Here is a 57,671-nt window from a genome sequence, read left to right on the forward strand (position 1 = left end):
TTTTTTTAAAAGTTTTTGAAGATCAGTTTCTTGTTATGGCTCAATCTTTTTTAAAAAAATGCACTAGAAATGTTGGCTATAGTTTCTGGGATAAATAAATTCGATGTGAACAGATGCCGTTTATTTGAAGAAGTAAGGGTTAGGATGACTTACCTGCGTTATATTATGCACGTCTCTTGTTTAAATAAAATTTGCATAACTTGATGCAAATACAAGATTTTAAAAGTTTGGCAAAACCTTGCCTGTAAATCCGGCTAGTATAAGGCATCATTTTCTGTTCTCAAAAGTAATCAGCTTTAGGTGCAATTGGTTTATAATTGATATTGTAAAATGTAAGTGTCGTAGATATTTTATAAATCACAGTGCCATAAATGCCTTGGTAATTGTCAATTTTACGATTGTAACTTAATGATTAATAATGAACGGCAGTAGTATTGGCTGTTAATAATTTAATTAGTTATTATCCAATACAAATATGTGCTTTAAATAGGATATGTCTGTCGTTTGTTTCCATGTTCTTAAGTTAAATATTAAGAAAAGTTATTAGAGCTCTTAATTTCATATGATTTAATTTTTATCATTTATCTCTAATATATTTTTCTGTGCTAAAATCCCATATAGTACTTTGTTAATTAATTTGACTGCTTATGTATAGCTATAAGCCTCATTTTAATTTACTGGTTCTAAAATAATTTTAATATCAATCTTGAGGTTAATAAGTAATGCAAGTATTAAAAAAAGTTCTAATTTCTCTTGTTATGACAGCAGCTATGGTTGCAGTTTCAACATCAGCTTTTGCTGCACCTAAAGGCGAAGAAGCAGTTAAAGAAGCTATTGAAAGTACGCTTTCAGGCATCGCTGCTGCACAAGCTGAAATAAAAGCGGGTGACTTGCCTGCAGCTTCAAAAACTATTCTTGAAGCTGCTCAAGCTTCAAAAGAATTTCGTTTTGAAATTACTGAACGTCAACGTCAAAAAGCGACTGATCAATTGAAATCAGCTCGTAAATCAGTTGATGCAGGCGATGCAGCTGCTGCAGAAGCAGGACTAGCTACAGCTTTAAAGTCATTTTCAGAAATGAAAGCTAAATACGACGAAACACATTAATAAATATATTCTGTAAAAGCAGATTCAATTATCGCTTATGGCGTGATTGGATTTGTTTGAAGGTATTTATAAATATAAAAAATTTCTTCACCAGTTTTTAACTATCTTAAAGATTAAATACTTACTGAATGTGATAGAATTGCAAGTGGCAAAAACTATAATGTTATGTTGCCGATATAATTAGAAATAACAACAACTTGAGGGCTAGTTGAATATGAAAACATTGAAAAAAATCTTATTGTCTTTATGCATTGCAGCTTCTATGGGCGCAGTTTCAACTTCGGCTTTAGCCGAAACTGACGCCGGTAGAGTTACTTACAAGCCTGCTGAAGCAATTGATATGGTAGTCGCTAAAATACAGCTCGCCATAGAAGGTATCAGTAAAGGTGCAAGTAATGATGAAGCTGCAGCTCTTATCAAGCCAGCGATTGATTTAAGCAAAGAAATCAATGCTAATGATAAAGTAGATAATGCACGCTCAAAAGCTAATAGAAAATTAAAATCAGCTATGACACATGTTAAAGAATCTTCTTTACAAGAAGCTGAGCAAGAATTAAAAGATGCAAAAAAAGATTTTGAAGCACTGAAAAGCTTGATCTAAATGCTATACGACCCTATCTGGTTGCCTTTTGGTTTCCTGATAGGGTTGGTTGATTTTTCTGAGCTAACATTATTTACATCCTTCTTAAAAGACTATTTTCTTATATTATGCATGAGCATTTTACCTTTTCTAAGGTCATCACGATAAGAGCGAAAGTGTAATTTTTCATAATCAGATTTAATATTTTCTAAATGACCATATTTTTACAGGTGTTTAAATAAGTTCTAAGAATCATATTTATACCTTCTAATAAAACCGGACTTAAACCGATTTTATCCAGTCTCGGATAAACCGCTCGCTAAATAATCATATCTTCATCCTCAGTTTTTGGATGTATATTTGTGGCATCCAGGCCAAATTTTTTTCTTTTGGGCAGTCTTATTCTATTTGTATTAAGCTATCCGTAATGCTTTCTGTCAATTGCCTGGTAATACAATAAGCCTTTAAACTGTACTCATCTATGCTTAACTCATTATTATAAAACCTGTTTTTTCGAAAAGTGTAAATCAAGCGGATGAATAATGCCAAAAAATTTAGACTACAGATTATGGTTTCTTCATATTTATTTGTCCAAAAAAGAATGCTTGTAATCACTTTTTGCGTAGATCAATTTTTATGAGATACCGTTATGATTGTTGTTAAGCCTATACGTTTATTAATAAAATCAGTTGCTTGTCAGATTTAACCTGCACCCGTAATCCACAACTGTCAGATATTATTTAATATTGACAAGAGTTATGATAAAGTTCTAGCGGTTTTGTAACTAATTAAATATGTTTTCTATTCTCGGACAGTCTCCTAGTAGTTGCAGACCTAATAAAAATAACTAATAACGAGGTTTACATTATATGAAATTATTAAAAAGCGCTGTCGTAGCTACTACATTGGCTCTATCTTTAGGATCTTTTTCGGCTGCTGCTGATGTCTGTTTGGGTATGGCCTGTATGTATAATAAAATGACTGCAGCTGAAGGGATAGACGCCACTTTAGTCCAAGTCAATGAAGCTATGAAAGCCATCAACGACAAAGCAGAGGACGATGTCATTATAGCGAATATCAAAGAGGCATTAGCGGTAAGTAAAGAAATCAATGCTAACGATAAAGTTGACCGAAATCGTAACCGTGCCAATGATTCCTTGAAAAAAGCGCGAGCAGCGGTAAAAGAAGGCGACTTGGCTAAAGCAACAGGCTTTTTAAAAGAAGGTGAGAAACGTTTTTCAGATCTTAAAGGTATGATCGATTTAACGCAAGCCGATAGAGCGTCACAACAGACGCATATGCTAAACCGCATTTTGGACACTAACGATAGCGCAGCTGGCGCAAAATCTGGCGGAAAATAAAAATAAGCGCATGAAAATGGTGGGTAGAAAAGTATGCCCACTTTACATTTTCATAAAAAACCGGAAGTCAGGTTTAGTAATATTGCCTGTCACTTAATCTATAAGTTTTTAATTCTGGATTTTGGGGAATTCAGTGATAACAAGCATTAGGCGTAGGTTCTGGAATAAGATCACCAAAGCGTAGCGCGTGGCGGCGTTTCCGGCTCACTCGTATAGCATGCCGGAACGCTTGTTCTCGCTTACACTTGAAAAGCCTTATTCCTGCCTATATCTATTGGTCGTTGTGTTGCAGGTTATCCATGATCTTTAAAGTCAAAGTAATAAAACTAGAAAATCAAGTATGAGTTTTCTCATAGAGTAACGCTGGAACATAAAAAAAGTAATCGATATTCATGCCAAGTTAAAGTTTTGACCCACTACCGAAGGTAATGCAGTCGCAGGCCAAAAAATCAATGGGTCGCAAGTAGTTGTGGATAATTATTTAAATACCCGTCGATTGAAAAATCAGCGTATTTTTTATGTTAGCCAGTTCTGTCTTATTCTTAAGCAATCTCTGCCATATTTTATGCACCTTACCACTGAAGTGCCTCGCCTTCAGGATTTGGCTACTGTCTTAAAATCGCACAGCACAAGTTAGGCCTGGTTGATAAGCTCCTTTACAAAATCAAAATTAAATCTATTCTACTATGCACAATGCTATTTAACGTCCATCAGTAGCAACCTCAATATTTCAGGCAGATTATATAACATGACAAATAAACCGCTGGATGCTTCACAACTTTATAAGTCTTGCAGTATTGAACAATTAAAATTCGATTCGACTGAAGAGCTTGAAGATATAGATATTACTGTTGGTCAGGAACGCGCCATGGAAGCGATAAAATTTGGCACTCGTCTACATAAAAATGGTTACAATATTTTTGCAATGGTACCTGCCGGTACCGGAAAATTGACCATAGTGAAACAGTTGGTTGAGCATGAAGCCAGTCGACAAGATATTCCGTCTGATTGGTGTTACGTAAATAATTTCAGTATGCCTTCCAAACCATCGGCAATTGAATTAATGCCGGGGCAAGGCAAATATTTTAAGGCTGATATGGAGCAATTAATTGACAAGTTAGTTGTCGCTATACCGGCGGCTTTTGATGGCGATGAATACGGTTCCAGAGAAGGTGAAATTGAAAGTCAATCCCGGCAACGAGAAATTAATGAACTTAGCCAATTACGTTATAAGGCTGCTAATGCACAGGTGGTTTTTATAGAAACGCCAACCGGTTACGGCTTTTCTCCCGCCGATGAGAACAATGAAATTATTAATCCAGAACAGTTTGCCAAGCTTGATAAAGATAAGCAGCATAAAATAAAAAATTCAATTATTTCGTTACAGGAAGATTTAGCCCAATTATTAAAAAACTTCCCAGCCTGGCGTAAGGAAGCCAAGCGGCAATTACAAGCTTTGAATCGAGAAACAGCTGAGTTAGCTGTCAATCATACTATTGATGAATTGATTGAAAAGTATGCTAAACAGGAAGCTATTCTTGGTTATTTAAATGAAGTACAAAAGGATATTATTGAGCATGTCAGGGATTTTATACCGCATAGCGAAAAAGTAATTTCTTTTATGGAATTACCGCAAGAACCAAATCCGTTTAAACGCTATCAGGTCAATTTGATGGTTGATTTTAGTGAGATGAAATCCGCACCGGTCATTTTTGAAAATCATCCAAACTACAGTAATCTTTTGGGTCGTATAGATCATCAGGCTTATATGGGTTCGCTTATTACTGACTTTACCATGATTAACCCCGGTGCCTTGCATAAAGCCAATGGCGGCTATCTTATACTTGATGCCAGAAAACTTTTAATCCAGCCTTATAGTTGGGAAACTCTTAAAAGAACTTTACAGGCGGGTGAAATACGTATTGAATCGCTGGAACGGGCACTGAGTTTAATTAGTACCTCATCATTGGAACCAGAGCCCATAACACTCAATGTTAAAGTTATTCTGGTAGGAGATCCGCTGATTTATTATTTGCTAAGTACCTATGACCCGGAATTTCATAATCTCTTTAAAGTTGCCGCTGATTTTGATGACTCGGTTTCCAGAGAAAACAGCAGTCCTGATTATGCGCGATTACTGGCAACCATTGCCCGTCGCGAGAAATTAAAACCACTGAGTCAAAATGCTGTCGCCAGAGTTATGGAGCACAGCTCCAGAATGGTCGGTGATGCAGAAAAATTTTTAACCCATTTGGGAGCCATTAAGGATTTATTAACGGAATCTGACTATTGGGCGGAGGATAACGGTCATGTCCATATAACTAATAGCGACGTACAACAAGCTATAGATCATAAAACCCATCGGCTCGATAAAATCAGGGAAAAATTATACGAACATATTGATCGAGGTACTGTCCTGATTGATCTTGAAGGAAAAGTAACCGGTCAGATCAATGCGCTATCCGTTTTGCAATTGGGCGAGTTTAGTTTTGGACAGCCCTCGCGCATTACCGCAACAACCCGGTTAGGTAGCGGTAAAGTGGTCGATATAGAGCGTGAGATTGAATTAGGCGGGGCTATTCATTCAAAAGGGGTGCTTATCTTATCCAGCTTTATTGCAGCCCGTTATGCACGAAACACACCGTTCTCGGTAGCCGCAAGTCTCGTTTTCGAACAATCCTATGGTCGTGTCGAGGGTGATAGTGCTTCTCTGGCTGAACTTTGCGTTATTTTATCTTCCATTGCCCAGATTCCTTTGCGTCAGGATATTGCCATTACCGGTTCAATAAATCAATTGGGTCATGTCCAGCCTATAGGTAGCGTTAATGAAAAAATTGAGGGATTTTTCGATATTTGTAACCAAAAAGAACTAACGGGAACACAGGGCGTTATTATTCCTGCAACCAACATCAAGAATTTGATGCTTCGTTGGGATGTCGTACATGCCGCTCAATCAGGTCAATTTAGTATCTATGCCGTAAAGACTGCAGATGATGCATTGGAGTTATTGACCGGAATGGATGCCGGTATTACCAACGATCAGGGTATCTATCCGCCGGAATCATTTAGTGGTCATGTCGAGTGTCAGTTATTGCAGTTTACCCAGCTTAAAAAAGATTTTAATCGTAAAGCTACTTATTAAGTTCAGTTGCCTTACTGCTTTTAATCGCTGAAGTGATCTGCGATTTTTATATCTACTGTATTTCTTGCCGAGGATTTTATGATGACTACCCAACTTGAAATACTGCTCGATAAAATAAAAATCCTGGAAGCCGAGCTGATTGAGGAATTACAAAAGCAAGAAGAAATATTTTCTTGTCAAATCAAAAAACGACAAATTCTTTTTGAAGAAAGTGTCATTATTCAGCATAAGCAATATGCCAAACAGTTATTTCATTATATAGCTGACGCACCATTAAAACATATACTTAGTACTCCGTTTATCTGGAGTTGTATTATTCCTTCACTATTCATGGATGTGACTATCAGTTTATATCAAGGCGTTTGCTTTCCTGTTTATGGCATTCCTAGAGTAAAACGACAAGACTATATTATTTTTGACCGGCAACACCTTCAATATCTTAACCTGATAGAAAAAATAAACTGTGCTTATTGCAGTTATATTAATGGATTATTTGCTTATGCTCAGGAAATAGCTGCACGTACCGAACAATTTTGGTGTCCTATTAAACACGCCAAACGCATTAAAGGTCTGCATAGCCGTTATCAGAAATTTACTCGTTTTGGCGATGCAAAAACCTATCAAGCACATTTCAATACAATCAGGCATGATTTTAAAGACTTGGAATAAAATCATGGTATTTGTCCATGAAGTCGATATTTCGAACATCCTTGGCAATAACAGATACCATTCCTTAAAGGGATGGTATCTGTATAAGCTTACAGCAACGTAAATTGGAAGTTTAATTTCAGAAAGACTATAGGAAGTTTTATCGGCAACTGCAAATGTTGCAAATTCAGCTCTTGCGACACTATTTCGGTGAAAACAGACTTTACGGTTATCCTCAGGTTAAATAATCTCATGATTTTTTCTGGTACGAAATATCGTATGGTTCAGATGCTTTGTGAGCCATGTGTTTTAACATCGCCCCGCTGGACTCTGGCGTAATCTTCCAGTTGTCTGGTTGCTGCGTTAAAGGCGTCACGTATGGCTACATAAATATCTTCATGTCCCTGTTTGTCATAGTGTTCCTTGCTGATAACCAGCTCTTTATTCGGCGTGGTGATATCGATGCGAATATGGTATTGATTACCTTGATGATGATGTTGGTGTTCGGCTTCAACCGCAACCCGGCAACTCATAATATGACTGTAAAACCTGTCCAGTTTATCGGCTTTTTCGCGAATTTTAGCCTCTACAGCATCAGAATGAGGTATGCCGCGAAATGTGATTTGTAATGGTATTTGCATAATAATTCCCCTTTTTGTAGTAAATTCAGCTTATTTAAAGCAAATTGAGAAAATGCACTGCTTTAGTTTTTTACTATATCAATGACTTGGTAAATAAGTGGGAAGATGTTTACGAATATCATCGATACTATGGGTAGTGATATTTTTATCAAGTTCAAAACAGACCAGTTTTTTAATATTTTCCGATATTTGGTTACGTAGTAAGCCAAGAAAAGAAGGGTCTGCAATCATCAATAATTGTTCAAATTTATTGGCGTTATGCTCTTCTTCCAAATAAAGGGCAATACGATGGGCAAAGTTATCTGCTTCATGTTTTTTCGGATCGGTAGCTTGTTCAAAAGCATGGCCCATTTTGCCATCGCCTTTAACTTTTCCTGGCAGATCGGAGGTCATTTCCCTATCATGTAAACGGCCTTCCGTATGAGCCATGGCTTCGATTTCTTCTAAAGGCGAAGCCGGCGTTTCAGCAGTAAAAAAGCGGGCACGGCTGTGATCAGCGACGAGTATTAAGGTAGATTTCATAATGATTTCCTCTTGGCTGGATTATTTTAAATAATAGTTTTCTGGGTAAATTCCGATATAGCCAATTTATAAAACAAAAAAAGCGGGTTGTTCAGACATGTTCCAGTGATGTTATTTGCTTACGCAGACTTTCAAGCTCTTCGAGCAAATCAAGTGCCAGAGCAATTCCGGCCAGATTAATCCCTAAATCACGTTGTAATCTTAGGGCAGCACGAGCGCGACTCATACTGGCCCCTGAAAAACGCCATAAGCGACTATTTTCGCCTTGCGGTTCAATAATACTTTCCTCAACGATACTGATTACCCAGTCGGCATGGACGTCACAGGCTCGGCAAAGTTGTGCGAGCGTCAAGCTGTCGTCTTCAATGACTGTTCCGGTATGCACTAATGATAAATCATGTGAGCTCATGATTTTATACCCCCAAAGCTTGTCGTGGATTAAAACTACATTCTTTTTGCATGTTTTGGTAAACCGCTTTGGCTTGCTCGGTGTTTGCCGGCGGTAGGGCAATTTGCAGTACTACGTAGAAATCGCCGGGTACTTGGGCAGGTAAACCGCGACCCGTTAAGCGCAGTTTGCTACCTTGCCTTGAATTGGCCGGTATTTTCAGATCAACACTACCATTTGGTGTTGGCACTTTTATTTTGGCCCCTAAGGCCGCTTCCCAAGGCGCAACGGGAAGGTCAAGATAAACGTCAGTTTCGGAAACACGATAAAACGGATGATTATTAAAAGCGATTTCAAGGAACAAATCACCTGGTTGACCGGTACCTGATCCGGGATTGCCCTGACCTGTCAGTCTGATATGTTGGCTCGGCTTAACGCCTTTGGGAATCTTGATATTCAGATTTCTATGTTTAATCTGCACCTGACCTTGGGCATTCATTTCAGGAGTGCTCAGGGAAATATTACGCGTTGCACCATTAAAACTGTCTTCCAGATCAATGTAGATTTTTGCATGACTGTCTTGTCCGCGTGTATGGAGGCCATATTGCCCTTTGTTATCTGGACGGAATCCTGAGTGGCCAAATAATTGTTCAAAAAAATCACTGTAAGCTCTCGCTTCATCAGTCGTGAAGCCGCCACCTTTAAATTCAAAGCCCTCATTCCAGTTTGGTGGTGGCCTGAAATCCTGTCCCGCTTTCCAGTTGGCACCTAATTGATCATAAGCTGCGCGTTTTTCTGGATCTTTGAGCGCTTCATAAGCTTCTCCAAGTTCCTTAAACTTGGCCTCAGCATCTTTTTCCTTACTGACATCAGGATGATATTTACGGGCCAGCTTACGATAAGCGCGTTTAATTTCATCCTGACTGGTATCGCGGGATAGCCCCATGATTTTATAGTAATCTTTATACTGCATAGTGATGATTTTTTACCGGATTACAAGTCGCTTGGTCTGTTGATCAAGATAAAAGACCGTCTCCATCAGTGGAGGCTCAGTCCATGGGAAAGCTAATAAGCTGTAAATGAACTAACTATTCTGCTACAAAAAATACCATCGATTAGCTGATCATGAAATGATTTTTTTGTGATTCGATACTTTATACCGGCGGAGATAACAAAAATCGAGAGTTATTCTTCTGACGATATAGTGATGCGTTTTGGCTTAACCGCTTCCCGCTTGGGAATAATAATCTCAAGTACCCCGTGTTTGCATTTTGCATTAATGGCTTCATTATCAGCAGAATCAGGTAGGCTGAAGCGTCGATAAAAAGAACCGGAAGTTCGCTCAACTCTTTTATAACCTTCTTTTTCAGTTTTAACTGTAGATTCTTTGGTACCTTTTACGGTCAGGACGCCGGCTTCCATGCTGACTTCAATATCCTCCGGTTTAACGCCAGGGATATCGGCATGAATAATAAATTTATCAATTACTTCTTTTATATCAACCGCAGGTTCCCATTCGGCAGTTGCAATTGATCCTTCACTGTTTTTTTCATCCTGAGAACTTAATAATTCTCTTTGTAATTGGTTTAATAAACTCCAAGGTTCATAGCGGGTAATGGCCATTTTTATCTCCTTAAAATAAGTTGATTAGCAAGATGTTTTAGCAGTACCAAAAAATTATTATTCCGGTAGGTAGGATAGAAGCCAGAGTCATGGAGGGTATTATAGATGACTTTGATGTTTAAAAAGGCCTCTATATCCATACCAGGATCATGGTGCCGAGACTTAAGCTTTTTTGTCAAGCAGGTAGAATAATAATAAATATTAAAAGCCTTGCTTTTTCGTATCCAAAAATACTTTAAAGCAGGCAACGCGTGCGTTTTTTTAGGGTGCTTTTGTATTAATCCTTCAGACACGTGGGCGAGTTGTTCGCTTAAGTTAAGACCGATTCATTCTGTTTATGTTAAAAAATTGTCAATTAATAGATAATTCAACTATATTTATAGGGAATTACTTTATACCAAAAGTAAAATAAGTGCTATAGGTGCAAATACTTAAGTATTTGTACCTATCAATGGTCGATATTGCTGGTAGCACTTAGTAACTAGATTTTGTTAAAGCTTTTTATTACCGTTTTTTCATTGGTGATTGCTGTTCTTGGTTTTTTAATAGCAAACAGAATCTCAGAGAACGATTTTTTGGCATTGATATAATGTGATTAACGTTTATTCATACAATCTATGTAAGTATATTCTTTAAACAATTATTTTGATGTGGGCCTTTTTTATATCAGTGAAGTAATCATACAAAGGTTGATTTAGTGAAATCCGTTAGTCACAAAAAAGGTAATTACAATGGGTTAGCTATTGCAGCAGATAGCCAACTACCTGTTGTTGGTATAGGCGCTTCAGCCGGTGGACTGGAAGCGCTGGAAATATTTTTTTCTAATTTATCTCCTCACACCGGTTTCGCTTTTATTGTTGTTACTCATCAACTCCCCGGACATATCAGTCTTCTGCCTGACTTGCTGACGAAATTTACCGACATGCCTGTTTTAGCTATCCATGACGGTATTTCTCTGAAAAGAGATCAGATTTTTGTGTGTCCACCGGGAAAAAATCTGGCCTTACTTAATCGTCAATTACACCTTATGGATTGTTATGATCACGGCTTTAAAAGCCTGCCAATAGACTATTTTTTGCGTTCACTGGCCGATGATGTTGAGGAAATGGGCATTGGTATTATTCTCTCAGGGACAGGGACTGACGGGACATTAGGCCTTAAAGCGATTAAGGACGGGTCGGGTATGACAATGGTTCAGGATCCCAAAACAGCCAAGTTTGACGGTATGCCCAATAGTGCAATAGCGATTACTGATGTAGATTTTGTATTGCCTCCGGAAAAAATGGGTTGGCAGTTGATTGAATACAGTAAAAGCGTCCACTTTAAAAACATTAACCGGGACCAACCTGATGCGTCAGTGGATTCTGAATCCATCAAAAAAATATTCATTTTACTGCGTAACAGAACAGGCAACGATCTGTCGGCTTATAAGCCCACCACGATTAAACAGCGTATAGCCAGACGCATGAATATTCATCAGATTAAAAATTCAAGCAACTACGTGCAATTTTTACAGGAGAACCCCAGTGAGCTGGATAAGCTCTTCACGGAACTTTTAATCAATGTCACCAGTTTTTTCAGGGATGCTCCCGCCTTCGACGCATTGGGTTCGTTGGCTCTGCCCAAGCTCTTGGAAGACAAACCCGATAACTATGAATTGCGTATATGGGTTGCTGCTTGTTCCAGTGGTGAAGAGGCTTATTCAATCGCTATTCTGCTCAAAGAAATCTTCGATAAGACAGGTAAACAGTTGCGCTTTCAGATTTTTGCTACTGATCTGGATGCGATGGCTATTAATCGTGCACGTGAAGGTGTTTATCCTGCCGGGATTATGGGCGATGTTTCCCCGGAACGTTTGCAACGTTTCTTTGCACTTCAAGACGGCCAGTATCGCATCAATAAAGAGATTCGCGATACAGTAATATTTGCTACGCAGAATTTGATTCAGGACCCGCCTTTTACACACGTAGATTTTATTAGTTGTCGAAATCTGTTGATCTACCTGAACGCTGATTTGCAAAAGGATGTTTTTCCACAGTTTCATTATGCATTGAATAGTGGTGGCATTCTGTTTCTTGGTTCATCAGAATCCATTGGCAATTTTGATAACCTGTTCTCGGTAATTGACAGAAAATGGAAGCTATATCAACGTAAAGATGCCTCGACCAGTTTCCTGCTATCAAAACTCGGTTCGTCCTCCTTTAATGAGGGCAATTTATTATCAGTTCCAGTTAAGTTGGGTAGTGCGGTATCCAAGATCGGTAATATTGCCCGGCAAATTGAACAATTATTACTTAATCGATATGCACCGGTTAGTGTCATTATAAATGAAGACGGTAAAATTGTTTATATTCACGGCCGCACAGGTAAATACTTTGAATTCGCGACGGGCCAGCCAAGCTGGAATATTAGTGAGATAGCCAGGGATGGCTTGCAATTACCTTTGTTATTATTGCGTAAAGCGATTAAGAAAGGCAATAGAGTCGTTATTAGTCGTGGAGTTAAGGTAAAAACTAATGGCGATTACGAAACCATAGATTTAACACTAGAAAAAATTATTGAAGCGGAAGCGCTAAGGGATTTATTTTTAATTACTTTTTATCCACAGAGCAAAGAACATGCATGTCAATTCACCGAGAGCATCAACAAGACTGCGATGCTTATCGATAATCCGGATGAGCAACAAAAACTTGAGAGTGAGCTTTTCTTTGTCAAAGAATCTCTTAGAACCACTATCGAAGAGCTGGAAGTGGCTAATGAAGAGCTTAAATCGTCTAACGAAGAATTACAGTCAACCATCGAAGAACTACAAAGTGCCAATGAGGAGTTAGAGTCTTCCAAGGAGGAAATGCAGTCACTCAACGAAGAGCTAAATAGCGTTAACAGTGAGCTACAAAAAAAAGTTGAATTACTTGCTGATACTAATGATGATATGCAAAATTTATTAAATAGTACGGATATTGCCAATATCTTTCTTGATGGTGAATTAAAAATAAAACGTTTTACCCGACAAGCCAAAACAATTATCAAGCTGATTGATAGCGATATAGGCAGGCCGCTTGCCGATCTGGTTTCAACACTTAAATACGATCATCTAATCGATGATGCTAAAACGGTGCTGAAAACCCTTGTTTACAAAGATACCGAGGTACAGTCAGTAAATGATAACTGGTATTTGTTACGTATTCTTCCCTATCGGACTACGGAAAACATGATTGATGGACTGGTCATTAGTTTTGTTGATATAACCCGTATTAAAAAAGCAGAACAATCGATGCAGGCAGTCGGGTTAACAACGGCGATTGTTAATACGGTAAATCAACCATTGCTGGTACTGGATGATAAGTTGGATATACTCATTGCCAATCCTGCATTTAATCAGGCCTTTAATAGTGAAAATAAAGGCTTGACCGGACAATCGCTATTGGCAGTCAATGACTCAGCGTGGGATTGCGTCCAATTACATAATCATTTAATAGACACATTAACTAGCCACATTGCTTTTGAGGGCTATTGTCTGGATGCTAATTTTCCGGTTATTGGTAACAAACGTTTAACGATCAATGGTTGCATTTTGAAACAATCACCAGGTAGTCAGGCCCTGATTTTGTTGGCTATAAAAGATATCACTAAGGAAGTTAAATGACAGCAGGAGCAAGCTTTGGTTATGTAGGTAATTACCTGAAACAGGGAGCTATTTTTTCTGTCGCTGAGTATTAAAACAATTAATAATTATTTCACCAGTCTTTAAGATAAGGTATACACAATGGTCACTGAAACGGTAGAGAAGGAGGATTCCGGAATGCTTCGAAAAGAAGCTGAGAAATTAGTGACAATACACCAAGAGAATGCCAAAAAAGAAGCGGATTCCAGGCTTGGTAAATCAGGTGCTGATCTTGCCGGCATGTCTGATAGGGACATTGAAAAATTATTGTTTGAATTTCAGGTTCATCAAATAGAACTGGAGTTACAAAATGAGGAGCTGAAAAGAACGCATCACGAACTCAGTGTCTCTCATGATGACTTTGCACGAATTTATAATTTATCCCCCATCGCTTATCTGACGATAAATGAACAAGGTCTTATCATGAAAGCCAATATTGCAGCAACACAGCTATTAAGTCATTCAGAAGAGCCATTGGTAGGCAAGAGGCTGGGCAAATTTATTCATCCTTCAGATCAGGATGATTATTATTTTTTTATGCGTGATCTTGTCGTAGATAAAAATAAACACATTCTAAATGCAAAGCTGGTAGTTAAAAATAGTGAGGCTATAACATCTGAATGTCCGGGTTTTGGTCTTTATGGATGTTCACGGGCATTATGCAGCCACAATAGCGATCTTGTTTATGTAGAATTGCGTAGCACCGTTAACAATAACTTTGCTAATGATAGCCAAATATACCTGGCAGTTCAGGATGTCACGGGATATAAATATACTCAGGCGACTATCTCTTGCCTCAATAAAAAACTGGAACAAAAGATTTTTGAGCAGACCTCCAAGTTGATTGAAAGCAATCAGGAGTTAACCCAAAAAATTGAAGAGCTTAATTATTCAAAGCACCAGTTGTGGGAACGTGAAGCCAAGCTGACGGCTATTTTTGATGCCTCAATAGAGGGAATTATTACTATTGATACGTCTGGTGTTATTTTATCGACAAACAAGGCTGTAGAAAATATTTTTGGTTACAGTGAACAAGAGCTGGTCGGTTGCAATTTTGACAAACTCATGTCGCCCTTGCAGAAAAAAAAGCAGAGGAAAAATGTAATAGACAGTATGCCCGGTGTTATTGGCTTAACTCGTGAAGTAGATGGAATATGCAAAGATGGATCTATCATCCCGCTGGATATTTCCCTGGTGGAATATGCAATAGATGGAGCAAATTATTTTACCGGCATTTTCCGCGATGTGAGTTTGCGTAAGCATCAGGAGCAACAAGAGAAAGAACATTTGGAAGAGCTTGCTCATGTAACCCGTGTTGGTCTTGTGGGCGAAATGGGTTCAGGTATTGCACATGAAGTTAACCAGCCGTTGACAGCGATTACTAATTATACACAAGCCTGTTTACGTTTTATTGGCGCTGAAAATCCTGATCTGGTTCAATTGGGTGAAATATTATTCAAGATTCATCAGCAGGCGCTGAAAGCGGGGCAGATAATTCACCGCATGAAAAACTTTGTCAGTCCAAGAAAGATCTGTCGTACCAGTGTCAATATCAATACCTTGGTTGAAGATGCCGCCAGCTTAAGTGCCAATGCTTTTAAACAAAGCAAAATCAAGCTTGAACTTGATTTAGAAAAAAATCTACCTGAAGTCACTATTGATGATATTCAAATTGAACAGGTTTTGTTAAATCTGCTTAGAAACAGTATTGACGCATTAAAGGATATGCCGCCAACAACACACCGAAAAATAAAGGTTCAGACTAGTTTGAAGAATCTCAATGAGATAGAAGTTAAAGTGAATGACAATGGCTCCGGAATTGATGATACTCAAAAAGATAAAATACTAAATCCTTTTTTTACCACAAAATCAACAGGAATGGGTATGGGCTTATCGATTAGTCGTTCTATTATTGATGCTCATGAGGGCATTTTTAATTTTAAAAGTAAACCCGAAAAAGGTACTACCTTTTATTTCACCTTACCGATAAAGAGAAAAATATAATGAGCAGTAATAAATCCGATGCTTTGGTTTATTTGGTTGACGATGAATTTTCGGTACGTGATTCACTAGCACTGATGATTGAATCAACCGGGCAAGCGGTTAGAAGTTTTGATTCCCCCGAGGCTTTTTTAAATAACTATGATCCTAAACAGTTGGGTTGCCTGCTTTTGGACGTTAGAATGCCAACCATGAGCGGGCTTCAGCTTCAGGAAGAATTATTGATTAGGGATATCTTTATTCCCATTATATTTATCAGTGGTCACGCCAGAATTCCGGATTCGGCAAAAGCCTTTCGGGCAGGGGCGGTGGATTTTCTGGAAAAACCGTTTGATAATGAAATATTGTTGGAGCGCATTGCTGAAGCCTTAAAAAAAGACCTTACGAACAGAAATCAACTGGATGAATATAATAAAATAAAAAAACGTCTGGCTTATTTAACGTTACGTGAAGAGGAGGTGCTGTCTCTGATAGTTAAAGGTCTTTCCAATAAAGAAGTGGCAAAAATGCTGGAAATTAGTAATCGAACTGTAGAAGCCCACAGAGCTCGCATCATGGAAAAAATGCAGGCGGAATGTCTCGCTGATCTGGTGATGATGACAACACATTCTATTATGTACAGTATTGGGTTAAATAAAAGCTGAATTTTGCTGTCAGTAGGTATTTATACGTATTGTCATCATTACCTTTTTATTTATAAAATAGAACTCTAAGCATGCATCTTTGTATTTTTGGATCCTGGGAGTAGAAATGAAAACTGACAATGATTTACTGTATGATATTGATGTTAGTGAAATTGATCTTGACGAATTTCACGAAAGGGTTGCAAAAAATGCTTATTACAGAGCCGAGAAAAGAGGTTTTGAAGATGGTTATGAGCTGGAAGACTGGTTTGAAGCCGAGCAAGAAATACGTGATGAAGGTCGATATTGACATTAGCTCAGTAGCCCTGTAAATCCTGATTTTCGATAACAGTCTAAATCAGACATGTTGGAATGAACGATGTCCATTTTCAAATATCCACTGTATTTACTACGTACTTCAGATCAAGTCGGATGTATTGACAGTCCCTTTGATTTTCAAAAAATGCTGTTAACCTACTTTAATAAAGCCTAAGAAGTATTCAAAAATAATTGATTTTTATCGTTATAAAAAAACAATCTTAACCAAATTACTAATTCCGTCATATAGAATCACTATACTGGTTTTATCAAACGATGATCCATGAATATTAAGTTATCGTTTTTTAATTGGTAGTAATCATACTGACGGGAATTTTTCTTGAAAACACATTAATCCTCAAGCACATTAGCTAATTGACTACCCGACTAAATGGTATTAAAAATGAAACGTAATAAAATAATCGATGATAGTAAACACCATAGATTACAGCAGCATAAACAATGCATTGCTTTTCATGAAGCGGGGCATGCAGCGGGAATTTATTTAAATAATAAAGCCAGAAATCTGCCCCCTATTTTCTTTCAAATTATATTTAAGGAGATAAGCGATATGCCAGATTACGACGAATATATGTCTAAAGGCAGCCATCATGACTGTGTGGCAAGAGTGGAGGGTGGGCGCCTGATTCAATCCTTACCTTTTTCAGTTGACGGTCTGGCGCATAAGTTAATTGATCACAATGAAGCGATGGCCCCGCTGGTAAAGGATTACATAAAAGCCTTTGAAGCTGACATCATTAATTTACTTGTTGGGCCGTTGGCTGAAGCCAAATTTATTCATAACCGGGATGATGAGTTATTTAATCATCAGCTAGTCAATTTGAAATCACTGGAAAATTATGGTGGCGGTTCAGATATTAGCCTGGTACGAGAGTATATCGAGAATTTTTCTGCAAGTCGTGAACAACAAGATGAAAAACTTCATGAGTTATTTGTCTTGGCATGTGATTTTGTAAAGGCTCCTTTAAACTGGAAGGCAATTACCGAACTGGCGAACTATATACTGGACAGTGACAAAGCTATTATTAGCTGTGAAGAAGTCGCCTCTGTACTTCAGTAGTAAAAAGATTGGCTTTTAAGTTAAAACATGACGCATGTAGAGGCAGGTTGGAATGAGTGAGCCAAAATATACCATTATTCAGTTTATTGTTACTTTACTTGGTAATGTAGGCTTACCTGAAAAACAAAATAAGTTCATTATTTGGCGTTCTATTCAGGCCAAATCCGGAGCTTGAACTCAATAAGCCTGTAGATGCTCAATTACACCGGTTAAAGCAAAAAAGTTTCATTTTTACTGGGTGGACGTATGGCAGAAGAGATTACCTTGGGTAGTATTTCAACGGGCGTCTATGATTTATGGCAAGCGCCAACCGCTTCAGTTTCTGGAAGCAGAACTAACAGAATATCGTAATTACAGCGATGAGAATGCCCGTATCATCGATACAGAAATAATAATACTGATTAAAGAAGGAGCTCCGCGCTCTGGAGATAATCATCATAAACCGCAACTCGTTGGAAAAACCGGCTAATCTGTTACAGGAAAAACAAGTAATTAATCGGCAAGAGATGATAGCTTTGCTTGAGAGCAATTAATATTTAATGATTAAAATGTGAATTAAGAGCTGAATAGAAGTCAGAACACTAGTTGGACTAGAATATTGGGAAAGACACGACTCCCCCCAACCTATAGGCAACCAATGAACTGGCAAGAGCAATTAATAACAACTTATCTTTATGTATGCAAGTACTATCAGAATAACCTTTGGGTTTATAGTCAGCGCATGTCGAATTATTGAGACCTGAGTTTTATCGATGAAGAAGTTATAGCGTTCTACCTATTTGGGGTCATTGATAAAAATAGAGAACTAAAAAAGATCTATGGTTATGCCGAGCGTCATTTGCGCGAATGGTTTCCGAAATTGCCCGGTTACACCGCTTTTGTGCAACGACTAAATAAAGTGGCTGATGTTTTCGCGCCATTGCTGGAAATCATTCAGCAAGAGCAAGAAGCAAAAAATCAAGGACAAGTCTGGTTGATAGATTCTTTTCCGGTGGCGCTGGCCAAGCAAGGACACAAGTTTAAAGCGCGCGTAGCAAGCGAGTTAGCCGATGCAGGTTATTGTTCAACCAAAAAATTATACTATTATGGGGATCGGGTTCATATCGTCGGGCGTCGCCAAGCGGGTACGTTGCCTAACCCTGAATATATTGGTGTAACGGGAGCAAGTTGCCATGATGGGACAGTATTTGATCAGATTAAGCCTGAATTGAATAACAACGCGCTTTATGGCGACAAGGCCTATCACCGATCCGATGCAAAAGAAGTCAGAGAGGCTCAAAACCTGACGGTATTAACGCCGGTGAAAAAACAAAAAGGCCAAACGTATTTGGAGCCACAGGATCAATGGTTATCGACGGCCATTTCTCGTGTCCGACAACCCATTGAAACCTTATTCGGCTGGATTGAGCAACAAACAGGCATTGAATGCGCTGGCAAGGTGCGATCATACAACGGTCTAATGGTTCATGTATTTGGCAAGTTGGCCGCCGCCATGTTCTTTTGGAATCATTTACGAGTTAGCTCTTAATTCACATTAAAATTTTGTCTTTACATTCATCGCTAATTGCCTGCGCTACAATAAAAATAAACACCTCTGTTTGGTAAGCTTTTTCTGTGTCATGCACAATAAACAAAGATAGAACTTTGTCGGTAAGGCTTAATAAGTTCTTTTATATATCATTGATTTATAAGTCATGTCATAATAAGAAATATTAAATTTATAAGTAATAATTCAGGTAAAAGCTGTTTTTACCGTAAGCTGCTTATTTGTAATTTGTTTCTAAAATGTTCATTATCACTTGATAATGAACGAGCTATCTTACCAGAGGTTTTTAATGACTTTCGAACAACTCGGATTAACCGAGCATCTCCTTAATGCTGTAGCGGATCAAGGCTACACCACACCTACACCGGTACAACAAAAAGCCATTCCATTAATCCTTGAGGGCAGGGATGTATTGGCAGGTGCGCAAACGGGTACAGGAAAGACCGCCAGTTTTACGCTGCCATTATTGCAAAGGTTGGCCGAAAATCATGACCCGCATCAAAAACCGCACAATATTCGTGCCCTGATTTTAGTACCAACCCGTGAATTGGCTGCGCAAGTTTATGAAAGTGTTGTCACTTACGGAAAACATTTGCCTTTACATGTGGAAACGATTGTTGGCGGTGCTAGTATTGGTGTGCAAACCCGCAATTTACGTAAAGGTTGTGACATCGTAGTGGCAACACCAGGGCGTTTGATTGACCACATAAAACAACGTAATATTAATCTGTCAAATGTAGAAATACTGGTTTTGGATGAATCTGACCGGATGCTGGATATGGGCTTTCTGCCTGATATCAAGCAAATTATGGCGTTGATACCCAAGAAACGGCAGAGTTTGTTATTTTCCGCTACCGTGCCTAATGCGATTAAATCTCTGGCATCACAGATGTTGAACAATCCCGTTGAAGTGGAAGTTGCCAAGCAAAATGCGACAGCTGAAAATGTGACGGAACTTGTTTATGGCATAGACCGTGAGTATAAGCGTGCCTTGCTGTCTTATTTGATTGGCAGCAATAACTGGAAACAGGTACTGGTATTTGTGCGTACCAAACATGGCGCCGACCGTCTGGAAAAGCAATTGATTGAAGACGGTATTCGTACCACGGCATTGCATGGAGATAAAACCCAGGGCGCACGCAACAAGGCTCTGGAATATTTTAAAAATGGCAAGGTATCCGTGTTGGTCGCAACCGATATTGCCGCGCGTGGTTTGGATATTGATGATTTACCGCATGTGGTTAATTTTGATTTACCGCAAGTACCCGAAGATTATATTCATCGTATTGGCCGTACCGGGCGTGCCGGTTTAAGTGGTGTCGCCTTGTCATTGGTTTGCCCTGAAGAAGCTTATTATCTGGTGGAAATTGAGCGGCTGCTCAAACGCCAAATTCCACGGATTGCTGATACCGGTTATGAGCCGGTGTCTTTGAAGATCGCTGACGCCCCTAAAAAGAACGCAGCCAATAAAGATACCGGTAAAAAAGATTTACGGCACTCTAAAAAACCGGCAGCTCGAGCGGCTACCGCAAAGCCTGCTGACAGTAAACGGTCGGACAGCAAGCGTATTGAATCAAGAGGCAAGGGAAGATCAGGTTCAAGGCGAAAGGATTAAGCCAATCAACCATGTCGGGTTAGCTTATTTTAAATATAGCAAGGTAATGTAACCCGACGTGGCGTGCCGCCGAGTTACATTATTACTTGGTAATGCTGTTCCAGACGCGATTACAGCTTCCGTTGTTGATGGCTACACATATCTCTCCCATTCATCCGTAACCCGATTTACGAACTTTAAAAATCGGCTTACTTTTGAACCAAAATCCATGGTTTAACCACAACCGCCCAAACTTCGCTATCGGCTTCCAGCCATTCAAGGGCTTGCTGATCCGATACCAAGGCAATCTGGTTGTTTTGCAGCCATTGTGCGACCTGCTCTTTATTGTCGATAGAAAATTGGTAGGCAACATCGACCAAATCTAGAGGGGAGGCAACAAATACCGCCGTACCACTGGCAAAAAAACGCTGTAATTCTTGCCAGGCAATTTTTGAGGTCTCCAGATTAACTTTTTCTCTGGCAATATCAACACAGTTTGATTCATTCATGGTTTAAACATTTAATAGTGTCGTTAGAAGTAGAGCTGTTATTCTATTATAATTTCATTCACAACCAATTATTCAGGAGTCAATGTCATGTCGCTTTTAACATCGTTCACCAAAAAATCCAAACTTAAAGCAACCATTCAGCAGACTGCGCAGGCGCGTAAAAGCGAAGGTAATACCGCTGATGGCTTATTTAAAGCCGCTTATCAAGGTTATGCAGATATTTTACATGATGATCCGTTGCGTGCTGAAGCTTTATATAATTGGGGCTTTGCTTTATTGCACCAGGCAAAAACCAAAACCGGTGACGAGGCGGCCTTGATTTATCAGGATGCTATTCATAAGTTTAATTTTTGTCTGCTGATTAATCCCGATTATCTGGCAGCGGCAATTAATGGCGGCGTCGCTTATATGGATTTGGCCAGACTTAAAAAAGTAAATCTGGATGATGGTTTGTACGAGTGTGCCAAAAAACAGTTCGACAATGCCAATGCTATTCAAAAAGGTGCGGCATCTTATAATCTGGCTTGTATTTATGGTTTGCGTGCTGATAAAGATGCATGCCTGAAAACACTGGAAAGCGCTAGAGACGCAGGCACTTTGCCGGACGCTGGCGAGATTTTGAACGATCCGGATTTGGCTGGTGTTAAAGATCAGGATTGGTTTGTCGAATTTATGGAAACGTTAAACAAAAAAGCAGAAGTAATGCCTGAAGATAAAGATCCCGATGTTAAGTCCACAGATTCTAAATGGAAAATGGTTGAAAAAAACTTTAATTCCGAAGAAATCGTACCTGAAGAAGCAGCTACTTCTGAAGATCATGCTGGGGATGAAGAAGCGAAATAATTTTTCCCAGTCGGGGTGTATGGCTTTACGCTTATACACCCTAAGGTTGGTTAGCCATTCAAGATGGATAACACGCGGCCAATAATGCCTGCATTTTAGCAAGTCCCAATTTACGTGTTAACTCAATATTACGCTCCGGGATGTCTTCAGGATGCGGGTAGGTCGCTATCGCCTTTTCAAGACTGCTTTCCCGCAACAGATGTAATAGCGGGTAGGGCGAACGGTTGGTGTAATTAGCCGGATCGTTTTGTTTGGTACCTTCAAAACAGTAATCCGGATGAAAGCTGGCTAACTGGTAAACACCTTCATAATCCTGTTCAATTAATAGTGTTTCGGCAAGTTCAAGAAAATCCAGATAATCATCGAAGCAGATAAAAGCCTTGTCATAAATCAACAGCGTTGTTTCAATGCTTGGGTCGATATTTAAGCGGTCACATTCCAGCATTAAATTTAACAGGCAATTTTCAATTTCAGTGTCATGGTTTGCGACAAAACGAATACTCCCCCGCTCCAGTTCACGCTTGGCGAACGGACAAATGCTGTATTCAATGACAATGGTTTTTAACCATTTTTGCGTTGCATCTATCAATTGTTGATCATTATCTGCCATGGTTTGTATGGTATTTTTATAGGTTACGGGAAAATCTGTTGGTGATTATCGAAGAAGAAGGTATTAAATTTGGTAATTTTAAATCAAAAATGATCTGATGGTGTTGGTGAGTTTTGTCAGTATGTGATAATCCATTGCCGCTATAATATCTCAATTTAAGTTAGTTACCCTACCAATCACAAAAAAATCATGACTCTATTATTATTTAATCTACGTGGCGTACCTGAAGATGAAGCTGATGAAGTCCGCGAATTATTAACTGCGGAGAACATTGATTTTTATGAAACTTCAGCTGGTAACTGGGGAATGTCGATGCCTGCCTTATGGCTGAGAGATGAAGCTGATCTGGAAAAAGCCAGGCAATTACTTAGCGTTTATCAACAGCAGCGATTTCTGACTTCCCGCGAGGATTATTTACAACTCAAAAAATTGAATCAGCAAAAGACACTGTTGAAAGCCTTTATGGAACAGCCGTTACTTTACTGTGCCTATCTGTTTGCGATGGCACTGGTTGTTTATGTCTCTGTTAAATTGTTGCTTGAATTGGGCTTGTAAGAGTCGGTTAAAATGAGACAGTACCAGCAATTAAGGTTAGAATGTCGGCACAACATCACCGGCAACTAGTGCTATAAAAGTGCCTGGTGAGTGAACTAACTATAATAAAAGGACAGCTGAATGACCGAGATAATTGAAGTACCGAGTCCTTTTTGCGGTATTGGGACGGATGACCTGACCATCAAGGTTGATGGTGTATTGCTGAAAGTAATTGACAATGGTTGTGCGGTTAATACGCCTGCATTTGAACAGCCAATTACCGATATCAGTGCCAGGGTTGATGGCAAAGAAGTCAGTCTGGATATTGCCATTGCTAGAGCCGCAGCGATATTAAAAGACACCAGTCTACCTGTGATTGGTGGTTGTGCAACCGATGTTAACGGCATGCGAGGCTTGTTGGCCTTGGCGGATCGTTGTGGTGCCGTGGTTGATCATATCAATTTTACCGATGCCCGTAATAACTTTTTGGCGCTGCAAGATTCTGGCTGGATGAATACCACGCTGGCAGAAGTTAAAAATCGTTGTGATTGTTTGCTGGTTGTTGGTACGGATTTGGAAGCCTTTGCGCCACGCTTTTTTGAGCATTATTTGTGGAATAAAGAATCCATGTTTTTGGATGATACCAGTCATCGTGAAGTAATTTATTTAGGTACAGCGCCTTCGGGTGATGCATCAACCTCGCCAAAGGGTAAAAAAGCTCTGGTTTTTGAATGTGCCACTGAAGATTTGCCGGAAGTGGTTGCCGTATTGAGAGCATTGGTAAAAGGTCAATTGATCGGTGCTACAGCGGTTTGTGGTATAGCGGTTACTGATTTGCAAACGATTGCCGACAAATTAATCGCCGCCAAATATGGCGTAGTGATCTGGGCGGCGGGTGCTTTGGCTTATGCGCAAGCGGAATTAACCGTGCAGATGCTGTCAGAAATGGTTAAGGATGTTAATAATCAAGATACGCGCTGTTCCGGCTTGCCGTTAGGTGGCAAAGAGGGTGATCAAACAGCTAATCAGGTGTGCGGATGGACAACAGGTTTCCCGGTTCGCACCCGTTTTAGTTCCGGCTATCCTGAATATGATCCGTTTTTAAACGACACCAACGTGTTATTGGCAAACGGCGAAGCAGATGCTTTGGTTTGGGTACATGCCTTTAACGTTAAGGCGCTGCCACCGGTAACGGCTGTGCCGACTATTGTGGTTGGTCGCTCAGGCATGACGTTCGCTACAGAACCGGATGTTTTTATTCCCGTGGGCACACCGGGTATTGATCATGTCGGTCATGCCTATCGTATGGATAATGTAGTCGCCATTCGTTTAAAGAAATTACGTGATTCCGGTTTGCCCAGTACTGCTCAAGTACTGAATGCCATTGAACAAGCTTTGCAGGTAAGATAATGTTTATAAAGTTAACAGGTGGAACTGTCTATGATCCCGCAAGCGGAGTTGATGGTCAGCAGCAAGATATTTACATACAAGACGGACGTATTGTTAAAAAACCGACTGAAGATGTTAAGGTCGATAAAGAATATGATTTAAAAGGTAAGGTCGTCATGTCTGGCGCGATTGATATGCACACGCATATTGGTGGCGGTAAGGGTAACATTGCCCGAACCTTGTTACCGGAAGATCATCGCAATGATCCGGTGCATCGCAGTGATATTACCCGTTCCGGCTGTGGTCATGCCATGCCCAGTAGCTTTGTTACCGGCTATCGTTATGCGGAAATGGGTTATACCGCCGGATTTGAGCCGGCTGTACTGCCAATTAACGCACGTCAGGCACATATGGAAATGGCGGATATCCCTATTCTGGATAAAGGCGGTTATGTCATGATGGGCAGTGATGATTATTTACTGCGCATGCTGACTGCCAAAAAAGACCAGAAAGCCATTAATGACTATGTGGCTTGGACAATGCACGCGGCTAAAGCTATCGGCGTTAAAGTCGTTAATCCCGGTGGTATTAGTGCGTTTAAATTTAACCAGCGCAAGCTGGATCTGGATGAGCAAAACGCACATTATGGCGTAACGCCGCGAGATATTTTGCGCGTATTGGCAACAGCGGTTAAAGAAATTGGTGTTACCCATCCTTTACATGTTCATGGCTGTAATTTGGGTGTACCGGGTAATATGCAAACGACGCTGGATACCATTCAGGGTATTGGCGGCCTGCCGATGCATTTAACGCATATTCAGTTCCATAGTTATGGCACCGAAGGCGATTTCAAATTTTCTTCCGGCGTTGCCGAGATTGCCGAAGCCATCAACAGAAATAAAAATATCACCATTGACGTGGGCCAAATCCTGTTTGGTCAAACGGTTACGGCATCCGGTGACAGCATGCGTCAACATGCCAATCATAAACATGGCAGCCCCAATAAATGGGTGACGATGGATATTGAATGTGATGCCGGTTGCGGTGTTGTCCCTTTTAAATATAAAGATAAAAATTTTGTTAATGCCTTGCAATGGGCGATTGGTCTGGAAACCTTTTTACTGGTTGATGATCCATGGCGCATTTTCCTGACTACTGACCACCCGAATGGCGCGCCGTTTACCAGTTATCCGCATTTGATCCGTTTGTTAATGGACAGAAGTTTCCGTAATGAGGTGTTATCAACCATTCATCCTGAAGCACAAAAAATGACCACACTGGCCTCCATTGAACGTGAATACACGCTACAGGAAATTGCCATTATGACTCGTGCCGGAGCGGCTAAATTGATTGGTTTAAAAGATCGTGGTGGTTTAAGTGCCGGTAACTGGGCTGATATTACCATTTACACCGATAATAATGACCGTCAAAAAATGTTTGAAAAACCCGATTATGTGTTTAAAGATGGTCAATTAGTCGTGGTTGATGGCAAGGTCGTTTCTACCAAATGGGGCACAACGCATGTGGTTAAGCCTGATTTTGACCCCTCGGTAGAAAAAGGTTTAAAAGATTATTTCGATCGTTTTCTGACCATGAAACTGGGTAACTTTAAAATGAGTGATGATGAAATCACTGAGGATGGACGCGGTAGTATAACCGTGCATCCATTGAATGGAGATGTCGCATGATTATTAACGGCGTAACTATAGACGCAACGTTTGCCGAAGCGTTTCCAATGAAAGCCACCCGCGCCATTATCACTGCGCAAAACGCAAAATGGGCGCTGATTTCAGCGCAGGCGATGACCGGTTTTGCTACTTCAGTAATTGCTTGTGGTTGCGAAGGCAGCATAGAGCGTATTTTAGATCCGTCAGAAACGCCTGATGGTCGTCCCGGTGTATCGGTTATGATATTTGCCATGGGTGGCAAAGGCCTGGCCAAGCAACTGGAAACACGGGCAGGACAGTGCGTATTAACCTCCCCTACTGCGGCGTTATTTGCCGGCATTGATGGTGGTATCAGAATTCCTTTGGGTAAAAACCTGCGTTATTTTGGCGACGGCTTTCAGGTATCCAAACAAATTAGTGGTAAACGTTACTGGCGAATTCCGGTGATGGATGGCGAGTTTTTAGCGGAAGCGACCACCGGTCAAGTCGATGCGATTGGTGGCGGTAACTTTTTAGTGTTGGCGGAATCACAACCGCAAGCGCTGGCCGCCTGTGAAGCTGCTATTGAAGAAATGCGTAAAATTCCCAATGTGATTATGCCTTTTCCTGGCGGCGTCGTGCGTTCAGGATCTAAAGTCGGATCAAAATATAAAACTTTGGGTGCATCAACCAACGATGCATTCTGCCCGACTTTAAAAGGCATGACCAAAACCGAATTGTCACCCGAGATTGAATCAGTCATGGAAATTGTTATTGATGGCTTAACCAAGGAAGACATCTCCAAAGCCATGCGGGTTGGCATTCAAGCCATCTGTGATTTGGGTGCAGCTAATGGCATTAAGCGTATTAGTGCCGGTAATTATGGTGGCAAGCTGGGGCCGTTTCACTTTCATTTACAGGAGATTATGGCATGAGCGCTTTAACTTTTACGTTAAAACACAGAACAGCACAACGTGTTGATATGTCGCCGCTGGTGTGTCACCTTTTGAAAGAGTTGGCAGTCGCTGATATTGCGGCTTTAACGTTGCAAAGCGGCAAGCGCAAGTTGCGTGTTGATGAATTATTCACCATTGACGGTTCTGATACACAAAATATCATTATTAAAAACAGCGTTGATAATCTTGATTTTATTGGTAAAGAACTTGATGGTGGCTGCATAAGTGTCAGTGGCGATGCCGGTGCTTATTTAGGATTTGGTATGAAAGCCGGCGAGCTTAAAGTATCGGGTAATGCCGGACTTTATGCCGCTTGTGAAATGAAAAAAGGTTATCTTGAGATTGCCGGTAATACGGGTGATTTTTTAGGTGCGGCACTGCCCGGCAATAAAATGGGCATGAAAGGTGGTACTGTTCTGGTTAAAGGTAATGCGGGTGAACGGGTTGGTGACCACATGCGTCGTGGTAATATCCTGATCGAAGGTAATGCCGGAGATTATTGCGGTTCACGGATGACGGCAGGAACCATTGCGGTTATGGGGCAAACAGGGCGGTATTTAGGCTATGCGATGCACCGGGGTACTTTGTTGTTATGGAACCAACCGCAGTTGTCAGCCAGTTTTAATGATTGCGGCGCTCATACGTTGGCATTTTTACCTATTTTATTTGCGTCATTTAAGTCGTTGAACTCAAGGTTTGCTGATGCATCAAGTGCATTCAATCGTGTCCAGCGTTACGCAGGTGATATGTCGGAAACGGGCCATGGTGAAGTGTTGGTCAGAATAATTTAACTTAACGTTATGGGGTTTGCTTTAGACAAAGTTGTGCCGTGGGGACGTTCTTACGATGAATACCTGGCCATGTTTGCTCTTACTGAAGTTGATTTAGGGCTTTCTATTCTTGGTTGTGGCGATGGCCCGGCTGGATTTAACGCCGAACTGACCAAGCGGGGAGGGCGTATAGTTTCAGTTGATCCGCTCTATGTTTTTGATGCATTACAGATTAACAAGCGCATCTTGGAAACCCGCGAAACGGTAATGCTTCAAATATGTAAGAATCGGAACGACTACCTTTGGAATACTATCGCTTCTATTGAAGAACTGGAGCATGTTCGCATGTCGGCAATGGCTACATTCCTTGCTGACTACGAAAATGGAAAGAACAGCGAGAGATATATTAATGGAGAGTTACCGGTGTTACCTTTTGAAAATGGAAAGTTCGATCTTGCTTTGTCATCTCATTTCTTGTTTCTCTATAGCATGCACATGTCCGCCGAGTTTCATCTTCAAGCGCTTCAAGAAATGTTACGTGTCGCTCGCGAAGTAAGAATATTTCCATTGCTTACCCTTGATGGTACTTATTCGCCGCACTTGGATTTTGTGACTGAAAGCCTTGCTAACCAAGGTTATCGTATTGAAATAAAAACTGTTTTATATGAGTTTCAAAAGGGTGGTAATGAAATGCTGATTATTCAATCTGGCTGTGATGGCGACGGGAATATAAATTAGCGGTCAGCCTAAAATGTCACGATGAGTATGGAAATAAAAAAATAATGGGGAGATACAGTTTTCTATAAAAAAAGAGGTTTTTTTTATAGAAAACTGTATCTCCCACCTGCGCCGTTATGTACTTTCGTCCTTGAACCGGAAGTTCAAGTGGGGACTTAACCGGTAAATCAGGCTTTCCGTATAAAACGGACATGCGCACCAGTAACGGAAGTCGTCCCCGGGGTAAATACAGGTTCAGGAAACACCCAGCACACTCTCGAACGCTGCAGGAGATACAGGGTAATATTCTAGCGGTTTTCTAAAACATTTTCTATCTTTTGGCTTAATTTATTCAGGCATTCATTTAACTTTTGATTGAGTTGGTTATTCTGATTTTTCACTAACTCTAGTTCATGAGCCAAGTTAAGCGCTGCCATAACTGCAATTCTGTCCGGGCCATTTATTTTGCCGGAGTCGCGCATTTTACGCATTTGCATATCAAGCTTTTGAGCGGAATGAACAAGAGCATCCTGTTCTTCAGGATCGCAGGCAATTCTGTATTCTTTGGCCATAATCATCAGTGATATTGGCTGGGGTTTGTTATTCATGAGCCAAGCTCCATAGCTTTTAGTCGGTTAATCATTGCTTCTACTCGGGTTTTGGCTAACGTGGTCTTTTCCAGTAATTGCGCTTTTTCCTGAGCCAAGGTTTCTTGTTTAATTTTCAGGGAACTGTTTTCATCTTTTACATGCTGATAGTTGTCGATGAGCCTATCCAGTTTATCTTCGAAATCTTTTATTTCTAAAGGTAGAGAGTTGTCTGTCATGTTGGTAACTAAAGTTATTGCCAGTAATCGGGTGCTTATAAGAGTTTTTTGGGTAGCAACGAGTGACTTTTACTACGCAGAGTTACTCGCTCAGCAAGTTAAAGTGAACAAATATTAACCGGGTTAATTATCAATGGTAGCATAAGGTATATTTTTTTTTTAGTGATAGTGAAATTATTATGTCTTATAGCGCGTGTAACTCAATAATTGTACAAAGTGATGCCGAGCTTTCAGCTGCTGAAGCCCATGGCTTGGCGACCGGCTTGTTATGCATCAATGATCAGGCGGATAGCGCCTATTGGTTGGCCGAGTTGTTGCAGGATAGCGATTCTGTGAATGATGAAAATCAATACATGCTAGTAAGATTGTTTGAGGAAACACGGCGCTTATTGGGAAGTGACGAGTTTGAGTTTGACCTGTTTCTGCCGGAAGATGATATCTCGTTGGTCGAGCAGGCTGAAGCATTAAAAAGCTGGTGCAGGGGATTTCTGTTTGGTATTGGCTCAGGGGCATCAGGCGCAAAATGGCCTAAAGAGGCTCGTGATATACTTAAAGATATTGCCGAATTTACCAAACTTGATGCCAATGCAGAAGGTGAGGAAGATGAGCAGGCTTTTATGGAAATTACTGAATATTTGAGGTCGGCTGTATTATTACTCCGCGATGAGTTGGGTAACCATAGCCGCGACAATGATGATATTGACGATGACTTTATTGATTAGGTGGCGAACAATATGAAACAAAGTGAGTTTAAAAAACGACGCAAGCAATTAATGCAAAGCGTTGGTAAAGGTAATATTGCCTTGATAGGTAGTGCTTCAATGCACACGCGCAATCGGGATGTAGATTTTCCATTTCGGCAGGACAGCGATTTTTATTATTTAACCGGTTTTAATGAGCCGGACGCTCTGGCTGTATTTATCCCTGGACGCGAAAAAGGCGAATACATTTTATTTTGCCGTGAATTTGATGAAAAGAAGGCCTTATGGGAGGGCGCACATTCAGGGTTGGAAGGAGCAACAGCGCATTATGAGGCGGATGATTCTTTTCCGATAGATGATTTGGATGATATCTTACCGGGTTTGTTGGAAAACAAAACGAAAGTTTTTTATCCGATGGGACATGATCTGGAGTTGGATAATAGCTTGCTGGAATGGATCAATCATATCCGCAGTCAGTCCAGAAGCGGTGTTGTGGCACCTGCAGAGTTGGTTTGTTTGGACGTTATTTTGCATGAGATGCGCCTGTTTAAAAGTGCTGCCGAATTAAAGCTAATGCGTCGTGCGGCAGAGGTTTCGGCAAATGCTCATGTTAAAGCCATGCAGGTCTGCAAAGCCGGAATGTATGAATATCAGATAGAAGCTGAAATGATTTATCATTTTATCCAAAATGGTTTGCGTGCCGTGGCTTATCCCTCAATTGTTGCCGGTGGCAAAAATGCCTGTACGCTCCATTACACTGAAAATGCTTCCAAATTAAAAAGCGGTGACTTACTGCTGATTGATGCCGGCGCAGAATGCGACCATTATGCCGCCGATATTACCCGTACCTTTCCAATTTCCGGGCGTTTTAGCGAGCCGCAAAAACAACTGTATCAGCTGGTTTTAGATGCACAGGCGGCGGCACTTGAACAAATCAAGCCGGGAGTGCCCTGGAATATGGCGCATGAGGCTTCAGTTGAAACCATTACGAAAGGATTGGTTTCTTTAGGCCTGCTTAAAGGCAAGTTGAAAAAACTGATTAAAGATGAAAAATATAAGTTATTTTATATGCATCGCATCGGTCACTGGCTGGGAATGGATGTGCATGATGTGGGTAATTATAAAATTGACCAGGAATGGCGATTGTTGGAAGCCGGTATGGTTTTAACCGTAGAACCTGGCTTGTATATTCCTGCTGATTGTAAATCCGTTGATGAAAAATGGCGGGGTATCGGTATTCGTATTGAGGATGATATTTTGGTTACCGCTCAAGGTTATGAAGTATTAACCAGTAGTGTACCCAAAGAGATAGCAGAAATTGAAGCATTAATGCAGGCAATCTAATGCAACAGAATTATGATTTGGTGATTGTTGGCGGTGGTTTGGCAGGTAATTGCCTGGCGTTGTCATTAAAAGATACCGGCTTGAGGATTGCTATTGTTGAGGCCAATACGCCCGAACAATTACAGGCTTCTTCTGCAGGTGACCGGGCTTTGGCTTTAGCGGCAGGTACTGTTATGGTGCTCAATACCTTGGGTATTTGGCAGGGTATTAGTCATGCAGCTACCCCGATACAGCATATTCATATCTCTGATCGTGGTCATTTTGGTAAAACGCGCCTGTCGGCACAAAAAGAACACGTAGATGCCTTGGGATATGTGATTAGTGCGCGGGATCTTGAGGCGTACGTTGCCAATCTGGTCGCTGAGTCGAGTATAGAGCTGATTTCTCCTGCGCGTGTGGTGGGTTTGATGTCTGGCGATAACGAGGTCTGCATCAGTTTAAAGCAGGGTAATGATTCATTAACCCTATCAGCCCGGTTATTGGTCGGTGCTGACGGCGGTTTGTCATCAGTTAGGCAGTTGTTGGATATCGCTCAGCAGACCACGGAGTATGGTCAAACGGCGTTGGTTACTACGGTAAAATCAACACTCCCTAATAAAAATACCGCCTTTGAGCGCTTTACGGCTTCCGGGCCGTTAGCCTTGTTGCCAATCGCAAAAAATGAATGTGCAGTCGTCTGGACGCGCACGAATGAGGATGCTAACGCCTTGATGTTGGGGAGTGAGGCAGATTTTCTGGCCGAGTTGCAACACTGTTTTGGCTTTAAGTTGGGTCAATTTAGCTTAACAGCACCCAGACGCGCTTTTCCGTTATCATTAATTCGTGCAGAAAAAATGGTTGCCGGTCGGGCGGTGATTATAGGTAATGCCGTACATCAGTTACATCCTGTTGCAGGGCAGGGCTTTAACTTAGGACTACGGGACGTTGTACAATTGGCTGAAATGCTGGTTAATCAGCATGAACAAAATCAAGATATTGGTGCGGCTGATTTTTTAAAAGACTATGCACTATCCAGAAAAAAAGATCATGACCGGACAATTGGCTTTACTGATACGGTAGTAAAGATTTTCTCCAATGAGTGGTTGGCACTGGCAGTGGTTAGAAATATCGGCTTGGCATTACTTGATCATATTCCCGCTGCAAAAACTCTGCTAACGCGCCATGCCATGGGTCTTGCCGGGCTTACACCGTCTGAGTAACCGGTTACTCAATAAATAACATGTCCTCGTAGGATGGCTGAACGTAGTGAAGCGCATCGCTCAATTACCGTTGATGCGCTTCACTGTTGCTTGAGCATATCCTACAAATGTGCTGGTTTACTATTGCGTCTTGACCAGGGCATTATGCCTTGTAATAAGCTACTTGGCTTTTTTGGGTTCAGCGGCTGTTTTTGGTTCGGCAACGGCGGCAGGTTCCGCAGTGGGTGTGTCACTGAGCAAGATGTCTTTTTTGTTTTTTGCGAGGGTTTTTTCACCGATACCTTTTACGTTGGTTAATTCTTCAGCTGTTTTGAACAAGCCTTTTTCGGTTCGATATTTTACGATAGCTTCCGCTTTTTTCATGCCAATGCCTGACAGGGCATCCGAGATGGTCTTTGCGTCTGCGGTGTTAACGTTAACGGGTGTGGCAAAGGCATTGAAGGTAAATAAAGTTAATAACAACAGCAGTAGTTTTTTCATGATTGTTCCCCTAAGAAAATTAAGTTGCCAAGAATAATTCTGTTACTGCAAAAAGGCATAAAATAATCTTTTTGGAAGCAAAGTCAAGTGCTTTTTTGGGGGTTTTATTTTGTTATATCTGTATGTAATCAGTTTCTTACGGGATATCAGTGTAACTTATCATTAAGCACCGGTTGGCATAAAGCCGTCCACATCTACCTTGCGTTTAAAAAGCCTTATTTCGTCTTATGGGGTTCCTGGATAAGGGGCGCTGTTACGCATTATTGGCAATAACAATCGCCCGCTTTGGCGCCGGAAGGCCTTCGCAGGTTAACTCGGGGTTTTCTGGGTCAAGAAAATCCTTGAGGGAGTGAAACTGCATCCATTCGGTGCTGCGCTGTTCTTCAATACTGGTTGGCGTAACATCAATCAGGCGAATATTTTTAAAACCACAGCGTTTTAGCCAGCTTATCAAAGTTTCACAGGTAGGTAAAAACCAGACATTACGCATTTTGGCATAACGATCTTCGGGTAATAATACTTCCCCTAATCCGCCATCAATAACCAGTGTTTCCAAGACCAGTTCACCGCCGGGTTTAAGGCAGTCTTTTAATTCCATCAGATGATCAATAGGCGAACGGCGATGGTAAAGCACGCCCATGGAAAAGACCGTATCAAACAGCTTTAAACCATAGGGCAGCTCTTCTATACCTAAGGGCAATACATAGATCGGTGCTTCGCCATGCAGTTTTCTAATCAATTGAAACTGCATGACATTAAGTAGCAAGGGGTCTATACCAACCACCATTTTTGCTCCGGCACCTAGCATACGCCAGCAGTGATAGCCATTGCCACAGCCTACATCCAGTACAAGTCGATGGTTAAGCGGTGTAATGTGGTTTTTTAGCCGGTCCCATTTCCAGTCTGAGCGCCATTCAGTATCAATGTTAATACCAAACAAGTTGTAGGGACCTTTACGCCACGGATGTAATGATCTGAGCAGTTGTTCAAGCTGCATTCTGTCAGCTTCAGACAGATCATTTGCCTGGCCTGTTTGTATGGCATCAGCATTCAGTAAACGGTGCGTGGTGGGGAACTCAGGCAGGTTCTTGATTGCAGACTGCCATTGCGATAACGTGCCGTGTTTATTGGTATTAAACGCACTGGTAATCTGTCCGGGTAACAGATTGACCCACGCATCGGCTTTTGCATCCAGTAAAATATTGTATAGCGGTTGATAATCAATCATTTAAAAGTTATTTGTAGCATGGTTAAGCGTAAAGAGGGCTAACATTGGAAGCAGGTACTGCTTGATTGAGGATGTAACTGTGGCGGTTTTAAAAATATAAACCAACCCTGACGCTTGATGTCAGGATTGGTTATTGCTATTAAAACTTACGAATTTTTAGCTGCAAGCGCTTCGGTATTACGTTTTGCCAACGAATCAATAACAGCGGTTAATGATCCCTTGGTTTGAATTTCGTTGGAAAAAGTCGTGCGGTAGTTAGTTACCAGGCTCACGCCTTCAATCATAATATCGTAGGCTTTCCAATCGCCGTTAGTTAGGAACATGCGGTAATTAACGGCAACAGGCTGAAGGCCGGGTTGTAATACTTCTGTTTTTACGATAACTTTTGCCGCGTCACCTTCCATTTCAATGGGCAAATACCGGATAGACCAGTCTTTAAACTCGACAAAGGCACGAGAATAGGTTCTTACCAACAATGTTTGAAATTCCTTTTTAAAATGATTGCGCTCGTCAGGTGTTGCTGTTCTCCAGTGTTTACCCAACACTAATGAAGAAATTCTGTCGAAATCGGTATGTGGTAAGATAGCTTCATTAACAAAATGTGCGACTTTTGCAAAATCCTTAATGAAAGATTTATCCTGCATTTTTTGCTGTAATTTTGACGACGCACTTTCTATGGCTTGTTGTGGAGGTAGTAAATCTGCTGCCATCACTTGAGTAACGGGCATTAACGCTATCAATGCTGCAAAAAAACCAAATAACAGGTAGGGTTTAATGTTCATAAAGTCCTCTAAAATTAATCTAGTGTAGGGTTGTTATATTTTTCAAATATCAGTGGGTAGTTTCCCTGATACAATAAAATTTTTGATCTGTTGATCAGACAGGCCGTTGATTGAGACCCGAGATTTTAACTTTTTCTAAATCCAGGAGTATGGACAAGATGACATATAATAACATCAATTTTCCTCATACACGCATGAGAAGAATGCGTTATAACGATTTTTCCCGGCGCTTAATGCGCGAAAATCGTTTGTCTGTTGATGACTTGATTTACCCAATGTTTGTGACTGAAGGCACAAACAGGCAAGAACCTATTTTATCCATGCCAGGTGTAGAACGATTTTCCCTGGATTTACTGCTTGCACAAGCCGATGAAATTAATACTTTGGGCATTCCTGCCATCGCACTGTTTCCGGTGACACCCGCCAATAAAAAATCAGCGGATGCCGCCGAAGCTTATAACCCTGACGGATTAGCCCAGCGCAGCGTAAGGGCGTTAAAAAAAGCTTTTCCTGATCTGGGTATTATTACCGATGTTGCTCTTGATCCTTTTACCTCACACGGACAGGATGGACTGATCGATCAGGATGGTTATGTTATCAATGATGCGACTATCGAGGTTTTGGTCAAACAAGCCTTATCTCATGCTGAAGCGGGGGCTGATATTATTGCGCCTTCAGATATGATGGACGGCCGTATTGGTGCCATAAGACAAGCGCTGGAAGCGCAGAACCATATCAACACCTTAATACTTGCCTATTCTGCCAAATATGCCTCCAGCTTTTATGGGCCGTTTAGAGATGCGGTAGGCTCTGCCGGAAATCTGGGTAAAAGTAATAAATACAGTTACCAGATGGATCCTGCCAATTCTGATGAAGCCATGCGCGAAATCCAACTGGATTTACAGGAAGGTGCCGATATGGTCATGGTTAAACCTGGAATGCCTTATCTGGATATTATTCGCCGGGTAAAGGAACAATATGGTGTTCCGACTTTTGCTTATCAGGTTAGCGGCGAATACGCCATGATAAAAGCTGCATCCATCAATGGCTGGCTGGATGAAAAGGCTGTTGTTATGGAATCTTTGCTGGCTTTTAAAAGAGCCGGTAGCGATGGTATTCTGACTTATTATGCCAAGTCTGTTGCTCAGTGGTTGCAGGAGTAATATTTAAGCGCAGTAGCTTTTTACCATATTTTTTCATGACGATTAGCTGTATTTTTATTAATCGTTTATTTTTCCTGATAGATAAAGTAGAGCCTATGACATGCTAGAAGACGAAGACAGCGTAGCCCAAAGACGTTTTTATACCGAAGAACCTATTTTAATTTTACTGATTATCCTGTCCCTAGTTGGTGTGCGCATAACCGACTATTCGCCTATAGACGGCTATGCGTACTGGATGATTATGGTTTTTGTGTTTGCTTTTTTTTCAATAATTATTGGATGGTTGCAATCAAGGCAGCGTATCACTGATTTTAAGAAAATATTACGAGAACAATCCATTCATTGGTTTACGTCTTTGCTGGTAGTGGAAGGTGTCTCTTTATTACAAAAAACGGATCACATGACGCGAGAAAATGCTGCGTTGGTTATTATGATGGTTTTGGCACAGTCAACCATTCTTGACGGGTTGCGAGTCGGTTGGCGTTTTAGTGTGGTCGGTGTTTTTCTGGGAGTGTCCGCCATTATTGCCGCACACTGGCAACATTTTTTCTGGATTGAATTATTTATCGCCATATTAATTGTTGCAGGAACAATCATGGTGCAATCCTGGCTGGAAAAAAGAGTAAAAGCAGCATGAGGATAGTCGATCACTATGCTGTCTTTGGTCATCCGATTAAACACAGTAAATCGCCACGTATTCATAAGATTTTTGCCGAACAAACCGGACAGACGCTTGACTATAAGGCACAAGACGTGCCCGCTGACCAGTTTTCTGCGGCTGTGGCAGCTTTTTTTGCTAATGGCGGGAAGGGCTTAAATTGCACCATTCCGCTGAAAGAACTCGCCTGGGCTTATGCGGATGTTAAAACAGAACGCGCTTGTCTGGCCAAAGCGGTTAACACCTTGGCGTTACAGGCGGATGGCTCTCTTCTTGGTGATAATACCGATGGCATTGGCTTGGTGACTGATTTAATCAGTAATCATGGCATTACTTTGGCAGGTAGCAGAATCCTGATTTTGGGGGCAGGTGGGGCAAGCAGAGGGATCATCGCTCCTCTTCTTGAACAATCGGTACATTCCATGGTTATTGCGAATCGCACTGTTGATAAAGCCATTAATCTGGCCGGCGAATTTAGTACCAAAGGTTTAATTACCGGCTGTGGTTTTAGTGATTTAAACGGCCGGCAATTTGATTTAATTATAAATGCCACCTCAACCAGTTTGAGTGGTCAATTACCGCCCCTGCCGGAAGCCTTACTCGCCAAAAATGGCATCTGTTATGATCTTGCCTACAGTAACGAACCAACAGTTTTTGTACAGTGGGGACAGCAAAATCAGGCGCTAAAAAGTCTCGATGGTTTGGGCATGCTGGTAGAGCAGGCGGCAGAAGCCTTTTTTATCTGGCGAGGCATTCGCCCCAAAACCCGACCGGTTATTGAGCTGCTTAATAAAGAACGAAAGCTGTAAAAAAGCGGTTTTTCAAAGTTATGCTTTTTCCTGCTTCAAATATTCATTTTTTAAATGCACATACTGTTGTGCCGAATACTCCAAAAATTCTTTTTCGGATTCTTTTAAAGGTCTTGCCTGTTTGGCTGGAGAGCCAACATATAAATAGCCGCTTTCCAGTCTCTTTCCTGGTGGAACCAAAGAGCCTGCACCCAGCATGACATAATCTTCGAGAACCACATCATCCATAATGATTGCACCTATGCCAATCAGGCAATAATCGCCGATGGTACAAGCATGTACTACGGCTCTATGGCCAATAGTGACACCTTTGCCGATAGTTAACGGATGACCTTGAGGTGAAAACTTGCCGGCATGAGAGACATGCAAGACACAGCCATCCTGAACATTACTGCCGGCACCAATTTTGATGCTTTCAACATCGCCTCTGATGACGGTTGCAGGCCATATGGATACATCACTGCCCAGCGTAACATCGCCAATAACAACGGCACTGTCATCGATATAAACAGACTCACCAATGATGGGCTCTTTATCATTAAATTTTCTGATTGACACAATACACGGCCTTATTTTTTAACATGGACTCGAAAAAATGGGATACTGATATAAAAGGTGGATTTAACTTCGAAGTGCAAGCGTTAAGCATAAACAGCTACCCGGACGCTTGACTATATTATGAAGCGATAAATTACCTAAGTCACTCACTCTGATTTTTAAGCCATCTCATGACTGTCATACAAGGAAACGGCTTTGTTGCCGAAATAATTCGATCTCCCAAAAGAAAAACCTCAGCCATAAAAATACAAAAAGGTCAGGTATTTGTTATGGTTCCCGAGCGATTAAGTATGGCTGTCATTGAATATTTAGTCACTGAAAAGACTCGTTGGATAAAAGAAAAGCTGGCGCTACATCAGGAAATTTTTGCCATAAAACCGAAAGAGTTTGTATCCGGTGAAGCTTTTTCTTATCTGGGCAAACAACATCGGTTAACTATTGAAACCGGACTTTATCCGACTATTACACAGCACAGTGACGAACTGGTGGTTTCAGTCAGGGATAAAGCTGCCGATAATAGCAAGGCAATCAGGCAGATGCTGATTAAGTGGTACAAGCAGCAAGCCGAATCCGGGTTGCGACAAAAGACGGAGAGCTACTCCAGAATTATTGGCGTTAAGCCATCATCCGTTATTATTAAAGCGTTTAAATCCAGATGGGGGAGTTGTAATGCCAGCGGAGGCATTCAATACAACTGGAAAATTATTATCGCACCGGATTCGGTTATTAATTATGTCGTTGTTCATGAGTTATGCCACATCCTTCACCATAACCATTCGCCCTTATTCTGGAAAACCGTTGAAAGGTATTGTCATGATTACCGGGACTGTAGTGCCTGGTTAAAAATTAATGGTGCCCGTCTGGAGATTTAAGCAGGGCACGCCCAGCTAGCCCTGGATAATCATAGTTTAGCTTTTGGGTTAAACGATGTTAAGGCGATTATCAGAAAAATAATCAGCAGTATTGGCCAGAAAAAGGGTACAACAATGGCAATCCCCAGCAAGCCTATAAAGGCGGCCGTCATAAACAAAAACATGCCAACACCTAAAAACAATAACACGATTAGCACCCCCGTAATTAACATGATCACTAAAGCTGACGGGATAGCCGCAAAATGCAGCAACGGACTGGCAACCGGGGCACCGTTTACCATCAGGCTAAATTGGCCGACATCAGGGTGAAATAAATAGCTGAATATCGCAATGATCAGTCCCACTATAAATACTTTTGTCATCAGTTTGGTTTTACCTTGGTGTTCCATAAATTACCTCTCTTACGAAGATTGGCTGGTTTTTTAAAAAAATTAAACAGTAAGTCCTTGAAACTTTACTGTGATTGAACTCTCCCCTCACATAGGCCTTTTATCCATAAACAACTTATCAGGCATATTTATAAGTGTATAAAATTGAGATGATAAATAAAAATGCCAGCCATGCCGCGCCAAACAAGACAGAACGGTTTCTTGCCAAAGCAATGGCATAAGTGGCTTTTAACAAGTTATTACTACCGCTTGCCAATATCACGGCAGAGACCAGAGCCGAGTCCGAGACAATAAACTTACCGCTGAGTAATGATAGAATAAATGGATCAATATCAGTAAAACCGACAATGATAGCCATATATTTAAGGCCGTGGCTACCATAATTACTGGTTACATACTGCGTGATAAAGGCAAACAGCATAAACAATAATGCAAATAAAATAGCGGTTGATAGCTCCAGAGGATGCTTTACTTCAGTGGTTTCGTGTAATATCGGCGCATGATTTCTAACGGTTAACAAGCCAAAAACTGCCAATGCAGAAATAAAAATAATAACTATGAAGGGCGCGAGTAATTGCATCGCCACACTTTTGTCAAACACAAAAATAATCGCCAATAAGCGCATGTACATCATGATTGTCGCAATAATAAGCGCTGACGATACTTTTCGTCCTGAGGTGCTATCAAGACTATGGGCCTGACGTCCGATAACAACAGTCGCAGCCGTGCTGGAATAAAGTCCGCCTAATAGTCCGGTAATCAACAGGCTGCGACTTTTAAAAAAATAACTGTTGATCAGGTAACTTAAGTAAGAAAAACCGGAGACGATAATCACGGCAAGCCATACCCGGTAGTAAGTAACCGGCAGCATCGGCGCGATGGCTTGGTCAGGCAGTAACGGCAAAATAACGCCGGAAATAATAAGAAATTTGGCCAATGTAGCTATTTCTTCATTAGCCAGTTGATCGGAAAAATGATGAATCAGCGTTTTTTCGCTTAATATCAAAATGAGTACGACAATAAAAAGTACCAGAAACCAACCGGGAAACAGACTGGTGATAGGCCCTATTAAATAAATTAATAGGGCAAACAGAGTACTGAATAGTGAAAATTGTTTCGTTGCCGAGAGTCGCCAGTAAAAAACCAATAGCAAAGCACCCAGCAGCAATAAGCCGGCCGCAAATAATAATCGGCTGGGGTCCATGGTATAGAGGATAAAACCCAACACACCAATCAGTACAAAAGTACGGGTACTACCAAAATGTAATTTGTAGTTATTAGCGTGATGGTAGCTGCGAAACTCAAGGCCGACGACAAAAGAGAAACCCACGGTCATGATAAATTGTAATAACAGCGGTGGAATGCCGCGATAAAACTCCATTAACATGAGGGGCTTGAGGGTTCTGTGCTTAGCCGATTGATGGATTCACCGGCTATTTTGGTGACATAAAACAGTACGGTTAATAACACGATGACGCCTAGTGCCAATAGTGGGTAAGAGACACTACTCTGTTTTGTTGAGCCACTGACCAAGCCGGCCAGATGTTTAGTGGTATAGCCCATATACACCAAACTGCAATTGTAAATCAGGATGCCGCTGGTTGCGGACAGGTAAGTCCAAAATCTGACTTGGGTGACTGCCAGCGCATAACTTAACATGGCAAACGGCAACGGTGTTAGTCGCAGAAGAAACATTAGCTTAAATGGCTGACTGTTAATTGCGCTATCCAGAGCGGCCAAGTGTTGGTGTTTGGAAATAAAACTAATAACCCGGTCTTTAATTAAATAGCGACCCAGAAAAAAAATAAGCGCAGAAGCCAGATAGGTCGCTATCGCCATATACAATTCGGCAGTTCCCAATGAAAATAATAAACCTGCGGCAAAGCAGAGAGTATCGACCGAGACAAAAACCGGTGTCAACAACACAAATAAAACAATAAAACCAAGTGGCGCAAAAGCGCCGAGCTGCTCAATCTTTAATTCCAGATCAGGAAGATAAAGCTCCAGTTCATGGCCAATGACCACAATAACGGCGGCAAGCGCCAGAATGACTGACAGTTTCTTGGTGATGGACAGATCTTTAAGATGCATTATGTTGTTTTTCCTTGAGAAAACGGGCTACCAACCAAGGTCGCACGTAAAAAATAATATAGCAGTGCTTTAACATATATTGCATAGGTATCTACACAGTTCGTCATCCCATTGGCAGGGAGAGCGAAGCGAGGGTTGGCCGGGATCCAGATGCCATGGATGGTAATATTGAATTATGCAAGCCATGTTTTAGCTATATCAAGCTACTTTTTATCGAATTTTTCACATCCCTGTGTCCTGAATTCCGGCAATCCCTGCCGGAATGACGGCGATATGATTTGTGTAGACACCTATGGATATAGTAAGGGCGTGCCGTGCATGCCAGAGAGTATAAGTTTTAATACCCATAAAGGCGCGCGCAGTAAGCCCGGCTATTACTGGCTATCTTTGTAGCGCAGGCTGATATTGACTATTGACCAGCCGCCTAAAAACAGATTAATACCAAAAAACAGGCCTAATAACCATTCCGCTGTTCCGGGCCAGCCTAGCCAAATGATTAGTGCCAAAATTAACGCCGTTACCCCGCTAAAAAATACCCAGCCCCAGTGTTTTAAGGGTCGCATCATTAGCGCGAAAGAAATCTTGGCAATACCTTCCAGAGTAAAAAAGAGTGCCATCAACAGGGTTAAGGTGAGCACCCCGCCTAACGGTTTTGCCAGAAATAGATAACCGATGACCAGTTGTAACAAGCCCATAAACAGCCATAAGCCGGAACCCGGCATACGTATAAAAAACAACGCCCGGGTCAGAAGAAATATACCTCCAAGCACAAGAATCCAGCCTAACGAGACGACTATGGCTACAGTAAAAAAATACGGGATTAAAATGGCAATAGCGCCCAAGATAATAAGGAAAACACCTTCTGCAAAAAATAATTTCCAATGGCTCTGGAAGTAATGGTCCATTTGCTTTTTTAGCTGTTTTATTTCAATAGTGCTGGTTTCTATTTCGGTCATGGCGTTTCCTCATAACAGGTTGAGTAATTTGTCGGTGTCGCGAGTTTTCAGACATTTTTTAAAGCGTATCAGTGGTTTTCAGCTTGTTTACGGAATATACAAGCTGAAAGACTTACCCTTATAAAAAGTCACCGGGTATTATATATCGATATAAGGAAAATTACGCACTGGCAAACAGTCTGGCTATTTTCATACCGATTACCAATCGGTATAACTAATTTATCGATAGTGGTGCAAGGAGTTAGGGCAAAGTAAAGCGGCTATAGATTTTTAGCTAAAATAAAATGGATATTGACAGGTAATATTCCTTCAAGATATTAAGGATTATTATTTGTACCGACGTAAAACGATGTTCTTGCCTGGCATAATGGAGCAATAAGCGCTGCCACTTAAAACACGACTTTATTATCCACTAGAGTCTTACGACGAAAAAAAACTGCCCTATCCGTTTAGTTACCTTTAACACTAACATCCAACACCTTACTCCATTGTCCTACCTGTTCATCGTGCAGGCGGTAAATGCCACGATATTTCCAAAGTGCCACGGTATCGAATGGAGGCAAGGGGGTGGTGTCCTCAAAGCTGGGTGACATTTTAATGGTTAGCAAACTAAAGGTACCGGTACCATAATCCGCTTCCAGTTCCAGGGCGTCAGTGCCATTATGTTGCCAATGCAAAATCGGATGTCCGCCTTTAAAGGTAACGGTTAGTTCCGGTTGCAAGGTGGCATGATCCGGGCCGGGGCTTTGTGGGGCAATGATATGCAAGGCTTTACCAATCGCTTCAGTATAATTTTTATGTTTTTTAATACGCACAATCAAGGCACCGATAAAGCCGATAACATCACCATAAGGTACCGATGTCGGCGCAGTAGTAATCACCAGAGGCGCAGGTATATTAACCACTGTACTTTTTGGGCCATCTCGGAGCACCCGTTTAAAGGCATGAATACCATCGGTGTAATTTTGCGCCGCGTCTTCCAACTTAAGGCAATAATCGAACCAATCAAACCCTACCTTTACTTGTGCCAAATCAGCGGCACTGATTTCCAAAATAGTGGCATAGATCGTTAACTGGCTATTTAGATGTTGTAGAAGTGCTCGTTTACCGGCATCGGTAGTAGGAATAGTGGGTGTCTTGGTCATGATGGCAATCCTCATTGAACAGAAAATAAGTGTCTAGTTAAATTATCCGCCGCTAGATAATGCACTGTCTACAAGGTAAAAGGCAATATTTTTTTTAAGAACCGGGATATTTTAGGTAAATAGTGCCAATTTCCAACTAAATGCCGCCAGACTCAGGATGTGGTTAGTGCCAAGCACGTTAAAACCCCCGGGATTTACATGAAGAAATCAGGGATTCACGTGAAGAATCCCGGGATTTACGTGAAGAATTCCGGGATTTACATGAAGAAATCCGGGATTCACGTGAAGAAATCCGGGATTCACGTGAAGAAATCCGGGATTCACGTGAAGAAATCCGGGATTCACGTGAAGAAATCCGGGATTTACATGAAGAATGCCGGCATCCACATAAAAAAATCAGGTATTTACGTCAAAAAACCCGCTAGTTACATCCGGGTTAGTTATTGCCAAAACGTAGGTGGCGCTATTTGAGGTAAGCTATAAATTACAACGCTATTGGTTTTAATAAGGCATTTACACCTTGATCTGATATGGGCTTTACAAGTTCATTAATGATAATCGATGACTTTGTAAATTTATTGGATGGCTTTTACGGCGATACAGTAGCAAGCCGTTTACGCAAGAGTGCAGGCAATGGTAGTTTTTGCCCATAAAAAAAGCCGCGCCGGAATATCCGGTGCGGCTTGATAGAGCACTATCAAAAGAAGTTGTTATCGTGGCTTGGGTTAATGAAGAACCCAAGTCGCTATAACCAATAAGCGTGGACTTGTGATAGTGATCAGGGTATTACCAATCCAGCTGAATACGGGTTTCAACCATATCCAAATCGGCTTTATTAAAGGCTTTTGATGTTGTGTTGGCAACGTTAGCTGTACTGATGTCCAATGCGTGAAGATAGTTAGCCATAACCCGAACATGTGAGTTTGGATACCAGTTAAGACCAGCTTTAAGGGTTGATGCGCGTCCACCGTTAATCCCGCCACCATTCAAATTCATATAGTCGTAACCACCGGCAACTTCCCATGCTCCCCAACCGCCTTTCAAATCAAAGTTGCGAGTGGGTTTAATACGATCCCATGAGGCAGTTTTAGATTTATAATTGCGTGACTCACCGGTTAAAAAGTAAGTCGTATAACCGTAGAAACCGTTCATGGAGGCGTTGTCATAACCGCGACCTGAAACATCGGTTTGTATATATTCACCTTGCGCTGAAAACGGTCCGTAAATCAGCGCAGATTCTGCGCCAAAGCGGGTAAGGGTATTAGCTTGCTTACCTGTTGAATCATTGCCTGAAGTCAAATTACCGGTGTTTAATATAGCGGTACGATCCACGTTGGCACCAACACCGTTGGCGAAAATAACGCCGCCGTTACTATAATTACCATTACCAAGGTAATTATTGTTGATGCTGATATACGATCCGGAAGTACCCACATGCAAGAATTTGGTTTTACTTGCCATCCACGGGGTACCTGCTATACGGGTATTAAATTCCCAACTGGTATCACCACCACCGCCACTACGGTTGACACCACCGTTATTGTTAAGACTACTTCCGGTACTTGTTCCAAGTCCATTACTGCCGTAAGCGCTATTGTAACCACCGATACCTTCGGTTTGTAAGGATGATGCAATCAGCCAGCGATCAGCCGAGTAGTTTGCACCAATACCGACTTTATAAGTATTGAGGTTATCGACTAACGTATTGACAACCATGTTACGTTCTATGAACGTCAGGTAACGGTTGCTGGTTGCTTCTTCCATGCTGAACGGTTCTTTAAAGGCACCTGCTTTAATTGAAAACGGTTTGGAAAAATTATAACGAATGTAAGCATCGGTAATGCCGCCCGCATTTAAACCATTGCCTCGGGTAAAATCGTATTCAAATTTATAGTCGGTTGCTTTAAAAAAAGTACCTTCAATGCCCAAACGGGCACGACGCAGGGTTGCGCCATTATCTAATTCGGCTGGCACGCCTAATTGATTTGGAGGTGAGCCGGCTGGGGCAGTGTTTAAATAACCCACAGGCAGTTGCTGATTAACATTGGACTGTGAATCCACTTGCAAGCGACCGTTAATGCCCGCTGTGAAATTACCATCTCGGGTTGCAAAATGGATACCATCATCAAGTTTAACGGTAACGGCATCCGGTTTTGTTGCTTCTGCGGCATGCTCAGACAACGCTTTAATTTCGTTGGTTTTTAATTCCAAATCTTGTTTAATGGCGGTTAGTTCGGCAGCTTGTGCTGCTGGTGCCGTTTTAACTGGCGCATCATCCACTTTTTGAAAAGAACCCATGAGTTCACGACCACGACCTGGTTCAGCATAAATTTGCTTGGTTTTGGTATCGACATAAAGCTCCATAGCAAAAGCGCTGAATGACACACTTGCGCCTAATGTTGTTGCAATCGCCAAAGTTAGTTTAGAAAATTTCATCTATTACACTCGAAGGATTAAAAAATAATGAGGCAAGGATAATAGGGAAATGTGACAGTTTTATGACAGCGGCATTATATTTTTGTTACAAAGCAACAAATAATAAGTCAAGTTACTTTTAAAAAAACATAAATAATAAATGGTTTTTGTTTCTTGTTGTTTTTTAACGATAAAAAGCCCCTTGTTTCGTTCGTTTTTTAACAACAAAAAGTTTATGTTTTATGTTTTATTGTTAATTAAATTTGAGGGAATTTTAAAATAAGCATATTTTTTGTACAATTTTGGCGTCATAGATAACGCAAAGGCGTCAATGATAAGGTGTAGTTTTGTCTATTTTGGATGTTCTAATGCCAACATGATTGCTTTTGTCGATTAAAAATCAGTTTTAATTACTATTTTAGAATGGTAAATTTAGCGGATAAAATCATTGCCTGTTAATTATGACATTAATGCATTCTATGCAATGACTATAGTTTTGTCATGGATATATATGGAGTGGATGCGAGTCTTTTGGTGCAGGCGAGGCGAATCTATATTTGAAGAACTTTATAGTTGCTCGATGGGAGTAAGCTCTGGCACGCTATTGCAGAATGCCAGAGCTTGCAGGGTACAGTCGCCAATAAGGATGTTGGCGACTGGTTGAGCTTATCTTACTTGCTTTCAGTAGCAGGTGCTGCAGTTGGCGCCTCAGTAGTCGCTGGTGCGGTAGTGCTGGTAGAAGATTCGGGTGCTGCAGTTGTCGCAGGTTCTTCGGCTTTGTTACAGCCAGCCAAAAATGCTAAGGTAATCAGAGTAGTAGCGATCAATAATTTGTTGTTCATAATAGTTTTCTCTTTAAGTTTAAAATTGATACATAGCATATTTTTCAAAAAATGCCAGGTAGCTGTCATGCTAACACAAGAGTTACTTGTATTGGCAATAAAACAACCGTTATTAAGCAGTTCTCGATTATCGGTATTTAGTGCTTGTCGTGTTGTATTTCTAAGCTAAATATTCCCTGATTAGTCACTAGTTGAGCAGGCATTACAATGCTTGGGCGCTTAACGTAAGCTGAATGGCTTTGCCAATAAAATAATGGTTTCTATGCCAACTAGTGAGTAAATTGCACGCTTTAGTTAAACGTTATATTATAACGTTTAATTTTCAGTAACTGATTTTTTGCCATGACCATTCATAACCCCTCCAACCAGAATACTTTGCAATCTATAGAGCATAATCATAACGACTGTGTCAGTGAAGCCCTTGTTACTGCTGAGCATTTATGTGTCGATCGCGGTGTGCAATTAACGCCCATTCGTCATAAAGTATTGGAGTTAATCTGGGAAAGTCATAAAGCCGTTAAAGCCTATGAACTTCTGGATCGGCTTAAACCTTTGCAACAGGCAGCAAAACCCGCGACTATTTACCGTGCGCTGGATTTTTTGATGGAGCAAGGTTTAATTCATCGCGTAGAAAGTCTTAATGCTTTTGTCGGTTGTCGTTGCTCCGGTCATCAGCATGAGCAATTATTACTGATTTGTAAGCTCTGCCAGGAAGTTGAGGAGCGCAATGCCAAAGAGGTGATGTTGGCTTTGTCAGAGGAAACCCGGCAAGCCGGTTTTATTGTCTACAGTAAAGCCATTGAAGTTCATGGTATTTGTGCAAAATGTCGGGATTTATCGACTGAGTAATGCTGATTATTGGGCAGGATTTAGATCTTTCAGGTTTTTAAGCCCTGAAAGATCGGGTGTTGTTATCTATGGGTAATTAGCTGTTACAAATACTGCGTAAGTAAGTATTCACCTCCCCCTTTGAAAAAGGGGGATTAGAGGGGGATTTATCTAATAAAATCTCCCCTAACCCCTCTTTTTCAAAGAGGGGGACTGAATAGTTACTTGCGTAACAGCAGTTATTAATATTGTTGTAATGGCGATCAAGTAAACTGAATACAGCTAGCGTAGTTTATTATCTTCGTGAAACTCGCAAGCCATGATGGCGTGTTTTTGTAAAAGACTTTCCTTATTAATACGGTGTTGTTTCGATTATTAAATTGCAAGTACAATAAATAATATTTGCAATATGTTATGTTATAACATACCTTATGCGCCATAGCAGTACAAACTTACGCTCATAATTTATATCGAATGAGTCACTGAACACGCAAATTGCTTGTTTTGCCATTAATTTTCGTTAACTTAACCATTTTATGAATAAAAAACTTGCCATTTTTTTCTTATCGACAGGCACGATAGGGTCTAATGCCTTGGCTGCTGATAATGACATTTACAAGATGAACGATGTGTACATCACCAGCACGGGTTTAAAACAGTCAACTTCAAAATCAGCCCGCCCGGTAACGGTATTATCAGGCAATGATTTACAAACAAAAATCGGCACAACCATTGGTGATACCTTGAAAGATGAGCTGGGAATTACCAGTCAATCGTTTGGTCCTGGAGTTGGAACGCCGGTTATTCGCGGTCAATCAGGGCCGCGTGTACGGGTTATGCAAAATAGCCTGGGCAACAATGATGTTTCGTCTTTAAGCCCCGATCACGCCAATGGTGTAAACCCGATCATCGCGGAACGAATTGAAGTTTTGCGTGGCCCTTCCACCTTATTATATGGGAATGGCGCTATCGGCGGCGTAGTGAATGTTATTGATAACCGTATTCCCGAACAAGTCCCTGATAAAGAATTGGGCGGTGCCGGGATGCAGCGCTATGACACGGCAACTGATCTGACCTCAAGCGCGCTTAAGCTTGACGGCGGCAAAGGCCCGTTTGCCTTCCATGTCGATGGTTTTTATAACGATCAGGGTAATACCCATATTGGTGGGCAGCCAATAGATGAAGCAGCTGCACGTGCCACTGATCCTACCCTTCAAGGTACGCCGGTACTGGATAATCCAAAAGGCGTTATTAATAATTCAAACGGGCGCTCTCGTGGTGGATCGGCAGGTGCATCGATAATCGGTGATGTTGGTTTGGTGGGGGCGGCTATTAACAGCCTGGAAAATAATTATGGTATCCCGCCAAATGGTACAGGCGGTGCGCCAATCAGGGTTCAGATGAACCAAACCAAGTATGACTTTAAAGGCCAGCTCAATAAACCTTTCGCACTGGCCGAAGAGCTGCGGATGAAATTCGGTTACACGGATTACAAGCATGTTGAATTGGATGACGGCATGCCTGCGACAACCTTTACCAATCAATCTTACGAAAGCCGTCTTGAGCTTCAGCATCAGCCCATAGGCATCGTGAAAGGTGTCTTGGGCTTTCAGTCGGTTAACAGCCAGTTTGCAGCGCTGGGCGCTGAAGCGCTGGTACCCCAATCCGCCATTGATTCTTATGGTTTGTTTGCGGTCGAGTCTTTTAAAATTAAAGACGTGACTTATGAGCTGGGTGTACGCGGTGAATGGCAAGGTATTACGCCGGAAACTACCTACAGCAGTGTTTCCTATGTACCGCTTAGCGGATCGGTTTCAGCGCTGTGGGACATTACCAAACAGCATCAGCTGAGTCTGGCGGTAACCCAATCGCAACGGGCACCACAAGTACAGGAATTATTTTCCAATGGTGTGCATGAGGCCACCATGAGCTATGAAAAAGGCGATGTAAACCTGCAAAAAGAAATTTCTTATAATCTGGATCTGGGTTATCGATTTAATGCCAACTGGATGACGGCCGAGTTTAATTTGTTCCATAATTGGGTTAATGATTACATTTATCAGCAGCAAAGCGGCAATGTGTTTAACGAGGATATGGAAGATTTTGAACTTGACTGTTCAAATCCTGGTGCTTGTCTGCCGGTATTACAAAGTGCCCAAGCCAACGCCATTTTTCGTGGTTTTGAAGCCAAGACGGTATTCCCGTTGATGCAAAACAGTTATGGTGCCGTCGATTTAACTTTATTCGGTGACTATACGCGTGGCTCGTTTGATCAGGGCGGCAATGTTCCGCGTATGCCGCCACTGCGCTATGGCTTGCAAGTGAGTTATGAAAAAAATGACTGGTCAACCGATGTAAAGTTGACGCGAGGAGAAGCGCAGAATTATGCGGGAGAAAATCAATCAGACACACCGGGTTATTTACTGCTAAATGTGGGCGGACAATATAATTTGGCGACCTTCCACAATTCCGAGGTCATGTTGTTTGCAAAAGGTAAAAATTTGCTTAATGAAAGTATACGCAATTCAACCTCCTACTTGCGTAATTTTGCACCTGATCCAGGGCGTAGCGCTGAAATTGGCATTCGCATGAGTTACTAAAATAATTTCACTACGAAGACACGAAGAACACGAAGTTTTTTTGTGTCTTTCTTTTGCATCCCGGAATTTGTAACTCCAGACTTGGGGATTAATTCTTGGATATCACCTAAATAAAGTGTCAACTACCTTTGGGCTTCTATGAAGGATGCCCAAGGTGTGAAGTTTTTTCTTTGTGTTCTTCGTGTCTTCGTGGTGAATAAGCTTGTCGCAACGCTTAAAAAATTTGTATGCGCCTAAAGTTTATATCCAGATTCATAAATTTCAAATAATTATATTGAAGCTTGCGTGCCGTATTGCTTTTGACTGACTGATTTTGGTAAATCGAATTGGTAATATCTCTTTTTGCTTCCAGCCAGTCACGCATTTCATTACCCGGAGAAAAGCTGCGTTTTTCTGCTTTGTAGTAAGCGGCCTCGGCAATCATGGTGTCAAAATTAGACGGTTGAGCAAATACTGGCGCAGGCAGGGTAAAGCCAAATTTTATCAGGTTAACAAGGTCCTGTGGTGAGTTTTCTTTGATACCTATTTTAGCCGGATTTTGCTCTACCAGTGTCCCGAAAAGTCGATCCCAAAGTGATAAAACAGCACCATAGTTACTGTCATGTTCATGTCGTTCAGTTGAGTGATGAGTGCGGTGCAGGTAGGGGACTACAATGATATGGCCCAGTAGTTTTTCACCTTTGAAGGTAATGTTGGTGTGATGAAACATGATGAACAGGGTCATTATTAGCTCGCTGATCATTAGCATGGCTTCTTCTATGCCTAGAATAACAACCAGAACAGCTTTTAAAATGTGGGTAATAAAAAGTTCCAGAAAATGTATTCTAAATGCAGTTGAAATATTTAAATAAGGATCATTATGATGCACTTTGTGAAACATCCAAAGACAATCAACCTTATGACTGGCTATATGCCAGAGATACATCAGTAAATCAAGCGACAAAAACGACAGGACGGCTTTCCATCCCGAACTTGATACTGAGCTAAGTAGTCCCTTGTCTGAATAACGTTCGGCCAGTATCAAAAGGGATGAGGCAGATACCAGTGACATGGCGACACTATTAATAACGAACAAGCTAATGTTGGTTTTATAGGATCGGCGTAAGTGTTTTGTGGGTAGTTTATCCCGTGGGGCACGAATCTCAAGGGTTGATAGTATGGCGAAAGCCATAAGCAGGGTTAATGCCAGCACTTCTCCGGGAACGACTGTTGGCCATTTAAAATCAAATTCAAGTAAATTAGTTGGGCTTAACATAGTTATTTCCTCATCTTAAAGCTGATAGGCACCTAAATGGTAAGTAATCTAAATGACGTTTTGATGACAAATATTTCATCAAACTTTATCTACTTTCCTTATCTTAACTGTCAGCAAATTATGGGCCATAAGCTTGTCAGATTACTCTTAAATCCAGAGGGAGTTGTTGTAGGCCTTAATAGCTAAGGGGTTGATGCATGGGTTACTTGTTTGAGGGCTAAGATCATGACTAAAAACAGTAAGCTTTTAATTACAGAAATGATTCAATTGAGTGCAATTGTATGGTTTATCTGCACCAATAAGGTATTATTTTTAATGATTGTGACTCAAATATAAACATATTGTGTTCTGTCAGGTGATTCTGTCAGTGTTGGATTTATGTTGCTTGAGTGTTGTTTTACAGGCACTCAATGTGGTTCATTATTAATAGTCGGCAATCAAAGAAAGTACTGGGATATTGAGTGCTAATAATAAAGCGTAAAAGATATTCTAAAAACAGGCAAACAGTGATTGTGCGTGCAGCACTGCTCCAGATTTTATAACGGGTATTGGGCGAGCATCGCCAAACCGATAGTGTCCACCAGACGATGGGTAATAACAGCATTCCATGCACGGTTTTCCAACTGGCTATGGTGTAAGTGACGTTCATTATCCGGTAATCAATATAATAAAGTACAATATTGACCAGCAGGAAAAATGGCCAAAAGGCACGCCATAATGCCGAATTTCCTTGCCACGCAAAATGTAGAAATTTATAAACAGTATTGCCGGGCTTGTTGTTCCATTTTTTATTAACCTCCGGTGTACAAAAATAAACCAGAAAAAAAATGGCCACCAAAAACATAATCGCCTCAACAACAGAAAACAGGCTGGTATAGGTAAATATTATCGGTAACGTATTGATAAACATATTTAGTGAGTTATTTAAAGTGTCCGATTCAAAAGTTGGTCGATTTGTCTGAAGGCAATGCCATTAAAATTTTAACAAAGTGAGTGCCACTATTAATGATAAGTCGTCCTGTACACAAGATATTTATATACACCGCTTTGCCTTGTGAGGCAAAGCCTTTGGCAGAATATTTCAATTTAAAAAAAGATATTACCATTCAGCCATTTTCCGTCTATGTCAACCAGGACATTTGCCTGACGGTAACAGGGCTTGGCAAAAGCGCAATGGCCGCCGGAGTCGCTTATACTCAAGCACTATTTACTTCGGTTCAGCATCCGGTTATGGTCAATATTGGTATCGCCGGTCATAAGGATCATCCCTTGGGCGGTCTGTTTTTAATCAATAAAATTATCGATATTGATAGCCAAAGAAACTATTATCCGTCCTTAACTTTTACGCCGCCTTGTCCTACTAGCAGCATTCAGACTGTATCAAAATCACTACCCGTTTATGATCAGTCAAATCTTTGTGATATGGAAGCTTCTGCTTTTTACGAAACAGCCGTGCGTTTTACGTCAAGTGAGTTGACCCTTTGTCTGAAAATTATTTCAGACAATCAATTATCACCGGTAGGCAATATTCAACCTAAACAGGTTGCCGGGTTAATAAAGGCGCATCTTGCTTTGATTGAATCATTACTCACACAAGTCGTTGCAACGGCAGCATCGATAACGGTATCTGAGCCCAAGTTGTTTGAGTCTTTGATACAGCGTTATCATTTTACCGTCAATGAGCGTATGCAATTAAAAAACCAGTTATCACGCTGGGATAGTATTACGGATTACCAATCTCTTGAGTTTGATAATGCTCCGTTTAATTGTGGTAAGGATGTGCTGCGCTGGCTGGATTTAAAAATCAATAATACTGACTTTTATTTATAACGGTTTTCATACCTGCTTAAAAAAAGAAGAATGCATTTTTGGTCACAGCGACAATGCCGATATAAACAAAACAGGCCATGGCGCCAACAAATGCAGCCCAGCGGACTGTTCCGCGATTATGCATGGCAACGACACCCAAGCCAATATAACCAAGTAAGGCGATTATTTTGGCAATAATCCAGCCATATTCAGTCGCTAACCATCCGCCTTGAAAAACCAGTGTGATACCGCTCACAAGTAGCAGTGTATCAATGACATGAGGGGCAATCTTGAGGGCTTTTTGTTTAAGGATTGCCGGATGCGTTTCGGACAGAATGATTCTTCCGACAAAGCTGGAAATGGATAGCAAGATAAAGGTAAGGTGAAAAATTTTAATCATGTTGTTTCCAAGTGGTTTATTTCCAAGTTTGACATTATAGCGTTGCCTGTCAAGAAAAGTAGAGATCTTAAAGTGTCTGCGCAAGTAAATAGCGTTTATTTTGAGAAGTTTTTTAAAAATCGGATTGATATTTTAGTTATGGTCCTAATCAAAAAAGATTGGCAAGGCGGACATTAATTTTCAGGTTTGATGTAATGACTAATAGCTAAAAGGGTAACTCTGTTAATAGCTTAGGTGATATCCAGAAATTAAACTACTCAAGTGGCGGAGGATTTCTGTTTATTGACAGCGACTGCAAGTATGCAGGATTGACGTAGTGGTTTGCGTAGTTGTTTTGTTAGAGCAGTCAATGAATAAAAAAACCGGCAAGCCGGGTATATCATTGGAGGAAATTACTTAGGTTAAAAGTTTGAAAAATTGATTGATGGCTTGCTTGCCAATTTTACTTTACTGTTAATTGTATAGTAATATTTTAATTGCCGCTTAGTCGGCGTTCATTTTATGTTAGAAGAGAAGTCGACGGTATAATTTGATTAAAGTCAGGTCATTTAATGATTTTTTAAGAAAATATCAGTGATAAATTGATGACATAATATAAAAATGATGACATAACATAAAATAGTGTGGCATAATCTGCAAAAATTGTGGCTTTTATGCTACGCTAGCATCTGAATATCCGGAAGCAATGGGTATTAAGATGATAGAGCTGGTTTTTTTACTTTACGATTTGCCGTTTTTATTTAAATATTTAAGGAGAATGTTATGTTAAAAAGACACTTGTTTGCTCTTGCAGCACTGTCAAGCCTGGGTTTTTTGCCTATGGCTCAAGCCGCTGATAAAGTCGTAGATGACAGATTTTATATCGCCCCTTTTGGTACATTTTTACAGCCCGGCGGTGATCGTCAGTCTGATAACGGCTGGGGCGGCGGTATGGGCTTTGGCAAGATGATTGATGAGCATTTTAACGTTGAGTTAAAAGGCTTTTATCAAAACTTGCATGGCGGCACATACGGCGGTACTGATATGACCGGTGGTATTGCGGAAGCGCAATATTACATTATGCGTGATACCTTTTCACCTTATACCGTGCTTGGTTTAGGTGGAATGAACACCAGTCATAATGGTGACAGCGGTGCAGGCTTGATCGGTGAAGCAGGTGCCGGTTTTACTTATGAAGTGAGTGATAACTTCCTGCTTCGTAGTGATGTCCGTTATCGTTACAATCAAAATTTCAATGCCAACCTACAACCTGGTACCAATGAATTTCATGACATGGTTGTGAATGTCGGCTTTGTTATTCCGTTGGGCGAGAAACCTAAAGCACCTGAGCCTGTAGCTGCTCCAGCTCCTGAGCCAACGCCTGTAGCTGTTGCAGATTGCTCGACTATGGATGACGATCAAGATGGCGTTAATAATTGCAATGACAGATGTCCTACTACCCTGCCTGGCGTTCAAGTCAGCGTAAAAGGTTGCTGGATTGTTGATGTGAAATTTGACAACGACAAGGCTGTTGTTAAGTCAGAATACTTCCCAAGTCTTGATAATACGGCTAAAGCAATCCAGGAACATCCTGAATTAGCCATTGAAATACAAGGCCACACCAGTAAAACCGGCGGATTCAAGCACAATATGTTATTGTCTGAGCGTCGTGCATTAGCAGTTAAAAAATACCTGGTTGATGGTACTCATTCACCTAATCTGACTACTCGTGGATATGGCTGGACTCAACCTATAGATACCAACGATACTGAAGAAGGACGCGCCAATAACCGTCGCGTACAATTGGAAGTTGAAGGACAACCTCAGCTACCTTTAAATCCTTAAGTAAGGATTATTGATATTGCAAGGTTGGTAACTCTTTAAGTTTTTTAAGAGCTGCCAAAAATAAAAACCCGCTTTATAGCGGGTTTTTTTTTACCTGAATATGCACGATGGTGGTTATTTTTATTCGTTTCACCATACCAGTTTACTATTTGATACCAGTAAATTGCTGGTGGATTTTATATTTTTACACGCCTTATATTTTAGGTTGTCTTGCAGTATCTGTCCGATTTAGTAGCGCTGCTTTATAGTCATTATTGTGGCGATTAATCTATAAAGATTATCAGTGGATAAAATAGTGATTTTTACTTAAAATGTCCGATAAATAATTACTTTCAGTAACCAGTCTGCATAAACCGCTCTACTTCCAGTAAGCAGTTTATAAAGATGTAAGCTAATCAAACATAAGCCTTATGGAACAACATACTTTAATCCTTGGAATCCCTAACTTCACTTACGCCGATTTATACGATGCCGCACGTCTAAAAGATTTACTGGATGTATTTGATGCGTCAATTAAAACGCATGATGTTGAGCTCTATGATAAATTTTCCGCCTATCGCCAAAGTCAGGGCGAAGGCCTAAAGCCGGAGGAAATTTCTGACTTGCTGGTGAGTATGGGGCCTTATGTTGGCCAGTTTGTTGCCAAGTTATTTAATGTATCCGAACAGCATCAAACGCAAAATCTTAAAATTAAAGATGAGATCGACACGATTTTTAACTTTAAGAACGAAGTCGTAGAAAAGCTAGGTGTTGTGTTTAAAGGCCAGGATACCAGTGATTGGGCTATTTCTTCTATCTTGAATCGTTTTGATTTACTGATTGAGGCGGGTTTCCCGGAAGCCAATCAAGATAATGATCCTGAGCACCGGGTTGCGCGTGTCGGAGCGGTTATTGGTTTATTGTCCAGCCACTATAAATTGCTTGCCAAGGGTAAAGTCAGTGAGTACGAAAATGCCGATGAGCAAGTCTCTGCTTTACGTGCAAAGCTGGCGGCTCATGAGCTGGCGGCAACTGAATTTGACGAAATCATTAATGCGCCGGACGCTGCTGAATTTATTAGCGGCTTGATGGATGTCGTACAGCGCTGGAGCTTTGTTGCCCAGGAAGATAACGATATAGTCGCTGACTGGTTAAGTTTTAAATTTCCTGAAAAACGCGATTTTGAAAATTTGGTTGAACACGATACCGTTGATCGTGGTGAATTTACTGCGTGGATGGGTGACTTGGAGCATCGTCGCCGTAGGGACGGTTTTAAACTGACGGATCCACGATTTAATCAACGCCAGGTATTGTCAGAAGTTAATCATTGTATCTATTGCCATGAACGCGATACCGATTCGTGCTCAAAAGGCATGCGTAACAAGAAAACCAATACCTTTAAAATTGATCCACTGGGTGTGACGACTATTGGCTGTCCGCTGGATGAAAAAATATCGGAAATGCATCTGGTTAAGCGTAATGGCGATAATATTGGCGCGTTGGCCATTATCATTATTGATAATCCGATGTGTCCGGGTACCGGCCATCGTATTTGTAACGAGTGCATGAAAGGATGTATTTATCAAAAAACCGATCCGGTTAATATTCCGCAGATTGAAACCAATGTCCTGACTGATGTGTTGTTCATGCCTTACGGCTTTGAAATATACGGCTTGCTCACCCGCTGGAATCCGTTAAATGTTAAG

At 41.0% G+C, this 57,671-nt stretch carries 57 protein-coding genes and 1 other RNA gene (1 of these 58 cut by a window edge); 34 read left to right on the forward strand and 24 right to left on the reverse strand.

Features of this window, described 5'->3' with window-relative positions:
• The first annotated feature begins 722 nt into the window (after positions 1 to 722).
• From KKZ03_RS06670 to KKZ03_RS06690, 5 genes are all read left to right on the forward strand, one after another.
• Positions 723 to 1,106, forward strand: a complete 384-nt coding sequence (locus KKZ03_RS06670) for a hypothetical protein (RefSeq protein ID WP_243220739.1) — start codon at positions 723 to 725, stop codon at positions 1,104 to 1,106.
• Positions 1,107 to 1,320: 214 nt separating this feature from the next.
• The gene (locus KKZ03_RS06675) at positions 1,321 to 1,707 is read left to right on the forward strand and encodes a hypothetical protein (protein WP_243220740.1); all 387 of its coding nucleotides are present in this window, start codon (positions 1,321 to 1,323) and stop codon (positions 1,705 to 1,707) included.
• Positions 1,708 to 2,555: 848 nt separating this feature from the next.
• Entirely contained in the window at positions 2,556 to 3,047 is a 492-nt protein-coding gene (locus KKZ03_RS06680; protein ID WP_243220741.1) for a hypothetical protein, read from the forward strand.
• Between the two features lie 748 nt (positions 3,048 to 3,795).
• Positions 3,796 to 6,189: a Lon protease family protein gene (locus KKZ03_RS06685; protein WP_243220742.1), complete on the forward strand. Its 2,394-nt coding sequence runs from the start codon at positions 3,796 to 3,798 to the stop codon at positions 6,187 to 6,189.
• A 78-nt stretch (positions 6,190 to 6,267) separates the two neighbouring features.
• Complete coding sequence (locus KKZ03_RS06690) at positions 6,268 to 6,858, forward strand: hypothetical protein (RefSeq protein ID WP_243220743.1); 591 nt, start codon at positions 6,268 to 6,270, stop codon at positions 6,856 to 6,858.
• 263 nt (positions 6,859 to 7,121) lie between these two features.
• Here the strand turns inward: KKZ03_RS06690 and KKZ03_RS06695 are convergent, their stop codons facing one another.
• From KKZ03_RS06695 to KKZ03_RS06715, 5 genes are all read right to left on the reverse strand, one after another.
• Entirely contained in the window at positions 7,122 to 7,478 is a 357-nt protein-coding gene (locus KKZ03_RS06695; protein WP_243220744.1) for an HPF/RaiA family ribosome-associated protein, read from the reverse strand.
• Positions 7,479 to 7,556: 78 nt separating this feature from the next.
• Complete coding sequence (locus KKZ03_RS06700; protein WP_243220745.1) at positions 7,557 to 8,000, reverse strand: host attachment protein; 444 nt, start codon at positions 7,998 to 8,000, stop codon at positions 7,557 to 7,559.
• Between the two features lie 91 nt (positions 8,001 to 8,091).
• Complete coding sequence (locus tag KKZ03_RS06705; RefSeq protein ID WP_243220746.1) at positions 8,092 to 8,409, reverse strand: chaperone modulator CbpM; 318 nt, start codon at positions 8,407 to 8,409, stop codon at positions 8,092 to 8,094.
• A gap of 4 nt (positions 8,410 to 8,413) precedes the next feature.
• A complete protein-coding gene (locus KKZ03_RS06710; RefSeq protein WP_243220747.1) occupies positions 8,414 to 9,361 on the reverse strand; it encodes a DnaJ C-terminal domain-containing protein in 948 nt (315 codons plus the stop codon).
• Positions 9,362 to 9,573: 212 nt separating this feature from the next.
• Positions 9,574 to 10,011, reverse strand: a complete 438-nt coding sequence (locus tag KKZ03_RS06715) for an Hsp20/alpha crystallin family protein (RefSeq protein ID WP_243220748.1) — start codon at positions 10,009 to 10,011, stop codon at positions 9,574 to 9,576.
• A 697-nt stretch (positions 10,012 to 10,708) separates the two neighbouring features.
• Between KKZ03_RS06715 and KKZ03_RS06720 the strand changes: the two genes are divergently transcribed.
• The 9 genes from KKZ03_RS06720 to KKZ03_RS06755 all read left to right on the forward strand — a co-directional run bounded on the left by KKZ03_RS06720 (position 10,709) and on the right by KKZ03_RS06755 (position 20,859).
• Positions 10,709 to 13,657, forward strand: coding sequence for a CheR family methyltransferase (locus KKZ03_RS06720; RefSeq protein ID WP_243220749.1), 2,949 nt, complete (start codon positions 10,709 to 10,711; stop codon positions 13,655 to 13,657).
• A 120-nt stretch (positions 13,658 to 13,777) separates the two neighbouring features.
• The gene (locus KKZ03_RS06725; protein WP_243220750.1) at positions 13,778 to 15,679 is read left to right on the forward strand and encodes a PAS domain S-box protein; all 1,902 of its coding nucleotides are present in this window, start codon (positions 13,778 to 13,780) and stop codon (positions 15,677 to 15,679) included.
• Positions 15,679 to 16,320: a response regulator transcription factor gene (locus KKZ03_RS06730; RefSeq protein ID WP_243220751.1), complete on the forward strand. Its 642-nt coding sequence runs from the start codon at positions 15,679 to 15,681 to the stop codon at positions 16,318 to 16,320. The genes KKZ03_RS06725 and KKZ03_RS06730 overlap by 1 nt, the downstream gene beginning before the upstream one ends.
• A 106-nt stretch (positions 16,321 to 16,426) precedes the next feature.
• Positions 16,427 to 16,609 (forward strand): DUF2934 domain-containing protein, encoded by a 183-nt coding sequence (locus KKZ03_RS06735; protein WP_243220752.1) that lies wholly within the window; start codon positions 16,427 to 16,429, stop codon positions 16,607 to 16,609.
• Between the two features lie 411 nt (positions 16,610 to 17,020).
• Positions 17,021 to 17,698 (forward strand): hypothetical protein, encoded by a 678-nt coding sequence (locus KKZ03_RS06740; protein WP_243220753.1) that lies wholly within the window; start codon positions 17,021 to 17,023, stop codon positions 17,696 to 17,698.
• Positions 17,699 to 17,750: 52 nt separating this feature from the next.
• Positions 17,751 to 17,873, forward strand: a complete 123-nt coding sequence (locus KKZ03_RS21780; RefSeq protein WP_256451999.1) for a hypothetical protein — start codon at positions 17,751 to 17,753, stop codon at positions 17,871 to 17,873.
• A 114-nt stretch (positions 17,874 to 17,987) separates the two neighbouring features.
• On the forward strand, positions 17,988 to 18,167 hold the full coding sequence (locus KKZ03_RS06745; protein ID WP_243220754.1) for a hypothetical protein: 180 nt from the start codon (positions 17,988 to 17,990) through the stop codon (positions 18,165 to 18,167).
• A gap of 294 nt (positions 18,168 to 18,461) precedes the next feature.
• Positions 18,462 to 19,226 (forward strand): transposase, encoded by a 765-nt coding sequence (locus KKZ03_RS06750; protein ID WP_256452012.1) that lies wholly within the window; start codon positions 18,462 to 18,464, stop codon positions 19,224 to 19,226.
• A gap of 307 nt (positions 19,227 to 19,533) precedes the next feature.
• The gene (locus KKZ03_RS06755; protein WP_243220755.1) at positions 19,534 to 20,859 is read left to right on the forward strand and encodes a DEAD/DEAH box helicase; all 1,326 of its coding nucleotides are present in this window, start codon (positions 19,534 to 19,536) and stop codon (positions 20,857 to 20,859) included.
• A gap of 188 nt (positions 20,860 to 21,047) precedes the next feature.
• Here KKZ03_RS06755 and KKZ03_RS06760 read toward each other — a convergent pair whose 3' ends face one another.
• Positions 21,048 to 21,347, reverse strand: coding sequence for a DUF2288 domain-containing protein (locus tag KKZ03_RS06760; protein ID WP_243220756.1), 300 nt, complete (start codon positions 21,345 to 21,347; stop codon positions 21,048 to 21,050).
• A gap of 87 nt (positions 21,348 to 21,434) precedes the next feature.
• Between KKZ03_RS06760 and KKZ03_RS06765 the strand changes: the two genes are divergently transcribed.
• The gene (locus KKZ03_RS06765) at positions 21,435 to 22,190 is read left to right on the forward strand and encodes a hypothetical protein (RefSeq protein WP_243220757.1); all 756 of its coding nucleotides are present in this window, start codon (positions 21,435 to 21,437) and stop codon (positions 22,188 to 22,190) included.
• Between the two features lie 58 nt (positions 22,191 to 22,248).
• Here KKZ03_RS06765 and KKZ03_RS06770 read toward each other — a convergent pair whose 3' ends face one another.
• Complete coding sequence (locus tag KKZ03_RS06770; RefSeq protein WP_243220758.1) at positions 22,249 to 22,800, reverse strand: DUF1415 domain-containing protein; 552 nt, start codon at positions 22,798 to 22,800, stop codon at positions 22,249 to 22,251.
• A gap of 189 nt (positions 22,801 to 22,989) precedes the next feature.
• On the opposite strand from KKZ03_RS06770, the gene KKZ03_RS06775 reads away from it, so the two are divergent.
• The 6 genes from KKZ03_RS06775 to KKZ03_RS06800 all read left to right on the forward strand — a co-directional run bounded on the left by KKZ03_RS06775 (position 22,990) and on the right by KKZ03_RS06800 (position 28,833).
• Positions 22,990 to 23,355, forward strand: a complete 366-nt coding sequence (locus KKZ03_RS06775) for a DUF6164 family protein (RefSeq protein WP_243220759.1) — start codon at positions 22,990 to 22,992, stop codon at positions 23,353 to 23,355.
• Between the two features lie 120 nt (positions 23,356 to 23,475).
• Positions 23,476 to 24,744: a formylmethanofuran dehydrogenase subunit B gene (locus KKZ03_RS06780; RefSeq protein WP_243220760.1), complete on the forward strand. Its 1,269-nt coding sequence runs from the start codon at positions 23,476 to 23,478 to the stop codon at positions 24,742 to 24,744.
• Positions 24,744 to 26,411: a formylmethanofuran dehydrogenase subunit A gene (locus KKZ03_RS06785; RefSeq protein WP_243220761.1), complete on the forward strand. Its 1,668-nt coding sequence runs from the start codon at positions 24,744 to 24,746 to the stop codon at positions 26,409 to 26,411. The genes KKZ03_RS06780 and KKZ03_RS06785 overlap by 1 nt, the downstream gene beginning before the upstream one ends.
• Positions 26,408 to 27,304 (forward strand): formylmethanofuran--tetrahydromethanopterin N-formyltransferase, encoded by an 897-nt coding sequence (fhcD, locus tag KKZ03_RS06790; RefSeq protein WP_243220762.1) that lies wholly within the window; start codon positions 26,408 to 26,410, stop codon positions 27,302 to 27,304. The genes KKZ03_RS06785 and fhcD overlap by 4 nt, the downstream gene beginning before the upstream one ends.
• Complete coding sequence (locus KKZ03_RS06795; RefSeq protein ID WP_243220763.1) at positions 27,301 to 28,116, forward strand: formylmethanofuran dehydrogenase subunit C; 816 nt, start codon at positions 27,301 to 27,303, stop codon at positions 28,114 to 28,116. Before fhcD ends, KKZ03_RS06795 begins: the two co-directional genes overlap by 4 nt.
• Positions 28,117 to 28,125: 9 nt before the next feature.
• Positions 28,126 to 28,833, forward strand: coding sequence for a class I SAM-dependent methyltransferase (locus KKZ03_RS06800; RefSeq protein WP_243220764.1), 708 nt, complete (start codon positions 28,126 to 28,128; stop codon positions 28,831 to 28,833).
• A 95-nt stretch (positions 28,834 to 28,928) separates the two neighbouring features.
• On the opposite strand, the gene ssrS is transcribed toward KKZ03_RS06800, so the two are convergent.
• From ssrS to KKZ03_RS06815, 3 genes are all read right to left on the reverse strand, one after another.
• Positions 28,929 to 29,108: non-coding RNA, 6S RNA (gene ssrS, locus KKZ03_RS06805), on the reverse strand.
• A gap of 12 nt (positions 29,109 to 29,120) precedes the next feature.
• The gene (locus KKZ03_RS06810) at positions 29,121 to 29,420 is read right to left on the reverse strand and encodes a cell division protein ZapA (RefSeq protein ID WP_243220765.1); all 300 of its coding nucleotides are present in this window, start codon (positions 29,418 to 29,420) and stop codon (positions 29,121 to 29,123) included.
• Complete coding sequence (locus KKZ03_RS06815; protein WP_243220766.1) at positions 29,417 to 29,638, reverse strand: TIGR02449 family protein; 222 nt, start codon at positions 29,636 to 29,638, stop codon at positions 29,417 to 29,419. The genes KKZ03_RS06810 and KKZ03_RS06815 overlap by 4 nt, the downstream gene beginning before the upstream one ends.
• Positions 29,639 to 29,817: 179 nt before the next feature.
• On the opposite strand from KKZ03_RS06815, the gene KKZ03_RS06820 reads away from it, so the two are divergent.
• The 3 genes from KKZ03_RS06820 to ubiH are packed head-to-tail and all read left to right on the forward strand — an operon-like array spanning position 29,818 to position 32,882.
• Positions 29,818 to 30,360, forward strand: a complete 543-nt coding sequence (locus KKZ03_RS06820; RefSeq protein ID WP_243220767.1) for a UPF0149 family protein — start codon at positions 29,818 to 29,820, stop codon at positions 30,358 to 30,360.
• 12 nt (positions 30,361 to 30,372) lie between these two features.
• Positions 30,373 to 31,683 carry a Xaa-Pro aminopeptidase gene (pepP, locus tag KKZ03_RS06825; protein WP_243220768.1) on the forward strand — a complete coding sequence of 437 codons (1,311 nt, stop codon included), beginning with the start codon at positions 30,373 to 30,375 and terminating at the stop codon, positions 31,681 to 31,683.
• Positions 31,683 to 32,882, forward strand: coding sequence for a 2-octaprenyl-6-methoxyphenyl hydroxylase (gene ubiH / locus KKZ03_RS06830; RefSeq protein WP_243220769.1), 1,200 nt, complete (start codon positions 31,683 to 31,685; stop codon positions 32,880 to 32,882). Before pepP ends, ubiH begins: the two co-directional genes overlap by 1 nt.
• A 159-nt stretch (positions 32,883 to 33,041) precedes the next feature.
• Here the strand turns inward: ubiH and KKZ03_RS06835 are convergent, their stop codons facing one another.
• From KKZ03_RS06835 to KKZ03_RS06845, 3 genes are all read right to left on the reverse strand, one after another.
• A complete protein-coding gene (locus KKZ03_RS06835; protein WP_243220770.1) occupies positions 33,042 to 33,362 on the reverse strand; it encodes a helix-hairpin-helix domain-containing protein in 321 nt (106 codons plus the stop codon).
• Positions 33,363 to 33,615: 253 nt separating this feature from the next.
• Positions 33,616 to 34,590 (reverse strand): tRNA 5-methoxyuridine(34)/uridine 5-oxyacetic acid(34) synthase CmoB, encoded by a 975-nt coding sequence (cmoB, locus tag KKZ03_RS06840; protein ID WP_243220771.1) that lies wholly within the window; start codon positions 34,588 to 34,590, stop codon positions 33,616 to 33,618.
• 146 nt (positions 34,591 to 34,736) lie between these two features.
• Positions 34,737 to 35,372, reverse strand: coding sequence for a phospholipid-binding protein MlaC (locus KKZ03_RS06845; protein ID WP_243220772.1), 636 nt, complete (start codon positions 35,370 to 35,372; stop codon positions 34,737 to 34,739).
• Positions 35,373 to 35,530: 158 nt separating this feature from the next.
• Here KKZ03_RS06845 and hemB point away from each other — a divergent pair, with 158 nt between their 5' ends.
• From hemB to aroE, 3 genes are all read left to right on the forward strand, one after another.
• Positions 35,531 to 36,535, forward strand: coding sequence for a porphobilinogen synthase (gene hemB / locus KKZ03_RS06850; protein WP_371744868.1), 1,005 nt, complete (start codon positions 35,531 to 35,533; stop codon positions 36,533 to 36,535).
• Positions 36,536 to 36,635: 100 nt separating this feature from the next.
• Positions 36,636 to 37,172 carry a hypothetical protein gene (locus KKZ03_RS06855; protein ID WP_243220774.1) on the forward strand — a complete coding sequence of 179 codons (537 nt, stop codon included), beginning with the start codon at positions 36,636 to 36,638 and terminating at the stop codon, positions 37,170 to 37,172.
• Positions 37,169 to 38,002, forward strand: coding sequence for a shikimate dehydrogenase (aroE, locus tag KKZ03_RS06860; protein WP_243220775.1), 834 nt, complete (start codon positions 37,169 to 37,171; stop codon positions 38,000 to 38,002). Before KKZ03_RS06855 ends, aroE begins: the two co-directional genes overlap by 4 nt.
• Positions 38,003 to 38,020: 18 nt before the next feature.
• Here aroE and KKZ03_RS06865 read toward each other — a convergent pair whose 3' ends face one another.
• On the reverse strand, positions 38,021 to 38,560 hold the full coding sequence (locus KKZ03_RS06865) for a gamma carbonic anhydrase family protein (protein WP_243220776.1): 540 nt from the start codon (positions 38,558 to 38,560) through the stop codon (positions 38,021 to 38,023).
• Positions 38,561 to 38,730: 170 nt separating this feature from the next.
• On the opposite strand from KKZ03_RS06865, the gene KKZ03_RS06870 reads away from it, so the two are divergent.
• Positions 38,731 to 39,432: a M48 family metallopeptidase gene (locus KKZ03_RS06870; RefSeq protein ID WP_243220777.1), complete on the forward strand. Its 702-nt coding sequence runs from the start codon at positions 38,731 to 38,733 to the stop codon at positions 39,430 to 39,432.
• 29 nt (positions 39,433 to 39,461) lie between these two features.
• Here the strand turns inward: KKZ03_RS06870 and KKZ03_RS06875 are convergent, their stop codons facing one another.
• The 5 genes from KKZ03_RS06875 to KKZ03_RS06895 form a co-directional block, all read right to left on the reverse strand.
• Positions 39,462 to 39,821, reverse strand: a complete 360-nt coding sequence (locus KKZ03_RS06875; RefSeq protein WP_243220778.1) for a hypothetical protein — start codon at positions 39,819 to 39,821, stop codon at positions 39,462 to 39,464.
• Between the two features lie 118 nt (positions 39,822 to 39,939).
• Positions 39,940 to 41,208 carry a DUF4010 domain-containing protein gene (locus tag KKZ03_RS06880; protein ID WP_243220779.1) on the reverse strand — a complete coding sequence of 423 codons (1,269 nt, stop codon included), beginning with the start codon at positions 41,206 to 41,208 and terminating at the stop codon, positions 39,940 to 39,942.
• Positions 41,202 to 41,912, reverse strand: coding sequence for a TVP38/TMEM64 family protein (locus KKZ03_RS06885; RefSeq protein ID WP_243220780.1), 711 nt, complete (start codon positions 41,910 to 41,912; stop codon positions 41,202 to 41,204). Before KKZ03_RS06885 ends, KKZ03_RS06880 begins: the two co-directional genes overlap by 7 nt.
• Before the next feature lie 374 nt (positions 41,913 to 42,286).
• Entirely contained in the window at positions 42,287 to 42,868 is a 582-nt protein-coding gene (locus KKZ03_RS06890; RefSeq protein WP_243220781.1) for an HdeD family acid-resistance protein, read from the reverse strand.
• A 449-nt stretch (positions 42,869 to 43,317) separates the two neighbouring features.
• On the reverse strand, positions 43,318 to 44,013 hold the full coding sequence (locus KKZ03_RS06895; RefSeq protein ID WP_243220782.1) for a hypothetical protein: 696 nt from the start codon (positions 44,011 to 44,013) through the stop codon (positions 43,318 to 43,320).
• Between the two features lie 198 nt (positions 44,014 to 44,211).
• Between KKZ03_RS06895 and KKZ03_RS06900 the strand changes: the two genes are divergently transcribed.
• Positions 44,212 to 44,484, forward strand: a complete 273-nt coding sequence (locus KKZ03_RS06900; RefSeq protein ID WP_243220783.1) for a hypothetical protein — start codon at positions 44,212 to 44,214, stop codon at positions 44,482 to 44,484.
• A 315-nt stretch (positions 44,485 to 44,799) separates the two neighbouring features.
• On the opposite strand, the gene KKZ03_RS06905 is transcribed toward KKZ03_RS06900, so the two are convergent.
• Positions 44,800 to 46,449, reverse strand: coding sequence for an OprO/OprP family phosphate-selective porin (locus tag KKZ03_RS06905; RefSeq protein WP_243220784.1), 1,650 nt, complete (start codon positions 46,447 to 46,449; stop codon positions 44,800 to 44,802).
• A gap of 650 nt (positions 46,450 to 47,099) precedes the next feature.
• Positions 47,100 to 47,270, reverse strand: a complete 171-nt coding sequence (locus tag KKZ03_RS06910) for a hypothetical protein (RefSeq protein ID WP_243220785.1) — start codon at positions 47,268 to 47,270, stop codon at positions 47,100 to 47,102.
• A 342-nt stretch (positions 47,271 to 47,612) separates the two neighbouring features.
• Between KKZ03_RS06910 and KKZ03_RS06915 the strand changes: the two genes are divergently transcribed.
• Positions 47,613 to 48,119, forward strand: a complete 507-nt coding sequence (locus KKZ03_RS06915) for a transcriptional repressor (RefSeq protein WP_243220786.1) — start codon at positions 47,613 to 47,615, stop codon at positions 48,117 to 48,119.
• A gap of 515 nt (positions 48,120 to 48,634) precedes the next feature.
• Positions 48,635 to 50,698, forward strand: coding sequence for a TonB-dependent receptor (locus tag KKZ03_RS06920; protein WP_243220787.1), 2,064 nt, complete (start codon positions 48,635 to 48,637; stop codon positions 50,696 to 50,698).
• A 214-nt stretch (positions 50,699 to 50,912) separates the two neighbouring features.
• On the opposite strand, the gene KKZ03_RS06925 is transcribed toward KKZ03_RS06920, so the two are convergent.
• Both KKZ03_RS06925 and KKZ03_RS06930 read right to left on the reverse strand, forming a co-directional pair.
• Positions 50,913 to 51,953: a sterol desaturase family protein gene (locus KKZ03_RS06925; RefSeq protein WP_243220788.1), complete on the reverse strand. Its 1,041-nt coding sequence runs from the start codon at positions 51,951 to 51,953 to the stop codon at positions 50,913 to 50,915.
• Between the two features lie 397 nt (positions 51,954 to 52,350).
• A complete protein-coding gene (locus KKZ03_RS06930) occupies positions 52,351 to 52,863 on the reverse strand; it encodes a hypothetical protein (RefSeq protein ID WP_243220789.1) in 513 nt (170 codons plus the stop codon).
• Between the two features lie 158 nt (positions 52,864 to 53,021).
• Between KKZ03_RS06930 and KKZ03_RS06935 the strand changes: the two genes are divergently transcribed.
• Positions 53,022 to 53,783 (forward strand): hypothetical protein, encoded by a 762-nt coding sequence (locus KKZ03_RS06935; RefSeq protein ID WP_243220790.1) that lies wholly within the window; start codon positions 53,022 to 53,024, stop codon positions 53,781 to 53,783.
• A 16-nt stretch (positions 53,784 to 53,799) separates the two neighbouring features.
• Here KKZ03_RS06935 and KKZ03_RS06940 read toward each other — a convergent pair whose 3' ends face one another.
• Positions 53,800 to 54,162 (reverse strand): SirB2 family protein, encoded by a 363-nt coding sequence (locus KKZ03_RS06940; RefSeq protein WP_243220791.1) that lies wholly within the window; start codon positions 54,160 to 54,162, stop codon positions 53,800 to 53,802.
• A 762-nt stretch (positions 54,163 to 54,924) separates the two neighbouring features.
• Between KKZ03_RS06940 and KKZ03_RS06945 the strand changes: the two genes are divergently transcribed.
• Both KKZ03_RS06945 and KKZ03_RS06950 read left to right on the forward strand, forming a co-directional pair.
• Entirely contained in the window at positions 54,925 to 55,986 is a 1,062-nt protein-coding gene (locus KKZ03_RS06945) for an OmpA family protein (RefSeq protein WP_243220792.1), read from the forward strand.
• Between the two features lie 410 nt (positions 55,987 to 56,396).
• Positions 56,397 to 57,671 carry the 5' end (the start) of a pyridine nucleotide-disulfide oxidoreductase gene (locus KKZ03_RS06950; RefSeq protein WP_243220793.1) on the forward strand. Its footprint extends 2,436 nt past the window's final position, so the window shows 1,275 of its 3,711 coding nt (coding positions 1-1,275); its start codon is at positions 56,397 to 56,399; its stop codon lies off the right edge, out of view.

The organism is Methylobacter sp. S3L5C, assembly GCF_022788635.1.
Lineage (GTDB): Bacteria > Pseudomonadota > Gammaproteobacteria > Methylococcales > Methylomonadaceae > Methylobacter_C.

Coding starts and splice junctions, on each gene's coding strand:
- KKZ03_RS06670 (WP_243220739.1), top strand. CDS start 723: ATGCAAGTATTAAAAAAAGTTCTAATTTCTCTTGTTATGACAGCAGCT.
- KKZ03_RS06675 (WP_243220740.1), top strand. CDS start 1,321: ATGAAAACATTGAAAAAAATCTTATTGTCTTTATGCATTGCAGCTTCT.
- KKZ03_RS06680 (WP_243220741.1), top strand. CDS start 2,556: ATGAAATTATTAAAAAGCGCTGTCGTAGCTACTACATTGGCTCTATCT.
- KKZ03_RS06685 (WP_243220742.1), top strand. CDS start 3,796: ATGACAAATAAACCGCTGGATGCTTCACAACTTTATAAGTCTTGCAGT.
- KKZ03_RS06690 (WP_243220743.1), top strand. CDS start 6,268: ATGATGACTACCCAACTTGAAATACTGCTCGATAAAATAAAAATCCTG.
- KKZ03_RS06695 (WP_243220744.1), bottom strand. CDS start 7,478: ATGCAAATACCATTACAAATCACATTTCGCGGCATACCTCATTCTGAT.
- KKZ03_RS06700 (WP_243220745.1), bottom strand. CDS start 8,000: ATGAAATCTACCTTAATACTCGTCGCTGATCACAGCCGTGCCCGCTTT.
- KKZ03_RS06705 (WP_243220746.1), bottom strand. CDS start 8,409: ATGAGCTCACATGATTTATCATTAGTGCATACCGGAACAGTCATTGAA.
- KKZ03_RS06710 (WP_243220747.1), bottom strand. CDS start 9,361: ATGCAGTATAAAGATTACTATAAAATCATGGGGCTATCCCGCGATACC.
- KKZ03_RS06715 (WP_243220748.1), bottom strand. CDS start 10,011: ATGGCCATTACCCGCTATGAACCTTGGAGTTTATTAAACCAATTACAA.
- KKZ03_RS06725 (WP_243220750.1), top strand. CDS start 13,778: ATGGTCACTGAAACGGTAGAGAAGGAGGATTCCGGAATGCTTCGAAAA.
- KKZ03_RS06730 (WP_243220751.1), top strand. CDS start 15,679: ATGAGCAGTAATAAATCCGATGCTTTGGTTTATTTGGTTGACGATGAA.
- KKZ03_RS06735 (WP_243220752.1), top strand. CDS start 16,427: ATGAAAACTGACAATGATTTACTGTATGATATTGATGTTAGTGAAATT.
- KKZ03_RS06740 (WP_243220753.1), top strand. CDS start 17,021: ATGAAACGTAATAAAATAATCGATGATAGTAAACACCATAGATTACAG.
- KKZ03_RS21780 (WP_256451999.1), top strand. CDS start 17,751: ATGAGTGAGCCAAAATATACCATTATTCAGTTTATTGTTACTTTACTT.
- KKZ03_RS06745 (WP_243220754.1), top strand. CDS start 17,988: ATGATTTATGGCAAGCGCCAACCGCTTCAGTTTCTGGAAGCAGAACTA.
- KKZ03_RS06755 (WP_243220755.1), top strand. CDS start 19,534: ATGACTTTCGAACAACTCGGATTAACCGAGCATCTCCTTAATGCTGTA.
- KKZ03_RS06760 (WP_243220756.1), bottom strand. CDS start 21,347: ATGAATGAATCAAACTGTGTTGATATTGCCAGAGAAAAAGTTAATCTG.
- KKZ03_RS06765 (WP_243220757.1), top strand. CDS start 21,435: ATGTCGCTTTTAACATCGTTCACCAAAAAATCCAAACTTAAAGCAACC.
- KKZ03_RS06770 (WP_243220758.1), bottom strand. CDS start 22,800: ATGGCAGATAATGATCAACAATTGATAGATGCAACGCAAAAATGGTTA.
- KKZ03_RS06775 (WP_243220759.1), top strand. CDS start 22,990: ATGACTCTATTATTATTTAATCTACGTGGCGTACCTGAAGATGAAGCT.
- KKZ03_RS06780 (WP_243220760.1), top strand. CDS start 23,476: ATGACCGAGATAATTGAAGTACCGAGTCCTTTTTGCGGTATTGGGACG.
- KKZ03_RS06785 (WP_243220761.1), top strand. CDS start 24,744: ATGTTTATAAAGTTAACAGGTGGAACTGTCTATGATCCCGCAAGCGGA.
- fhcD (WP_243220762.1), top strand. CDS start 26,408: ATGATTATTAACGGCGTAACTATAGACGCAACGTTTGCCGAAGCGTTT.
- KKZ03_RS06795 (WP_243220763.1), top strand. CDS start 27,301: ATGAGCGCTTTAACTTTTACGTTAAAACACAGAACAGCACAACGTGTT.
- KKZ03_RS06800 (WP_243220764.1), top strand. CDS start 28,126: ATGGGGTTTGCTTTAGACAAAGTTGTGCCGTGGGGACGTTCTTACGAT.
- KKZ03_RS06810 (WP_243220765.1), bottom strand. CDS start 29,420: ATGAATAACAAACCCCAGCCAATATCACTGATGATTATGGCCAAAGAA.
- KKZ03_RS06815 (WP_243220766.1), bottom strand. CDS start 29,638: ATGACAGACAACTCTCTACCTTTAGAAATAAAAGATTTCGAAGATAAA.
- KKZ03_RS06820 (WP_243220767.1), top strand. CDS start 29,818: ATGTCTTATAGCGCGTGTAACTCAATAATTGTACAAAGTGATGCCGAG.
- pepP (WP_243220768.1), top strand. CDS start 30,373: ATGAAACAAAGTGAGTTTAAAAAACGACGCAAGCAATTAATGCAAAGC.
- ubiH (WP_243220769.1), top strand. CDS start 31,683: ATGCAACAGAATTATGATTTGGTGATTGTTGGCGGTGGTTTGGCAGGT.
- KKZ03_RS06835 (WP_243220770.1), bottom strand. CDS start 33,362: ATGAAAAAACTACTGCTGTTGTTATTAACTTTATTTACCTTCAATGCC.
- cmoB (WP_243220771.1), bottom strand. CDS start 34,590: ATGATTGATTATCAACCGCTATACAATATTTTACTGGATGCAAAAGCC.
- KKZ03_RS06845 (WP_243220772.1), bottom strand. CDS start 35,372: ATGAACATTAAACCCTACCTGTTATTTGGTTTTTTTGCAGCATTGATA.
- hemB (WP_371744868.1), top strand. CDS start 35,531: ATGACATATAATAACATCAATTTTCCTCATACACGCATGAGAAGAATG.
- KKZ03_RS06855 (WP_243220774.1), top strand. CDS start 36,636: ATGCTAGAAGACGAAGACAGCGTAGCCCAAAGACGTTTTTATACCGAA.
- aroE (WP_243220775.1), top strand. CDS start 37,169: ATGAGGATAGTCGATCACTATGCTGTCTTTGGTCATCCGATTAAACAC.
- KKZ03_RS06870 (WP_243220777.1), top strand. CDS start 38,731: ATGACTGTCATACAAGGAAACGGCTTTGTTGCCGAAATAATTCGATCT.
- KKZ03_RS06875 (WP_243220778.1), bottom strand. CDS start 39,821: ATGGAACACCAAGGTAAAACCAAACTGATGACAAAAGTATTTATAGTG.
- KKZ03_RS06880 (WP_243220779.1), bottom strand. CDS start 41,208: ATGTTAATGGAGTTTTATCGCGGCATTCCACCGCTGTTATTACAATTT.
- KKZ03_RS06885 (WP_243220780.1), bottom strand. CDS start 41,912: ATGCATCTTAAAGATCTGTCCATCACCAAGAAACTGTCAGTCATTCTG.
- KKZ03_RS06890 (WP_243220781.1), bottom strand. CDS start 42,868: ATGACCGAAATAGAAACCAGCACTATTGAAATAAAACAGCTAAAAAAG.
- KKZ03_RS06895 (WP_243220782.1), bottom strand. CDS start 44,013: ATGACCAAGACACCCACTATTCCTACTACCGATGCCGGTAAACGAGCA.
- KKZ03_RS06900 (WP_243220783.1), top strand. CDS start 44,212: ATGAAGAAATCAGGGATTCACGTGAAGAATCCCGGGATTTACGTGAAG.
- KKZ03_RS06905 (WP_243220784.1), bottom strand. CDS start 46,449: ATGAAATTTTCTAAACTAACTTTGGCGATTGCAACAACATTAGGCGCA.
- KKZ03_RS06910 (WP_243220785.1), bottom strand. CDS start 47,270: ATGAACAACAAATTATTGATCGCTACTACTCTGATTACCTTAGCATTT.
- KKZ03_RS06915 (WP_243220786.1), top strand. CDS start 47,613: ATGACCATTCATAACCCCTCCAACCAGAATACTTTGCAATCTATAGAG.
- KKZ03_RS06920 (WP_243220787.1), top strand. CDS start 48,635: ATGAATAAAAAACTTGCCATTTTTTTCTTATCGACAGGCACGATAGGG.
- KKZ03_RS06925 (WP_243220788.1), bottom strand. CDS start 51,953: ATGTTAAGCCCAACTAATTTACTTGAATTTGATTTTAAATGGCCAACA.
- KKZ03_RS06930 (WP_243220789.1), bottom strand. CDS start 52,863: ATGTTTATCAATACGTTACCGATAATATTTACCTATACCAGCCTGTTT.
- KKZ03_RS06940 (WP_243220791.1), bottom strand. CDS start 54,162: ATGATTAAAATTTTTCACCTTACCTTTATCTTGCTATCCATTTCCAGC.
- KKZ03_RS06945 (WP_243220792.1), top strand. CDS start 54,925: ATGTTAAAAAGACACTTGTTTGCTCTTGCAGCACTGTCAAGCCTGGGT.